The organism is Rhizobium sullae (assembly GCF_900169785.1).
In the GTDB taxonomy this organism is placed as follows: domain Bacteria; phylum Pseudomonadota; class Alphaproteobacteria; order Rhizobiales; family Rhizobiaceae; genus Rhizobium; species Rhizobium sullae.
In genome coordinates this window covers 56,361-114,031 of the sequence record NZ_FWER01000015.1, presented here as the reverse complement: position 1 = coordinate 114,031, position 57,671 = coordinate 56,361, and the positions used below count along the sequence as shown (strand labels likewise).

General features: G+C 60.8%; 48 protein-coding genes, 1 tRNA gene and 1 pseudogene (2 of these 50 cut by a window edge). 37 read left to right on the top strand and 13 right to left on the bottom strand.

Features of this window, described 5'->3' with window-relative positions:
- The 11 genes from BN1800_RS42390 to BN1800_RS15185 all read left to right on the top strand — a co-directional run.
- On the top strand, positions 1 to 62 hold the end of the coding sequence (locus BN1800_RS42390) for a hypothetical protein (protein ID WP_086998945.1). 304 nt of this gene lie to the left of the window's left edge; 62 of the gene's 366 nt are visible here — the last part of the coding sequence; the start codon falls outside the window, past its left edge; it ends in the stop codon at positions 60 to 62.
- A 344-nt stretch (positions 63 to 406) separates the two neighbouring features.
- Positions 407 to 2,194 carry a PBP1A family penicillin-binding protein gene (locus BN1800_RS15235; protein ID WP_425299017.1) on the top strand — a complete coding sequence of 596 codons (1,788 nt, stop codon included), beginning with the start codon at positions 407 to 409 and terminating at the stop codon, positions 2,192 to 2,194.
- Between the two features lie 584 nt (positions 2,195 to 2,778).
- On the top strand, positions 2,779 to 3,048 hold the full coding sequence (locus BN1800_RS15225) for a hypothetical protein (protein WP_086999305.1): 270 nt from the start codon (positions 2,779 to 2,781) through the stop codon (positions 3,046 to 3,048).
- 364 nt (positions 3,049 to 3,412) lie between these two features.
- The gene (locus BN1800_RS15220; RefSeq protein ID WP_086999302.1) at positions 3,413 to 4,759 is read left to right on the top strand and encodes an ABC transporter substrate-binding protein; all 1,347 of its coding nucleotides are present in this window, start codon (positions 3,413 to 3,415) and stop codon (positions 4,757 to 4,759) included.
- 55 nt (positions 4,760 to 4,814) lie between these two features.
- Positions 4,815 to 6,116 (top strand): carbohydrate ABC transporter permease, encoded by a 1,302-nt coding sequence (locus tag BN1800_RS15215; RefSeq protein WP_086998939.1) that lies wholly within the window; start codon positions 4,815 to 4,817, stop codon positions 6,114 to 6,116.
- 2 nt (positions 6,117 to 6,118) lie between these two features.
- A complete protein-coding gene (locus BN1800_RS15210; protein ID WP_086998936.1) occupies positions 6,119 to 6,961 on the top strand; it encodes a carbohydrate ABC transporter permease in 843 nt (280 codons plus the stop codon).
- A complete protein-coding gene (locus BN1800_RS15205; protein ID WP_086998934.1) occupies positions 6,961 to 8,016 on the top strand; it encodes an ABC transporter ATP-binding protein in 1,056 nt (351 codons plus the stop codon). Before BN1800_RS15210 ends, BN1800_RS15205 begins: the two co-directional genes overlap by 1 nt.
- The gene (locus BN1800_RS15200; RefSeq protein ID WP_086998931.1) at positions 8,016 to 8,795 is read left to right on the top strand and encodes a glycerophosphodiester phosphodiesterase; all 780 of its coding nucleotides are present in this window, start codon (positions 8,016 to 8,018) and stop codon (positions 8,793 to 8,795) included. The genes BN1800_RS15205 and BN1800_RS15200 overlap by 1 nt, the downstream gene beginning before the upstream one ends.
- A complete protein-coding gene (locus tag BN1800_RS15195; protein WP_086998929.1) occupies positions 8,779 to 9,783 on the top strand; it encodes a LacI family DNA-binding transcriptional regulator in 1,005 nt (334 codons plus the stop codon). The genes BN1800_RS15200 and BN1800_RS15195 overlap by 17 nt, the downstream gene beginning before the upstream one ends.
- On the top strand, positions 9,783 to 10,616 hold the full coding sequence (locus BN1800_RS15190; protein WP_027509587.1) for an inositol monophosphatase family protein: 834 nt from the start codon (positions 9,783 to 9,785) through the stop codon (positions 10,614 to 10,616). Before BN1800_RS15195 ends, BN1800_RS15190 begins: the two co-directional genes overlap by 1 nt.
- 63 nt (positions 10,617 to 10,679) lie before the next feature.
- On the top strand, positions 10,680 to 12,167 hold the full coding sequence (locus BN1800_RS15185; protein ID WP_086998927.1) for a sulfatase: 1,488 nt from the start codon (positions 10,680 to 10,682) through the stop codon (positions 12,165 to 12,167).
- Positions 12,168 to 12,268: 101 nt separating this feature from the next.
- On the opposite strand, the pseudogene BN1800_RS42385 reads toward BN1800_RS15185, so the two are convergent.
- Positions 12,269 to 12,405: pseudogene (locus BN1800_RS42385) on the bottom strand (LysR family transcriptional regulator); the annotation flags it as partial.
- A 416-nt stretch (positions 12,406 to 12,821) separates the two neighbouring features.
- Between BN1800_RS42385 and BN1800_RS15180 the strand changes: the two are divergent.
- Positions 12,822 to 14,570 carry an adenylate/guanylate cyclase domain-containing protein gene (locus tag BN1800_RS15180; protein WP_086998924.1) on the top strand — a complete coding sequence of 583 codons (1,749 nt, stop codon included), beginning with the start codon at positions 12,822 to 12,824 and terminating at the stop codon, positions 14,568 to 14,570.
- A gap of 61 nt (positions 14,571 to 14,631) precedes the next feature.
- On the opposite strand, the gene BN1800_RS15175 is transcribed toward BN1800_RS15180, so the two are convergent.
- Positions 14,632 to 15,534, bottom strand: coding sequence for a DMT family transporter (locus tag BN1800_RS15175; protein ID WP_086998921.1), 903 nt, complete (start codon positions 15,532 to 15,534; stop codon positions 14,632 to 14,634).
- 150 nt (positions 15,535 to 15,684) lie between these two features.
- On the opposite strand from BN1800_RS15175, the gene BN1800_RS15170 reads away from it, so the two are divergent.
- Positions 15,685 to 16,542 (top strand): helix-turn-helix domain-containing protein, encoded by an 858-nt coding sequence (locus BN1800_RS15170; RefSeq protein WP_086998918.1) that lies wholly within the window; start codon positions 15,685 to 15,687, stop codon positions 16,540 to 16,542.
- Between the two features lie 167 nt (positions 16,543 to 16,709).
- Here the strand turns inward: BN1800_RS15170 and BN1800_RS15165 are convergent, their stop codons facing one another.
- From BN1800_RS15165 to BN1800_RS15140, 5 genes are all read right to left on the bottom strand, one after another.
- Complete coding sequence (locus BN1800_RS15165) at positions 16,710 to 17,585, bottom strand: class I SAM-dependent methyltransferase (protein ID WP_086998915.1); 876 nt, start codon at positions 17,583 to 17,585, stop codon at positions 16,710 to 16,712.
- 168 nt (positions 17,586 to 17,753) lie between these two features.
- On the bottom strand, positions 17,754 to 18,266 hold the full coding sequence (locus BN1800_RS15160) for a hypothetical protein (protein WP_210191278.1): 513 nt from the start codon (positions 18,264 to 18,266) through the stop codon (positions 17,754 to 17,756).
- A 30-nt stretch (positions 18,267 to 18,296) separates the two neighbouring features.
- Positions 18,297 to 19,343, bottom strand: a complete 1,047-nt coding sequence (locus BN1800_RS15155) for an acetylserotonin O-methyltransferase (RefSeq protein WP_244564513.1) — start codon at positions 19,341 to 19,343, stop codon at positions 18,297 to 18,299.
- Between the two features lie 404 nt (positions 19,344 to 19,747).
- The gene (locus BN1800_RS15145) at positions 19,748 to 22,252 is read right to left on the bottom strand and encodes a two-component system VirA-like sensor kinase (protein WP_086998910.1); all 2,505 of its coding nucleotides are present in this window, start codon (positions 22,250 to 22,252) and stop codon (positions 19,748 to 19,750) included.
- On the bottom strand, positions 22,249 to 23,268 hold the full coding sequence (locus BN1800_RS15140; protein WP_086998907.1) for a cytochrome-c peroxidase: 1,020 nt from the start codon (positions 23,266 to 23,268) through the stop codon (positions 22,249 to 22,251). The genes BN1800_RS15145 and BN1800_RS15140 overlap by 4 nt, the downstream gene beginning before the upstream one ends.
- A gap of 126 nt (positions 23,269 to 23,394) precedes the next feature.
- On the opposite strand from BN1800_RS15140, the gene BN1800_RS15135 reads away from it, so the two are divergent.
- The 4 genes from BN1800_RS15135 (at position 23,395) to BN1800_RS15120 (ending at position 26,699) form a co-directional block, all read left to right on the top strand.
- Complete coding sequence (locus tag BN1800_RS15135) at positions 23,395 to 24,174, top strand: response regulator (RefSeq protein ID WP_086998904.1); 780 nt, start codon at positions 23,395 to 23,397, stop codon at positions 24,172 to 24,174.
- A gap of 383 nt (positions 24,175 to 24,557) precedes the next feature.
- On the top strand, positions 24,558 to 25,178 hold the full coding sequence (locus BN1800_RS15130) for a DUF433 domain-containing protein (protein WP_244564512.1): 621 nt from the start codon (positions 24,558 to 24,560) through the stop codon (positions 25,176 to 25,178).
- Positions 25,179 to 25,613, top strand: coding sequence for a PIN domain-containing protein (locus BN1800_RS15125; protein ID WP_143533978.1), 435 nt, complete (start codon positions 25,179 to 25,181; stop codon positions 25,611 to 25,613).
- Positions 25,614 to 25,967: 354 nt separating this feature from the next.
- Positions 25,968 to 26,699 (top strand): YoaK family protein, encoded by a 732-nt coding sequence (locus BN1800_RS15120; RefSeq protein ID WP_086998902.1) that lies wholly within the window; start codon positions 25,968 to 25,970, stop codon positions 26,697 to 26,699.
- A 343-nt stretch (positions 26,700 to 27,042) separates the two neighbouring features.
- Here BN1800_RS15120 and BN1800_RS15115 read toward each other — a convergent pair whose 3' ends face one another.
- A complete protein-coding gene (locus BN1800_RS15115) occupies positions 27,043 to 27,648 on the bottom strand; it encodes a class I SAM-dependent methyltransferase (protein ID WP_086998899.1) in 606 nt (201 codons plus the stop codon).
- Positions 27,649 to 27,919: 271 nt separating this feature from the next.
- On the opposite strand from BN1800_RS15115, the gene BN1800_RS15105 reads away from it, so the two are divergent.
- A tRNA-Val gene (locus BN1800_RS15105) sits at positions 27,920 to 27,995 on the top strand.
- A 197-nt stretch (positions 27,996 to 28,192) separates the two neighbouring features.
- On the opposite strand, the gene BN1800_RS42380 is transcribed toward BN1800_RS15105, so the two are convergent.
- The 4 genes from BN1800_RS42380 to BN1800_RS15090 all read right to left on the bottom strand — a co-directional run bounded on the left by BN1800_RS42380 (position 28,193) and on the right by BN1800_RS15090 (position 32,425).
- A complete protein-coding gene (locus BN1800_RS42380) occupies positions 28,193 to 28,465 on the bottom strand; it encodes a type VI secretion IcmF C-terminal domain-containing protein (RefSeq protein WP_244564511.1) in 273 nt (90 codons plus the stop codon).
- Positions 28,462 to 30,045, bottom strand: a complete 1,584-nt coding sequence (locus tag BN1800_RS15100) for an ImcF-related family protein (protein ID WP_425299016.1) — start codon at positions 30,043 to 30,045, stop codon at positions 28,462 to 28,464. Before BN1800_RS15100 ends, BN1800_RS42380 begins: the two co-directional genes overlap by 4 nt.
- A 710-nt stretch (positions 30,046 to 30,755) precedes the next feature.
- Complete coding sequence (locus BN1800_RS15095; protein ID WP_244564509.1) at positions 30,756 to 31,661, bottom strand: M15 family metallopeptidase; 906 nt, start codon at positions 31,659 to 31,661, stop codon at positions 30,756 to 30,758.
- Positions 31,658 to 32,425, bottom strand: coding sequence for a PP2C family protein-serine/threonine phosphatase (locus BN1800_RS15090; protein WP_086999288.1), 768 nt, complete (start codon positions 32,423 to 32,425; stop codon positions 31,658 to 31,660). The genes BN1800_RS15095 and BN1800_RS15090 overlap by 4 nt, the downstream gene beginning before the upstream one ends.
- 119 nt (positions 32,426 to 32,544) lie before the next feature.
- Here BN1800_RS15090 and BN1800_RS15085 point away from each other — a divergent pair, with 119 nt between their 5' ends.
- Positions 32,545 to 33,300: an OmpA family protein gene (locus tag BN1800_RS15085; protein ID WP_086998893.1), complete on the top strand. Its 756-nt coding sequence runs from the start codon at positions 32,545 to 32,547 to the stop codon at positions 33,298 to 33,300.
- A 36-nt stretch (positions 33,301 to 33,336) separates the two neighbouring features.
- Here the strand turns inward: BN1800_RS15085 and tssH are convergent, their stop codons facing one another.
- Positions 33,337 to 36,054, bottom strand: coding sequence for a type VI secretion system ATPase TssH (tssH, locus tag BN1800_RS15080; RefSeq protein WP_086998890.1), 2,718 nt, complete (start codon positions 36,052 to 36,054; stop codon positions 33,337 to 33,339).
- 162 nt (positions 36,055 to 36,216) lie between these two features.
- Here tssH and BN1800_RS15075 point away from each other — a divergent pair, with 162 nt between their 5' ends.
- From BN1800_RS15075 to BN1800_RS14990, 18 genes are all read left to right on the top strand, one after another.
- Positions 36,217 to 38,310, top strand: a complete 2,094-nt coding sequence (locus BN1800_RS15075) for a serine/threonine protein kinase (protein ID WP_086998887.1) — start codon at positions 36,217 to 36,219, stop codon at positions 38,308 to 38,310.
- Between the two features lie 95 nt (positions 38,311 to 38,405).
- The gene (locus tag BN1800_RS15070) at positions 38,406 to 39,569 is read left to right on the top strand and encodes a type VI secretion system protein TssA (protein ID WP_086998884.1); all 1,164 of its coding nucleotides are present in this window, start codon (positions 38,406 to 38,408) and stop codon (positions 39,567 to 39,569) included.
- Entirely contained in the window at positions 39,566 to 40,102 is a 537-nt protein-coding gene (gene tssB / locus BN1800_RS15065) for a type VI secretion system contractile sheath small subunit (protein WP_086998881.1), read from the top strand. The genes BN1800_RS15070 and tssB overlap by 4 nt, the downstream gene beginning before the upstream one ends.
- A 3-nt stretch (positions 40,103 to 40,105) precedes the next feature.
- Complete coding sequence (gene tssC, locus BN1800_RS15060) at positions 40,106 to 41,614, top strand: type VI secretion system contractile sheath large subunit (protein ID WP_086998877.1); 1,509 nt, start codon at positions 40,106 to 40,108, stop codon at positions 41,612 to 41,614.
- Between the two features lie 28 nt (positions 41,615 to 41,642).
- The gene (locus BN1800_RS15055) at positions 41,643 to 42,092 is read left to right on the top strand and encodes an Hcp family type VI secretion system effector (RefSeq protein ID WP_086998874.1); all 450 of its coding nucleotides are present in this window, start codon (positions 41,643 to 41,645) and stop codon (positions 42,090 to 42,092) included.
- Positions 42,079 to 42,837: a type VI secretion system baseplate subunit TssE gene (gene tssE / locus BN1800_RS15050; protein ID WP_086998870.1), complete on the top strand. Its 759-nt coding sequence runs from the start codon at positions 42,079 to 42,081 to the stop codon at positions 42,835 to 42,837. The genes BN1800_RS15055 and tssE overlap by 14 nt, the downstream gene beginning before the upstream one ends.
- Before the next feature lie 2 nt (positions 42,838 to 42,839).
- Positions 42,840 to 44,714, top strand: coding sequence for a type VI secretion system baseplate subunit TssF (gene tssF / locus BN1800_RS15045; protein ID WP_086998867.1), 1,875 nt, complete (start codon positions 42,840 to 42,842; stop codon positions 44,712 to 44,714).
- Positions 44,678 to 45,742, top strand: coding sequence for a type VI secretion system baseplate subunit TssG (gene tssG / locus BN1800_RS15040; RefSeq protein WP_086998864.1), 1,065 nt, complete (start codon positions 44,678 to 44,680; stop codon positions 45,740 to 45,742). The genes tssF and tssG overlap by 37 nt, the downstream gene beginning before the upstream one ends.
- The gene (gene tagH / locus BN1800_RS15035; RefSeq protein ID WP_086998861.1) at positions 45,739 to 47,007 is read left to right on the top strand and encodes a type VI secretion system-associated FHA domain protein TagH; all 1,269 of its coding nucleotides are present in this window, start codon (positions 45,739 to 45,741) and stop codon (positions 47,005 to 47,007) included. The genes tssG and tagH overlap by 4 nt, the downstream gene beginning before the upstream one ends.
- On the top strand, positions 47,007 to 47,468 hold the full coding sequence (gene tssJ, locus BN1800_RS15030) for a type VI secretion system lipoprotein TssJ (RefSeq protein ID WP_086998858.1): 462 nt from the start codon (positions 47,007 to 47,009) through the stop codon (positions 47,466 to 47,468). The genes tagH and tssJ overlap by 1 nt, the downstream gene beginning before the upstream one ends.
- A 16-nt stretch (positions 47,469 to 47,484) precedes the next feature.
- Positions 47,485 to 48,819 (top strand): type VI secretion system baseplate subunit TssK, encoded by a 1,335-nt coding sequence (gene tssK / locus BN1800_RS15025; RefSeq protein WP_086998855.1) that lies wholly within the window; start codon positions 47,485 to 47,487, stop codon positions 48,817 to 48,819.
- A 4-nt stretch (positions 48,820 to 48,823) separates the two neighbouring features.
- The gene (gene icmH / locus BN1800_RS15020) at positions 48,824 to 50,146 is read left to right on the top strand and encodes a type IVB secretion system protein IcmH/DotU (RefSeq protein ID WP_086998853.1); all 1,323 of its coding nucleotides are present in this window, start codon (positions 48,824 to 48,826) and stop codon (positions 50,144 to 50,146) included.
- Position 50,147: 1 nt separating this feature from the next.
- Positions 50,148 to 53,678 carry a type VI secretion system membrane subunit TssM gene (gene tssM / locus BN1800_RS15015; RefSeq protein ID WP_086998850.1) on the top strand — a complete coding sequence of 1,177 codons (3,531 nt, stop codon included), beginning with the start codon at positions 50,148 to 50,150 and terminating at the stop codon, positions 53,676 to 53,678.
- Positions 53,660 to 54,205, top strand: coding sequence for a type VI secretion system-associated protein TagF (gene tagF / locus BN1800_RS15010; protein WP_086998847.1), 546 nt, complete (start codon positions 53,660 to 53,662; stop codon positions 54,203 to 54,205). Before tssM ends, tagF begins: the two co-directional genes overlap by 19 nt.
- Positions 54,205 to 55,305: a DUF2169 family type VI secretion system accessory protein gene (locus tag BN1800_RS15005; RefSeq protein ID WP_086998844.1), complete on the top strand. Its 1,101-nt coding sequence runs from the start codon at positions 54,205 to 54,207 to the stop codon at positions 55,303 to 55,305. The genes tagF and BN1800_RS15005 overlap by 1 nt, the downstream gene beginning before the upstream one ends.
- Positions 55,302 to 56,324: a beta-ketoacyl synthase N-terminal-like domain-containing protein gene (locus BN1800_RS15000; protein ID WP_086998841.1), complete on the top strand. Its 1,023-nt coding sequence runs from the start codon at positions 55,302 to 55,304 to the stop codon at positions 56,322 to 56,324. Before BN1800_RS15005 ends, BN1800_RS15000 begins: the two co-directional genes overlap by 4 nt.
- Complete coding sequence (locus tag BN1800_RS42375) at positions 56,324 to 57,364, top strand: DUF4150 domain-containing protein (RefSeq protein WP_244564508.1); 1,041 nt, start codon at positions 56,324 to 56,326, stop codon at positions 57,362 to 57,364. The genes BN1800_RS15000 and BN1800_RS42375 overlap by 1 nt, the downstream gene beginning before the upstream one ends.
- A 224-nt stretch (positions 57,365 to 57,588) precedes the next feature.
- A protein-coding gene (locus tag BN1800_RS14990) for a hypothetical protein (RefSeq protein ID WP_086998838.1) crosses the window boundary here: on the top strand, positions 57,589 to 57,671 show its 5' portion. The gene runs 598 nt beyond the window's last position; 83 of the gene's 681 nt are visible here — the first part of the coding sequence; its start codon is at positions 57,589 to 57,591; the stop codon falls past the right edge of the window.

Here is a 57,671-nt window from a genome sequence, read left to right as displayed (position 1 = left end):
CGAAAGGACCGAGGCCCCTCCCTCGCCTTTTGGACAAAGCGCGCGAGCCATTCAGGACCTGATGGCCGCCCTCCGTCATGACTTCCGTGCTGCTTTGCGAAGCAGCCAGGCCTCGATCAGAAACGGCATTGGAGCCATCATTGAAAGACACCAGACGCTTCGACCTCGGACATCAAATAAGAGGATTCCGCGGGTGTCCGCATTTGCAGCGCTTTCTTCCAAAGCGCAGTCCCGCATGGCGGCGATCCGAGCGGGAAAGACCGGCAGAAGGCAGGTCATTCCCCTGAAACTGCGATCATGGAGGGTGCTGCTCGCACTCGTTCCGTTATTCGGCTTCCTGATCGTGGCCGGCGTTTTGACTTGGGCCTTGAAGGATGTGCCGTGGCAAGAGATCGCTGACGGTTCCATGAAGCCGGTCATCGTATTGGAAACGGCGGACGGCGGGCCTCTTGTCCGGCAGGGGCCGTATCAAGGACCTTATGCAGGTTACGAGCAATTCCCTCCACATCTTGTGAATGCCGTCCTTTCAATCGAGGACCGCCGGTTCATGGATCATCACGGCATCGACCCGAAAGGAATTGCGCGCGCTCTAATCCGGAACTTTGAGGCAGGCTCGATCGTCCAGGGTGGAAGCACGATCACACAGCAGTTGATCAAGCTGCAGTATCTCGAAAGCGACCGAACGCTGAAACGAAAGATCCAGGAACTGGTGATCGCCTTCTGGCTGGAATGGAAGCTCGGCAAGCAGGAGATCCTGACGCGGTACCTGAATTCGGTCTACCTCGGTTCCGGCGCTACGGGAATGCCGGCAGCAGCACGGATCTATTTCAACAAGGATATCGGTGCGCTCGATGTTCCAGAATCGGCGATGCTGGCAGGTCTGTTGAAGGCTCCGAGCCAGTTGAACCCAATCGACAATTTCGAGGCCGCACGTCAACGCACGGCAACGGTGCTCGACGCCATGGTCGCCAATGGCAAGCTTACGCAGCAGGAAGCCGATGCCGCCAAGAATGAATTCGCCGAACTGCACCCGACAACGCCGACGCCACGCTCAGGCAGTTGGTTCGCCGATTGGGTTTCGGCACAGGCGAGCGAGATCGCAGGCACTTCTCCGGGCTCGACGACAGTACGCACGACCTTGGTCCCGCGCCTGCAGGAAATTGCCGAACGGGTGGTGAAGCGGGTTCTCGATGAAGAAGGAAAGGCGCGCGGCGCATCGCAGGCAGCACTGGTCGCCATGACGCCCGATGGCGCGGTTGTCGCAATGGTCGGCGGGCGCGACTACAAGACCAGTCAGTTCAACCGAGCCGTCACGGCGATGCGTCAGCCCGGCTCCACATTCAAGCTTTTCGTTTATTACGCTGCGTTGAAGAAGGGTCTGGCCCTGTCGGATCAAGTGCTCGACGCACCTATCGAAATCAATGGGTGGTTGCCGCAAAACTCCGGGGGCGCTTACCGAGGTTGGGTGACGCTGGCGGAGGCTTTTGCTCGCTCGTTGAATGCCGCCACTGCTGCCCTTGCGCAGGAGGTGGGTTTGGACAGTGTCGCTGCGGCAGCCAAGGAGCTCGGCATCAACGCAACCCTCACGACGGCGCCCGCCTTGTCGCTTGGCGCCTCGGAGGTAAGCTTGCTCGATTTGACCGGTGCCTACGCATCGGTCCGCCTAGGGCGGGCGCCCGTTGAGCCGTGGGGCGTTATCGAATTTCAGGCATCGGGCCAGCCCAGAGGCTTCCGAGTGGGGCCGCAAGTGACGGCGTCTATCGACCTCTCGCAGTATCAGCCGGACCTTCTGGCGTTACTGCAGTTGGTGGTCGAGCGTGGGACTGGCCGCGACGCCGATCCCGGCATGTTTGCGGCCGGCAAGACAGGCACCAGTCAAGACAACCGCGACGCTTGGTTCGTCGGGTTTACAGAACCCTTGGTCGCCGGGGTCTGGGTCGGCAACGACGATGACGCGCCGATGAAGGGTGTCACGGGCGGGGCACTTCCGGCTCGCATCTGGCGGGAATTCATGCAGGCGGCCATGGCTGAGCCTGCACCGCAGATCGATCCAAATACGGGAATGATGACCAGCGAGGAGAACGCCGCTCCGTCCTGCAATATCACCGCATGCTCTCGCAGCTATCGTTCTTTCCGCGCTTCCGACTGTACGTACCAACCATATTATGGCGATCGGCGCCTGTGCGAGAAATAGCCGTACCACCTGTTGCCCGCTTCGATAAGGATTGGAAACCGAAGAGGGCCGATAGCGCGATGCACGAACGCGAGAAAGAAGCACGAGCTGGGGGTCACAGAAGGTATGCCAATGAACTCCTTAGTGAAAATGCTTCTCGCCTTCGAGGCCTTCCTGTTTACCGCCGCATCGCTGGTTCACGCGGGCCTCTCTTTGGCGGTTACGAGCACTGGCGGGCAGCGACAGCCGAGGGCGTGATCGCGGCGGTTTTGGTGTTTGGCCTATTCGCACGCCTCATCCGGCCGGCTTCAGCGCGCGTGACCGCCCTTGCCGTCCAGGTCTTCGCGCTTTTGGGGACCTTGATCGGGGCCTCCACCATCGCCATTGGGATTGGCCCGCAAACAACAGTCGACCATGCGTTTCATCTTTTCTTGCTGGCGGTGCCGGCGTCGGGACTTGTTGCCATCTTCAGATCAATCAGGTGATGATGAACAATGGTTGGCGCTTCATCGCGAAGGACACCAAATCGCTACTGCCACAAGGCGGCCGGATGGCTGGAACATCCGCAGCGCGATTGGGTTCTCTTATCGAAGGAGGAGAATGAGATGCGGACCTATTACCGATACAAGGAAGGCGAGGCTGCCGCCGGTTCGATCGTCATCAAGTTCTACCGCTCCGGCGATCAAATCCGAGGGTTCATCAGAAAGGTTACGGAGCCCGGTCAGCACGACACGGTATTTTCAAGCGAAGAACTGCAGGTCAACGATGCATTTCTCATAGCTGACAACAAGCATCGGGAGGCCCCGGACACACCCATCTTCGTCGAACTCACAGAAGGTGTCCGCTGGAATCCGGCTTGGGGGCAGTTGAACTAGCAAAACGGCATTTCTGCCGATCCGCAGCGACGGTTCTTCGCGTAGATAACAGACAAGAACGCGTGGCGCCGATGATTGGCCAGCCGTTTCCTTCTGGTCTTTGTGCGCCCCCTGCTCGTCTTGCGCTACGAGACCGTGTTTTCGACCTTTGAAGCCGCAGTCGTTGTGCCGAAAAACGGCGCTTGCAATGTTTTTCGACCGGTTCATAATAATTTTTGTACACGTGCTCAATTTTGTCATTCGGTCGTTACGCAGGCCCCTTAGAGCGGAATCCGTTCGCGCTTTTCATGGGACCTCCGGGCGGCCGTCAGCAATGGTGATGGCCCGCCAAGAGGCTCACATCTATCTCTGGGGAGATGAAGAGATGACTATTCTGCCGACATTGAAGTGCATGAGCGTCGCTGCCGCCATCCTGGCCTCGACCAGCGCCCTCTCCTTTGCCAAGGACCTGACCGTTACAGTCTGGGCCGGCGGCACAGGCCCGAATGACGTCTATCGCCTCGACGCGATCGACATTGCAGCCGAGCAGCTTCAGCGGGAAGCCGCAATCAAGGGCGAAGACCTTAAGATCAAGGTCGAGAAAAAGGCCTATAGCGGCTGGGAGGACTTCAAGCAGGCGATGACGCTTGCCGCCGAGGCCAAGACCGCTCCGAACATCGTCGTCACCGGCCACGAGGACATCGGCCCCTGGGCACAATCCGGCCTGGTCGTGCCGATCGAGGACTATGTTGACCTCGACTCGTGGCCGCTTAACAACATCTACGAAAACCTGATGGACATTGCCTCCTTCAACGGCATGGTCTACGGCATTCCGCAGGATGCCGAGTCCCGGCCGATGTTCTTCTGGAAGCCGCACATGAAGGCGATCGGCTATAGCGATGCTGATCTCGAGGCGCTACCCGAGAAGGTCCAGGACGGCAGCTACACGATGCAGAGCCTGCTGCAAGACGCCAAGAAGATGCAGGACAAGGGCCTCGTGCAGGCCGGCTATGGCTTCTATCCCCGCTACACAAACGGTCCGGACTTCTGGCAGTTCTACACGAGCTTCGGCGGCACGATGGAAGAAGACGGCAAGCTAGTCTTCGACAAGGCTGCGATGCAGCGCGCGTACCAGTTCTTCGCCGACGCCGTGGCGCAGGGCGTTACCAAGAAGAACCATATCGGGATGCCGGCCGACCAGTGGTGGAAGGAAGTGGCGTCCGGCAAGGCCGGAATCTGGCACGGCGGTACCTGGCATTACGCCCGCTACGTCAACCAGGAAGGCCTGAAGGATTTCTTCGGCAACGTCGTTTTCACGCTGATCCCGGCCGGCGAAGGCGGCAAGGCCAACACGCTGACGCACCCGCTCGTCTATCTTATGACCTCTGGCCACGACAAAGACGACACCGAGATTGCTGCCCAGCTGATCAAGATTGCGTCTGAGCCGCGCATCAACGTGCTGCATGCGGTCAAGTCCGCCCATCTCGGCATTTCGAAGTCGGAAACCGAGATCGAGCTTTACTCATCGGACCGCTGGACGCGCGAAGCCACCGAACGTCTTCTGCCCTACGCCAACGCGATGCCAAACAATGCCGACTTCGGCACCTACTGGAACATCATGTGGAAGGGCCTTGAGGCCTCATGGACGGGTGCCAAGAGCGTCGATGCCGCCGTCAACGACGTCGAAGGCGAGCTGAAGAGCACGCTCGGCGACAAGATCGTCATCCGCTAAGCGCAGGCAAGCCTCCGGGCGGTCTTACCCGCCCGGACCTTTTGCGGAGACTTTCATGAGAACGTCGAGAACGCTCGGGCTCATAATGATCGCGCCTGCCGCGATCATGATCGTGCTGTTCTTCCTGATGCCGGTGGTGTTGACCGCCGTCTTTTCCTTCACGAGCATGTCGACCGCCACGGGCATTTCGGGCGGCGCCTACCAGATCGTCCCGAACGCGCTCATTGCGCTCAAGGAGGAAATGCCGGAGGTCGTGCAGCAGCTTACCGAACCCCGCTACGTGATCGACGAGGCGGGCATCAAGGGCGTCGAGCGCATCGAGCTTGAGCCCGGTATCGCCACGGAACTACGCGAAAACCATCTCGGTGAGGTCTTCCCTTCCCGCCGTGAAGCCGAGCGCGTGATCAAGGGGCTCAACGACCGGCCGTCGACCCGGGAGGTCAAGCAAATCTCCGAACAGTTCAACCGCTCCGTTGCCAATCTGCGCTTTTCGAGCAAGGAGGAGCTCTTCGCCTCGCTCGACAAGCTCGGCTTCAAGATAGCGCCGGAACAGAAGGAAAGCCTCGCCGACGCGACCTATACCGGCTGGAGCTGGACGACAGAGAACTTCTCGCGCATCGCCTCTTCGCCTGACATGGCGCAGGTCCTTTTCAACACATTGCTCTACGTCGCCCTTGTCCTCATGCTTTTCAACACGAGCTACGCCATGCTGCTGGCGATCTGGACACACTACATGCCCGACGCGCCGGCAACGATTTTCCGGTCCATCTGGCTCCTGCCCCGCATCACGCCCGTCGTCATCTATGTGCTGATGTGGAAATGGCTCGCCTGGGATACCGGCTTCATCTCCACCTTTATGGGCAAGTTCGGCTACGCTCCGAAGAACTACCTTCTAGACAACGCCTACAACGCCTGGCTCTTCGTTGTGCTGATCAATGGCTTCATCGGCGCCTCGATGGGCATGCTGGTCTTTTCCTCGGCGCTGAGGGCGATCCCGAAAAGCCAGTTCTTCGCAAGCGAGGTGGATGGCGCCAGCCGCTGGCAGCAGATCCGCTACATCATCCTGCCGCAGATGCGCTGGCCGATCCTCTTCGTCACCTGTTATCAAACGCTATCATTGCTTGCCTCATTCAACGAAATCCTGCTTTCGACCCGCGGCGGGCCGGGCAAGGCGACCGAAGTCTGGTCGCTTGCCGCCTATCACACGGCCCTCAACAACTATGCGGGCAATCTGGAGTATGGCCTCGGCGCCGCCATGGCGTTGGTCCTCGTGATCATCGGCATCATCCTGTCGCTCGCCTACCTGCGCGTCTTCAAATACGCCACGCTGGTTGCGCGGCCGCTCATCGAGGACTGATCATGGCGGAGAAATCGCAACCCTCGGCAAACTACCGCATCTGGCCGGTCATCCTGGCGCTCACTATCGTCAGCCTGCCGCTGGTGCTCATGTATGCCTATCTCTTCATCGATACGATCACCGACAAGCAACCGGCGGCTCTGACGCCGGATACGCTCACCCTGCGGCACTGGACATTCCTCTGGCAGACCCCGCCTGGAAAGCCGAATATCTGGCTGGTGACGCTGAACACGCTGATCTTCACGGTGAGCACGACCACCGTCGTACTCCTCGTCTCCTCCATGGCCGGCTATGTGCTGTCGCGGTTGAACGTGCCCGCCCGCGGCTTCTTCCTTGCGGGGGTCATGGTGCTGCACGCCTTCCCGTCGGTTACGCTCATCATCGCGATCTTCATCGTGCTGCAGATGGTCGGCCTCTATAATTCATTGATCGGTGTCATCCTTGTGAAGGCTGCGATCGACCTGCCGCTCGGCATATGGCTGATGAAAGGCTTCTACGACAGCGTGCCCTGGGAGATAGAGATGGCAGGCGTCGTCGACGGCGCCTCGCGCTTCCGCGTCTGGCGCAGCCTCGTGCTGCCGCAGGTGCGCCCCGCGATTATGGCGCTGGGGCTTTTCTCCTTCCTTTCGAGCTGGGGGGAATTCATCCTGCCGCAGGTCTTGGCGCCGGGCAGTCAGGTGCAGGTACTGTCGGTCTATCTTTCGGCGCTGATTGCCGACGACAACAATTTCGACTTCGGCACCTTCAAGGCGGTGGGCGTTTTCTACGTGATCCCGGTGCTTTTGCTTTACGGCTTCTTCCACAAATATCTCATGAATATCTACGGTGGCGGGAGCAAAGGCTGATGCGTATCCTCCTCGACAACTTCTCGAAGAGCTTCGGCGCTACCAAGGTTATCGAAAACATGAACCTGGAAGTGGCGCATGGCGAGATGCTTGCCCTGCTTGGCCCTTCGGGCTGCGGCAAGTCGACGACGCTTTTCGCCGTCTGCGGCATCCATCGCCCGACCGGCGGCCGCATCCTCTTCGGCGACCGCGATGTGACTGATCTCCCAAGCCAGGTGCGCAATGTTGGCGTCGTCTTCCAGTCCTACGCGCTCTATCCGCACATGACGGTTGCCGAAAACATCGGATTTCCGCTGAAGGTCAAGGGAATGGCCTCCGCCGATATTGGCAGGGAAGCCGACCGCATCGCCGCCCTCGTGCAGATCGGCAACCTGATGGGCCGCCGCCCCTCGGAGCTTTCGGGCGGACAGCAGCAGCGCGTGGCCCTCGCCCGCGCGTTGATCCGCAAGCCGGATGTCCTGCTTCTCGACGAACCGCTCGCCAATCTCGACGCAAAGCTGCGGCTGGAGATGCGTTCGGAAATCCGCCGCATCCAGCGCGAGACGGGCATCACCGCGATCCTGGTCACTCACGACCAGGTGGAAGCCATGAGCATGTGCGATCGCATCGCCATCATGAAAGAAGGTGAGATCGTACAGATCGCCACACCAGCGGAGATGTATAACGACCCGCGCACCGCTTTCGTCGCCAGCTTCCTTGGAAATCCGCCGATCACCTTCCTGCACGGCGTGGCGGCAGAAGGTTTCTTCTCCATCCCAGGCAGCGAAATCAGGATTCCGCTTCCCGTTTCGGCCGCCGCCGCCGACGGGACAAAGCTGATGCTCGGCGTGCGGCCGGAGCACTACAATCCGGCGGGTGACGTGCCCGTCACAGGCATCGTGAACTTCGCCGAAACGCAGGGCCGTGAAAACCTCTATGACGTGCAGCTTGCCCAAGGACCGCTGCTGCGCTCCGTCCAGCCGGTCCGCCACGACATCAGGATCGGCGACGAGGTCACCTGGGCGATCGACAGCCGCAACGTGCTCGTTTTCGACGAAAGCGGACGGAGGCTCTGATGCAGCGCGACTTTACGTCCTTCTTCGAACGCTTCGGCTGGCCCAAAGACAAAGGCAGCCTGCCCTTCTGCATTGGCCATCGCGGCGCAAGCGGGCATGCCCGCGAAAACACGCTTGCTGCCTTCCGGCTCGCGGCGGAACTCGGCGCGGAAATGTGGGAGCTTGACACGCAGTTGACCAAGGACGGCGTCGTCGTCGTCTCCCATGACGACCATCTCCAACGCGTCTTCGGCGTGGACAAGCGTATTTCGCAGATGACCGCGACCGAGCTTGCGGCGCTGGACGGCGTCGACGTACCGGCCATCGAGGAGGTCGCCGCCCTTGGCAGTGAGACCGGAACCGGGCTCTACATCGAATTGAAGGCTTCGGGAAGCGGTCTCCGCTGCTGGCAGCACCTGATGGAAATGGGCCAGCGCTTCGCCTGCCTCGGCTCCTTCGACACCGCACAGGTCCGCGAGCTTCGCGAAGCGGGCTGCGACTATCCGCTCTCGGTGCTCGTTCGCGTCGGCGATAATCCACATGCCGTCGGCGACGAGGCGAGTGCCGACATCCTGCACCTCTGCTGGGAGCGCGCCGGCGAGCGGCCACAGGATCTGGTCACACCGGCGCTGATGGACCGCGCCTTCTCAGCAGGCCGCGAGATCGTTCTGTGGCACGAGGAAAGACGGCCGATCCTCGATGAGATAATGAAGCTACCGGTGCTCGGCATCTGCACGGATCTGCCGGACATGATGCGCACCATGTCTGGTGGGGAAGGAAAATTTGACAGACAGAGATAAAGGACCAAGCAGAGTAACGTCCTTCGACGTGGCGCGCGTGGCGGGCGTCTCGCGCGCTGCCGTATCGCGCGCCTTCACGCCGGATGCGAGCGTCTCCCCGAAGACCCGCGAAAAGGTCTATCAGGCCGCCAAGGAGCTGGGCTACCGCGTCAACTATCTTGCGCGCGGCCTGACGAACAAGCGCTCCGATCTTGTCGGCGTCGTCGCGGCCGGGCTCGACAATCCGTTCCGCACCCTTCAGATCGAGCATCTCGCGCGCACGCTCATTTCCCGCAATTTCCGTCCAATCCTGCTGCCGACCTCGAAGGAGGCGGATACGTCGACCGTCATCGGCCACCTTCTGCATTATGCCGTCTCCGGCGTTATCGTGACATCGGACGCGCCACCGACGGAGATCTGCGAGCAGTGTGCCGCCGAGGGCGTACCGATCGTGTTGATTAACAAGGGCGACGACATTCCCTTCGTCGACCGTATCATTTCCGATGACCGCACCGCTGGACATCTGGCCGCCGACCACCTGATCGATCAAGGCGCCAAGCGCCTCGCCGCGATTGCCGCGTCCTCCGTCTCCTACACGGCACGCCGCCGCAGCGAGGCCTTTCTTGCGCGCTGCCGTGAGCGCGGCCTCGAGGCACAGCTATTCACAGTCGCCATGAATGACTATCGAAGCGGCTTCGAGGCGGCATCCGAGATTGCCTCCTTCGGTATCGACGGCGTCTTCTGCGCCAACGACTACATGGCCTGCGGCGTGATCGACCGGCTGATGTCGGGCCGTGGCCGCGAAGATGTGCCCGCCACGCGCGTGATCGGCCATGATGATATCCCCCAGGCGAGCTGGGCCGCCTATGAGCTCACCACCATCCGCCAGCCCTGCGACCTGCAGGCCGAACAGGCCATCGGCCTGCTGATCAGCCGGATGGCCAAGCCTGGCATGATGGCGCGCGTAGAATTCACGCCCGTTTCGCTGATCAAGAGAAGGACTGCCTGATGAGTTCCGCATTCGATTCCTCCGTCCTTGAGGCCCGTGCCGCGGCTGCGATAGAGATCGCCCGTCGCGTCGGCCGCGAGGCAGCCCGCTTCCGCACGGAAATGGGTTCGGGATTGAAGGTCGAGAATAAGGGCCTGCAGGATTTCGTCACCGTCGCCGACCGCAATGCCGAGCGGGCCATTCGCGACGGGCTGCTTGCGCGGTTCCCGCAGGACACCTTCATGGGGGAGGAAACCGGCGGCCGAGCCGGCAGCGCCGGAACCTGGGTGGTGGACCCGATCGACGGCACGACGAACTACATCCGCGGCTTCCGCCACTGGGGCGTATCGATCGCCTTCTGCGCCGAAGGCCGCCTGGAGATCGGCGTGGTTTACGACGCCGCCAAGGATTCCGTTGTCTCGGCGATCCGCGGCAGGGGCGCCTTTCGCGAGGGGGCGCTCATTCTTGCCGCAGCGACGAACGATCCGGCCAATGCCATTTGCATCCTCGGCCATTCGCGCAAGACAAGCTTCGACGAACACCTTGCCGTTTCCCGGCGCCTGCATGAGCGCGGCATGGATTACCGCCGCATGGGCGCGGCGGCGATCGACCTTCTGCGTGTCGCAGAGGGTGCTGCCGACCTCTATTACGAGCGGCATCTGAACGCATGGGACATGCTCGCGGGCGCGTTGATCGCTTCTGAAGCGGGCGCGAAGGTCGTCATGCCTGCATTGTCGGCGCTTCTGTCCGAAGGCGGCCCTGTCGTCGCCTATTCGCCAGGGCTTGCCCGGGAATTCGAATTCATCCTGGAGATCGAGGGCCTGGCGCCAATGGCGGACCGGTCAGACTTCTAGGCGCCGCGACAGGCGCGCCGACAGCACCTGTCGGTAGAGCGACCGCATAAGGGGAGATTGCCAATGAAGACCGTCTTTGTTCTCTTCGATTCCCTCAATCGCCATATGCTTGGCTGCTACGGCGGATCTCGAATACCAACGCCGAATTTTGATCGCCTCGCCAGACGCTCGATGGTCTATGACAAGCATTATGTGGGCTCGCTGCCCTGCATGCCCGCACGGCGGGATCTTCTGACAGGACGTCTGACTTTCCTGCATCGCAGTTGGGGGCCACTCGAACCGTTTGACAATGCCTTTCCCGAGCTTCTCAAGGAGAAGGGCGTGCATAGCCACCTGGTCACCGATCACTACCATTATTGGGAAGACGGCGGCGCGACTTATCACAATCGGTATTCGACGTTCGAGTTCGTGCGAGGTCAGGAGTCGGATCCGTGGAAGGCAATGGTGCAGCCTCATTGGGAGCGCCTTCGGGAGAAATATCACGAAGCACAGACCGGCGGCGGCCCGATCAGCAAGTATGGGCCATACATGATCAATCGAGAGTTCATCAAGCAGGAAAAGGACTTTCCCTCCGTACAGTGCTTTGCGCATGGTTTGGAGTTTCTCGATCTCAATCGAAAGGCCGACGACTGGCTACTCCAGATCGAAACATTCGATCCGCACGAACCTTTTTTCGCACCGGAGCGCTTCAAGGAACCCTTCAGAACCGGATGGAACGGGCCGATCCGTGACTGGCCTCGCTATGGACGACTTGAGGAGCTGCCGGAGGAAGCTGATGAACTGAGAGCAAACTACTACGCAATCGTGTCGCTATGCGACTTTCTGCTCGGCCAGTTGCTCGACGACTTCGATACGCACGATATGTGGAAAGACACGACCCTGATCGTCACAACCGATCACGGGTTTCTTCTCGGAGAGCACGATTTCTGGGCCAAGAACCGTATGAACATGTACGAGGAGATCGTACACATCCCCTTGTTCATCCATGATTCGCGCAGACCTGGTGCTGGAAGGATCGACCGGCTAACCCAGTCGATCGACGTCGGGCCGACATTTCTCGATATCTTCGGTGTAGATGCCCCTCCTGAAACAGAAGGGGAGTCGCTGCTGAAGCCAAATTCCAAGGATGCCGTTATCTTTGGCTATTTTGGTGGCGCGGTCAACGTAACCGATGGCCGTTATACCTACCATAGGTTTCCAGCCGATCCTCTGAAACAGGATCTCTATCAGTATACGGTTATGCCTACGCACATAACGAGACCATTCACGCCGGAAGAACTATCGCAGGCGACGTTAGCCAAGCCGTTTTCGTGGACCAAGGATGTTCCTCTGCTGCGGGTACCGGTGACCGAACGATCGCCGATGTTCAACAACTACGGGCCCGGAGCGCTGCTTGAAAAGCAAACGCGTCTCTATGATCTGGCGATCGATCCCGGACAAGAGGCGCCCCTTGAGGATCCAGCGCTGGAACTGCGGATGCTTGAGCTGATGCAGGCCCGAATGCGATCAAACGATGCGCCTGCGGAAGCTTTCAAGCGCCTCGAATTATAAGAGACCTCATCGCGCCAGCGCTGCCGTCCGCGCAACGAGCCTACCGCGGACTGGCGCCGCACGCGTTCCGCCGACTTCATCGCTTTCCGGAAGCTCAGCATTCACGCCCACAAGCGTTCGGCCGCAAAATCCACGAAGGCACGTGCCCGGGCGGAAACCATGTGCCTTTCCGAGTGCACGAGTGGATCGGTACCGGCTCACGCTCGTAATCCGCAAGCACGATCTTGAGTCGACCGGCGCCCGAGCTCGTCCATATCCGCTTCGACGCCGAGCCGCGGGTGATTTTCTGCAGATGACCAGCGAGGCCGAGCTCTTGTTCGATCACCTTTTGGCAGCCCTCTTGCAGGACCCGAACGCTACTGGCATTTCCGTCCGCGCCGCACGCACTGCCGGACCGCTACGACTTTGCCGAATGGTCATCGTTCGCGCTCGCCACCGGGATCGCGTAGCTGTTGCCAAGAAGGCGGGAGTGGGCAATCGGATTGCCATCGCATCTTCATCAGAATCTATATCGAAAGCAAATGCTAATTTAGATAGTCGATTTCCCTGCGGTGCGGTAAAATTAAATGTCGGGCGCCCTAACCGGGAGGTGATCACGCTCTGGGTTAGCGCTTCTCGCGGAAAAAACGTCATTCTTGTTTATTGGCAAATGGCATGGAACAGAGACTAGCCGCCATCATGGCGGCCGACATGGCAGGCTACAGCCGGCTGATGGAGACCGATGAAGCCGGCACGCTTGCTCGCTTGAAAACGCATCGAATCGAGCTGATTGACCCCGCGATTGCCAAGAACAAGGGTCACATCATCAAGACGACGGGCGATGGCATGCTTGTCGAATTCCAGAGTGTCTCCGATGCAGTGAAGTGCGCCGTGGAGATCCAGCAGCGCATGAAGCGGCGCAATTCGGACGTGCCGCAAGATCGGCGGATCGAATTCAGGATCGGGATCAATCTCGGCGACATTATTTTTGACGATCAGGATGTTTTCGGCGACGGTGTGAATATTGCTTCTCGGATCGAGCAATTGGCCGACGTCGGCGGCGTCTGCATCACGGCGGCAGTAGCGACACAAATTGTTGACCGGCTCGAAGTCGCCATCGAGGATTTGGGGGAGAAGACGCTCAAGAACATAAGCCGTCCGGTTCATCTCTTTCGTGTCGGGCTCGACGTATCTGCCCTGCCCGCCCAGTCGGATGACTTGGATGCGAAACGATATGTCGCGAAACCTTCAATCGTTGTGCTGCCATTTATCAACATGAGCGGCGATCCCGATCAGGAGTTTTTCGCCGACGGTCTTACTGAAGACATCATCACTGAACTTTCCCGCCGTCACGAGCTTTTCGTCATCTCGCGCAACTCAAGCTTTGTCTATAAAAACCACGCTGTGAACGCACGAGAAGTCGCGGAAAAGCTTGGCGCCCGGTACTTGGTAGAGGGAAGTGTTCGCAAGATAGGCGACAGGGTGCGTGTGACGGTCCAGCTCATCGATGCAGTCAACGATGCCCATATCTGGGCCGACAAGTACGATCGCAAGCTTGACGACATATTCGCCATACAGGACGAGGTGACCGGAGCGATCGTGGCCACGTTGCCCGGTCGCGTCGAAGCAGCCCAACGCGACCAGCTCGAACGAACAAAACCGGCGAACATGGCCGCATATGAGTGCGCGCTTGCCGCCAAGGTGCTGCATCACAGGAGCACTGCGTTGGACAACCAGCAGGCGCAGCTGCTCATAGACAGGGCGGTCACGCTTGACCCAGGTTATGCCCACGCCCATGCGTGGCGAGCGTGCATTCTGGGCCAAGCTTGGGTCAACGGCTGGTGCGAAGACAAGGATGCTGTTTGGGATGAGATCGTTGCCGCGCTAGATCGGGCGCTGGCGCTGGATGACAACGACGCAGACGTCCACCGAATCTTAGCTGCGGTGAATGTGAACAACAATGCCCTGACCACAGCGCGGTATCACCAGGAGCGCGCGCTTTGCCTCAATCCGAATTACGACTTAGTCGTGGTTCAGCAAGGCGAGCTGTTGACGTGGCTAGGGCGGCCCGAAGAGGGGATAGAATGGATCCGCAAGGCAATGCGGCTCAATCCGCATCACCCCGAGCGGTTTTGGAGCCACCTCGCAAAATCACATTTTGCTGCGCATCAATACGGCGAGTCGATCGAAGCATTCATGCATCTATCAGCTATGGATCACGTCCAGCACGCTTTCGTCGCTGCATGCTACGGCTGGCTCGGTGATGGACTCGCTGCGGCAGGTCATCTGAAGAAAGTTAGAGCGCTTGCCCCACAATTTGACATAGACGCATTTCTTGCGACGATGCACTATGCTCAGGAATCCGATGTTCAACATCTTCGCGAAGGCCTCGTCAAAGCGGAAGAGAACACAGACGGTCGCTAAGAAGACGAAACCGCAATCGGCGATTGCCATCCTCACCTCAAAAGCCCCGGCCCATCGACGCTCACGACTGTCTTGCTTGGGCGGTTCGCTGCAGCCGGATTGGCCTGCCGAACATGATGACGTTGCCGCCGAGCGCGAAGATGAGGCCGAGCACGGCCTCGGCGGTCCAGAGATAGCCCTCGAAGACCGTCGAGACCGTCAGGGCGACGAGCGGAAACAGCACTGTCGCATAGGAGGCTCGCGCCGGACCCCATTGGCCAACCAGCGCCAGATAGGCGAGGAAGCCGATGACACTGCCCGGAATGGCGAGATAGAGCAGCGCGGCCGTATACGCCGGCGATGGATCGAAGGTGAGAGGCAGCCCGCGGGCAAGCACGAGGACGCCCAGCGCCGCCACGCCGCAGACCATCGCATAGGCCGTCGTCGATGGGAGATCGAGCCCCAGCGTCTGATGGCGAGCGGAGAGGAAATTTCCGAGCGAGAAGCAATAGGTGCCGGCAAGTGCCAGCAGCAGGCCAAGTCCGCCCTGAGGCGCAGTGCCAAGGGCGCGCAACTCGTCTGCAAAAAGAAGCATCAGGCCGAAAAGCCCAACCGCGCCTGCCAATATCACGCGTCCACTCGGGCGATTTCCGTGCAAGAGCCAACCATTCGCCGCATTAAATAGCGTTGCCATCGCAAAAACGACTGAGACGATGCCACTCGGCAGCATGCCGGCGGCATAGTAGAAGCAGAGAAAATTGCAGCAGAACAGGCAAAGGCCCTGAGCGCCGACCGTCAGCCAATGCTGAAATGGCGGAGGCGCCAGGCGCCGGCGAAGCGCCAGCAATCCAAGCAGCAGAATGGCTGCGAGCGCGAAACGGTAGAGGATCGAGACCTCGGCGGGCACGATGCCGACCTGCAGCTTGATCGCGTACCAGGTCGTGCCCCAGATAAGAACGGTGAGAATGAAGAGAAGCGGCGCCATTCGTAGTCTTTCTATGTCGGAGGCATTAAATGGCGTCTTCTATGACACTGCACCACCTGCCGCTATCACAGCCTTGCGCGACTATCGAAATCTTGCGGTCTTCGGTAGCGGCCAGTTGCAGCAGATGCCTCCGCGGCCTTATGAGAAAGCATGCAAACGCGATCGATCTCATCCGCTTTGGAAGGTGTAGGCGCCAAGCTGCTGCGGCAGGTTGATCTCGGCGGCGGGCTAGCGATTGCGCAATGGCGAAACTTCGCCAACAGCCGGCTTTCCTATCGCGATCCCGGACACCACACGGTTAGCCTTTATCTCGATGGTAGCGTGCGCCGCATGGATAACGGGCAGACGGGGATAGGCTCGTCGGGAGCGCTCTGTCTGCTGCCGGCAGACGGCGACAGCGCCTGGCATGTCCTCCGCGACGTCTATTTCTGCCATATCTACATCTCTCAGAGCCGGTTCCAGCGACTGGCCGGCGAAGTCTTCGATCGCGACAGCCGGACGTTGACCCTTCCCGACTTGAGCTTCTTTTCCGATCGTTTCGTGGCGGACATTATCAACCGGGCGATCCTGCCGAATGACTGGTCGGAAAGCGCAAATCGCCTTTTGCTTGCCCAGGCGGCTGATCTCATCTTGCTCGAAGTGCTGCGCAAGAACGGACCGGTGCGATCCAGCAGCCTTCTGCTTCAGGGTGGGCTTTCGCCCCATGTCTTGAAACGCATTGTGCAATTGATCGATGCCGATCTTGCCGGCGACCTCAGCCTCGACCGGCTTGCCGCGGAGGCAGGGCTCAGCTCCTATCATTTCGCCCGGATGTTCAAAGCGACGACGGGCCAGACGCCACACCGCTTCGTGCAGGAGCGGCGGCTTGCGGTGGCCTACGAGTTTGCGCGAGCCGGCAAGGCCAGCATCACCGAAATCGCGGCCGCCTGCGGATTCTCCACACCGGCGCACTTCGCCGCAAGCTTCAAGGCGCAGTTCGGCACGCGCCCGTCGGCCATCCGCCTCTGACTGGGGAGGGCAACAATGTCCCGTTAAGATGCGAACGAAGCAGCAGGCCGCTCTGTTTCATGTCGGTCGCTCACCGGTCGGGCGGCTGGCCTCCTTGAACGACCGACTTTCCGATTTCCTTAAAGCGCCCGCTCTTCGCCGTGCTGATGAGGATCATGGCGGTGGGTTCACATGGCTGTGGTCGCCCAGGCGCCAACGAAAGTCGCGGGCATGAAGCATGCCTGCCGTTCGACTGCTTCTCCGCGCAACCGTTCGGCCAGAGTGTCGATCTCAACCTCGGCGGCGGCCGTAACACCGACGCGTTCCGCCGCAGGCAGCAAGCTGCGTACAGTTTCTGCGATGTAGTTGTAGATTAGCGAATCCGGCCCGCCGCCGATGATGCCGGCGAAATTCATTTGCGGTGCGGGCAGCCCGGCAGCGGCAAAGGTCATCGGCAGCTTGCCACCCATATCGGATTCGAAACCAGCCCGCTCGATGGTGCCGACGATCCAATCGCGGCATTGGCTGAAAAGCGGCCCCTCGGGAACACTGCGGGCGAGCGGCATCGCCAGTTCCTGGAAGGCGACAACGCCACCTGGCCGAAGAAACCCCCTGAGCCTGCGCAAAGTTGCACGAGGATCGGGCAGATACATCAGTATCAATCGTCCGATCACCGCGTCGAAGAGTTCGTCGCAGTAGAACGTGTCGAGCTCAGCCGTCGCAAAGCGTGTCCAGTAGCATTGCCCAGCTTCGGTCGCTCGCCGTTCTGCGATGTCAATGGCATCTGCCGAACGGTCGATGCCGAGCACCAATCCCTTTGGTCCGACCAGCTTTCCTGCCAGCATGGAAACATCGCCGACGCCGCAGCCGATATCCAGTACGCGCATGCCGGGTCCTATCCCGGCGCAGCGCAGGACATCTTCCGTGAGCTCGTGAAGGAGCGCCCCCTGCAGCTCCAGCCGCCTGAATTCGCGTTTCGTGTAGCCCAGTGCATAAGGGCGGGTATCCGCAATGCTCAGATCGCGGTTGATCGTCTGTGTCTGTTGGACAAGCGGATTGTACATTACCTAACTCCATGATCGATTGTCCGGCCGAGGCAGCCGTGCGACCGCCGCTGCCTGGACTGATACGATCGGAGATCGACGCTACAACGTGATTTCAGAAATCGGGAATTTCCGTTACGGCTGAAACACAGGCCGTTTGTGACAGGGTGGCGCCTGCATAGAGGGTGCCTATGACTTCGGCGCCCGCGGCTCGAACACGATATAGGGCGTCTTGGGCGGGTGGCCTGGCGGAGCATAGTCCGGGACAGGGTTGTCGTCTGCCGGCAGCGAGAGCACAAATCGATGGATGGCGCGCAGGTCGGCCTCTGTCATGGCACGCAAGTTAAACCATGGCATGGGGGGCCGTGTCTTGGTCGTTTGCGCGAGCTCGACCCAGTCGTCCTCGCTCATCGTGCGCAAAAGGCGGCGAAGATTCGACGGATAGGTGGTTCCCCACGGCCCGTTGAAGCCGAGGCGATCGCCAACCAGCCACCGATGCTCAGGCACGTCGCCGGCCTTTGCCAGATAGCCTGGCGTATGGCAGTCGTTGCAGCCGCCGATTTTGACCAAGTATCGGCCGCGCTCGATCGAGTCGTCGGCCGTGGCTGCGCCTACCCCTACCCCGGTCCAGTGGAATGTCGTGATCGTCAGAATTCCGCCCAGGCTGAGGGCGGCAATTCCGATTGGAGCCCATCGTGTCATCAGCTTTTCCCTGTGCTCAGCCGCTATCGGCTACTTGATTCCCACGATCATCGAATGGGGGCCGGCGAGATGTTCGAAGCGCACGTCGGTAAAACCTGCCTCACGCATCCAGCCAATGCCGTTGGCGCGGGTGTAATCGAACCCGCCCCGCGTATTGACCAGCATATTGAGGCTCATCAGCAGCCCTGCGGCGTTCTGCCTTCGCTCGTCGTCGATGATCTGGTCGTGGACGATGAGCGCGCCGCGCTTCGGCAAGGCTGCGTAAGCCTTCGCCAGCAGCGTGCGCTTCACCTCAAGATTCCAGTCGTGAAGGATATGCCCCATCACCAGCACGTCGGCCGGAGGAAGCGGCTCCTTCAGGAAATCGCCGGGATGGAACCGGAGCCGGTCGGCAAGTCCGCGCCGCTCCGCATAGGCCTCGAATACCGGCCGCATCGGCGGCAGGTCGTAGCCGCCGCCTGTCAGGTGCGGATGGGCGCTGGCGATCTCGACGGGAACCCTGCCCTCGGCGGTGCCGATGTCGATAAAGGTGCGATAGTCTGTCCAGGGGAACCGCCGGGCAAGCGCCTCAGCGGCCTGAAGACTGCCGCCGGTCATCGCCTGCGCGAACATGACCAGATTGTCCGGATTGGAATAGAGCATGTCGAAGAGGTCTTCGTCGTCTTCGGTGCCGTTCTGCGGCTTGCCGGTCCTGAGCGCTTCGGTAAGCGAGGCCCAGTTGGCGTAGATCCGCGTGGCGGCCACGGCGAGCATTCCGCCCACATAGGTCGGCTTGCCGCGGTCGAGATAGCGGTCGGTCGCCGGGGTATTTCGATAGATGTCGCCCTCGCGCTCTAGCATGCCGAGCGCGACAAGCGCGTCGAGGAAATCCCGCGCTCCGCGCCGATGCAATCCAAGGCGCTTTTGCAAGGCTTCCCCATCAAGAGGTCCGGAGGCCAGCTCCGTGAAAAGCCCGAGTTCGACGGCGCTTAGCAACGTCTTCGATGCCCAGAAACCGAGACCGAGCTGCAGGATGCCTTCCGGCGAACAAGCTTCGCTCTCCGCAACTGTCATGTGATTAGCAGCTGTAGTGCTCATCGGTGCCTCCATGTCATGCGTGGCCGCGCGACACGCCTGGCTGGACCGGTTGTCGCGTTCCGCAGATAGGCGAGGTGTTTTATCGAGCGACGCGGCGCCGATGGCGCCTTCTGAGTGAGGCGTCGAGTTTCTCGTGGAGAGGCTGCAGCCGCGACTGAATGTCAGGATCGGTCACACGCCTACCGGCCCTTCTTGCGGAAATCTCGATTCCCTTGATCTGCGCTTCAAGCGCTCTGCGCACTTCGTGCGGAAAGATGCCGTTTCGATACATTTTCACGCTCCTCGTTTGGAGTACGGAGCCCGATGATCGAACGATTGAGCTACGGGATGATTTCAAGGAAACCGAGTTTGATTACAGCTGTAATGGCGGGGGGCCCTTGCGCCGCAATTGCAGCGCCCCGGTCCTAATGAAGATGGTGGGCGAGACAGTGCGCGATCGCGGCCGACAGCAGCGGCTTCCTGATGACCTCGCTTATGCCTGCCGCCTTGAGCTGACGCGAACTTAGCGGACGGCCGTATCCCGTCATCAGGACGATCGGCAGATCCTGCCGGATCTTGTGCAGTTGGCCGGAAAACTCGATGCCCGTCATCTCCGGCATGATCTCGTCTGTCAGCACCAGGTCGAAGCGTGCCGGATCGGTGCGGAATGCACTGAGAGCGGCAGGAGGCCGGTCGAAGCCGACCGGCTCGTAGCCGAGCGCGGCAAGCATCTCCTCGGCAAGCCGCACGAGCGGCGGATCGTCGTCCACGATAAGGATCGTCTCACCGTTGCCGTGGTGGACAGAAGTCTCGACGGTCTCGGCCTCATCTTCCTCCGGGGCGGCGCCTTCGATCCGCGGGAAATAGATCTCGAAGGTCGTGCCCTCGCCAATCTGGCTCTTCACGTCCACTGCGCCCCCGAGCGCGGCGATGATGCCGTGTACCGTCGAAAGGCCAAGCCCCGTGCCCTGCCCCGCCGGCTTGGTCGTGAAGAACGGCTCGAAGATGCGCTCCATGGTCGCTCGATCCATGCCGATGCCGGTATCCCTGACAGTCAGGCGAATGTAGTCGCCGGGAGGCATGTTGCCGTGCGACAGCGTCAAGGGCACTTCGGACTCCAGCGTACCGAGGTCGATCTCCAGCACACCGCGGTTGTTCATCGCCTGCGCTGCGTTCGTGCCGAGATTCATGACGACCTGCTGAAGCTCGGTCGGGTCGCCCATCATCGAGGCAGCCGCAGCCGCAAGACGTGTCTCCACCAAGAGTGTTGCGGGGAAGGAGGCGCGCAGCAGGTCGACCGTCTCCACGACGACGGGCTCCACCCGAAGGGGCTGACGGTGCCGCTCGCGGCGGCGGCCGAAGGCGAGAATTTGCTCCGTGACATTCTGCGCCCTCGCGCCGGCCTTCATGATCTGTTGCACATAGCTGCGCGCGCGCGACTCCTTTAACAGGACCGCCAGCGCCATCTCACCATAGCCGAGAATGGCCCCGAGGATATTGTTGAACTCGTGTGCGATGCCGCCGGCAAGCGTTCCGATCGCTTCCAGCCGCTGCGACTGGTTGAGGCGCGCCTGAAGCGCTTCGCGTTCGTGTTCGATGCGCTCGCGCGCGATTGCGTTTGCGAAAATCTCGGCTGCGGTGCGCAGGAGAGCAATGTCGTCGTCGGCCCAATGTTTCTCGTCCGTTACGGAATCGAGCGCCAGAAAGCCCAGCCGCTCGCCGGCATGCGACATCGGTATGCCGAGCCAGGCTCGCAGTTGATATGCCTGCAGGCGCGTCTTCTCCGGCCCCTCCGGAAGCTCGCTGACACGCGGAACGTAGATCGCGCCCTGACGCTCGTAGTCCTTCAGCGTCCAGGTCGACGCGAGCTCCAGAATATCCTCCGGCGGGCATGGCGGCGTGTTCACGCCCGGGCGGCGATAGGCGTAGCCGCCGTTGCCGTCGCAGGTGTGGCTGACGGCGATCTGCGCGCCATCTGGGCCGGCGTGCTCCACTAGGCGCTGGAGGCCCTTGCTAATGTCGGCACGGATCCGGTCACGCGGAAGATTGATGAACTCGGTCGAGATCGAGGCGATCAGGCGCTCGAAATCGAGCCGCTCCTTCAGGGTCTGCGCGTTGTGGCGCAGACGGACGAACAAATAGGCGATATAACCCACGAGGACCAGCGCAGCGACATAAAGCAGCGCCTGAAACATTGCGGCGCGCGCGGCTGCCTGCCCATGTGCCTCTAGATAAACGTCCTGAAGCGCCCGCGCCCGCTCGCTCGTGGGGGAAGCCTGGAGGCGGGCGACAAGACCGTCGACTGCGGGCAGCGTCGTGACGATAAGCCGGCCGTGAGAGACGAGCGAGCCGACCTCGCTTGCAGATGCGATGTCGAGGGATGGCCTGGCAAGCGTATTGAGCGAGGCGGCAACGGCTCTTGCCGCCTCCGGCTGGGGATCGTTGATGAACCGCGACATCGCGATCGTCAGGGCCCCGATCTCGACGGCTCGGAGGCCGTCTCCTTCGGCAGCGAGCCGGCCGCTGGTGTAGTTGAAATAGTTCAGCGAGTTCTGGAGCAGCGCGTTGCTCGATTTGAAGGACTCGACGAGCGTTTCCTCGTCGCGCACCGCAGCGGCCACCTCGGCGACACGCTGATCGATCTCAACCCTCGCTTCACCGCTTACGACCTCGCTGGCGGCCGCCAAGCTCACCGTCGCCTCATCGAGCCTCGCAATCGCACGGACGAGCGGATCGTAGCTGCGCAGAAGTCCCGCCCGGGCCCGCAGCACGTCACGCTGGAGGGCCGCGTTGTAAAGGATGACGGTTCTCACCGCATCGAGAGTGCGTTCGTGGCGCTGAGTGTCGGGCGCCGCACCTTGTACCAGCAGGTAGGTGAGCATGATGAGCAGGCCGGCAACGATCGCGGCCAGGGGACGCAGCGACGTCATTGCTCGAGATGCTCGGCTGCGCTGGCCAGCGGCCGGCCGCGATATTCGCCGGTCAACGTGCCCAGGAATTTGACGATGAGGTCGGAATCGCGCTGATCAAGCTCCCGACCGAGCTGGTTACGAGCCATGATCTTCACCGCTTCGCCGAGGGATCCGGTGCGGCCGTCATGAAAATACGGAGACGTCACGGCAACATTGCGCAGGCTGGGGACACGGAACACATGTCGGTCGGCCTCGGCGCGGGTGATCGCGAAGCGGCCCTGATCCGCCTCCGAGAGTGCTTTCTGGCCGGCAAACGGATCCTGGAAGATGCCGAATTTCTGGAAAAGGTTGCCGCCCACATTTGCGCCCTGGTGGCACGCGACGCACCCATATGCCTTGAAGAGCTGATAGCCGTGCTCCTCGTCCGCCGTGATGGCGTCGCGCTCGCCCTTGAGATAGCGGTCGAAGCGCGCATCGGCCGTGATCAGCGACCGCTGGAAGACAGCCAGCGCGTCGAGCACCGTCGCCCTGCTGGCAGCCTCGCCGTAGATCCTGGCAAAGCGCTCTGCATAATTCCGGTCGGAGCGCAGCTTCGGCAGCAATTCATCCCAGCTCGTGTTCATCAGCTTGTCGTCGAGCAGGACCGCCTCGTTCTGCTCTTCCAAGGTGTCGAAATTGCCGCGCCAATTCAGCCGGAAGCTGAAGGCCGAATTGAAAACGGTCGGGGCATTGAAATCGAGCGATTCTCCGTCTGCTGCCACGGAGCGGGCCTGGCCGTCGTCACCGCTGAGCTCGAGCCTGTGACAGGAGCTGCAGGCAAAGACACCGTCGTGCGACAGCCTGGCGTCGTTGAACAGACCCTCGCCAAGCGCAATCTTCGCCTGGTCGGAAGGCCCGGCCGCTGCGAGCGGAGCAATCGGCTCTTCGGGCAAGGGCGCAGGCTGTTTCATCAGGGCCAGCGCCGGTGCCGCCATTGCCAGGCAAAGCGGAACAAAAAGCCCCGCCCAATCCTTACCAATATGCCCATGCGTCATCGAGCAAGCCTGTGGTAGGGGCGTTCGGCCGTGACGATTATCGGCACCCGGCCAATAAATCGCCGAAGATCGATGTTTAATAAAGCAGCGACTCGGCCAGAGGTTCCACGTTTGCGGACGGCGGACATGTCAGCTGCACAAAACACGCATCAGGATCAGCCGCCGAACGGCGGAGCCGAGCCGGGAACGGCATCGAGGCATATCCTTGTCGTTGACGACGATCCCGACATCCGCGATATGCTGACCAATTACCTCGAGGCCGAGAACTTCAACGTCACCGCCGTTGCCGGCAGCCAAGCCATGGCGCGGATCTTCAGCGAACGGCCGGTGGACCTGTTGATCCTCGACATGAGGCTTGCCGGCGAAGATGGGCTCGACATCATGCGCCAGCTTGGCAGCCCGCCGGAGGCCCCCATCATCATCATCACTGGCCACCGGCGCGACGAGGCGGACCGCATCGTCGGCCTGGAGCTCGGAGCCGACGACTACATCACGAAGCCCTTCAGCCTCAGGGAACTGCTCGCGCGCGTTCGCGCCGTGCTCCGGCGATCGCAGGTGGCACGGCGGCATTCGGGCAGCAAGAAGCAGGTACGCTACCGCTTCGCCGGCTGGGAGCTCGACATGCGCACGCGGCGCCTGATATCGCCGGCCGGCGAACCAACGCCGCTGACCGCCGGCGAGTTCAACCTGCTTGCCGCCTTCTTGCGGTCGCCGCAGCAAATCCTCAGCCGCGAGCAGCTTCTCATTGCGAGCCGGATGCACGACGAGGAGGTGTTTGACCGCAGCATCGACGTGCAGATCCTGCGCCTGCGCCGCAAGCTTGAGGTCAACCCCAGCGAGCCGAAGCTCATCACCACCGAGCGCGGCGCCGGCTACATGCTCGCCACTGCCGTCGAGCTGCTGTGATGTTGCTGTCGTATTCCGCTTTCATTCCCATAGGTGCCCGCCGAGTGAAAGGCCGAAGCAAGCCCGAAGCATCAGCCGAGTTTGATGGTAAGGCATGAGGTGGTCGTAGTGCGAATTGGACAGACAGCGTAGGATTCTCCCGTACGGTTTGCTCATCAAAAGTCTGCGATTAGGTACTGCCACCAACCATCGAATGGCGAATCTCTAGCCTTAAGATCCAGGGCGCCTTGCGGGGCACGTTGCCATTTTCCAGGTAAGGGCGGTGATCAATCGTGCATTCGTTTCCGAGGATTGGGTGCGAGTGCACAACGGACACAATTCTTGACCGGTAGAGCCGGCGGCACTATATTATCCCCAGCTGGAGATGAATTGGGGATCTGAGCGTGAAGCAGGAGATGTATACGGTCGCGGAAGCCGGGTTCCTGGTCGACCGTCCTACAGTCGAGGTCCAACGGGCAGTCGATAAGAAAGTGATCACGCCCGTTTCAAAAGGCCGGGGGGTGAGTAATCAGCGACTTTTTGGGAAAGCCGAACTTCGCTTTCTTAAGGTGGACCCAAGTCTCGGCAACGCCCTTTCGCCACAGGGCAGGAAGCTCCTTTACAAGGAGTTCTCGCGACTGTCTGATGCCGCGAAGGTCGCCACGATTGGAGTAATTGCGGTCGATATTCGAAAGACCGACAGCGAACTTAGGGCGCGAATGAAAATGCTACAGGACGCGAAGAGAGCGATAGAGAGCCGAGGTGGCGAGTCCTTTATAAAAGGCACTAACGTCATGACCTACCAGATCGCGGCGCTCTCCCCCCGACTTTCTGTAGATCAAATATTGGAAGATTTTCCATCCTTGAAGCGAAGCCAGGTGCAGGCAGCTATCAACTACGCGCGTGCGTACCCAAAGCCCGGAAGGCCCTTCCCATCGACGACGATCAAAAGAGGGCTTGCCGCACTGGTGGCCGCAGGCGTCTTCGATGAAGGTGAAAACGAAGATCAAGACGGGAACGCCTAGGTGCTGAAGTATCTGCTCGATGCAGACGTCATCAGGGGCATGACCGGCAATGACAACGTCAAGAAGTGGATTAAGACTGTAGACGACAGTCAATTGGCGATCTGCGTCTTCACCATGTGGGAAAGGCGGAAGGGCGCCGAAAGTGAGAGGAAAAAAGATCCGGCCGCCGCAGATCGTCGATTGCAGGCGATCGATGAATTCGAAGATAGCTTCAGAGATCGAATTCTTGCTTTGGACGCAGAGGCTGCCAAAGAGTGGGCCTTGATCGTCGGTAAAAGCGACAAGCATCGCATAGATGCAGGCATTGCTGCGATCGCGAAATGTCACGGTCTTATCGTCGCGACCAGAAACATCAAGCACTTTGAAACCTTCGGCGTGGATCTGTTGGATCCGTCCCGAGATCCGCCTTTCAAGTTGGAGGTCTATAAGAGATGACTGCCGTTCTCATTGCGGGCCGACCAGTCCGTCAAAGATGGGAGCACATACTTGCGGCGATGTCGGAGACACCGTAGATGCTGCAGCAGGCGAGTACTCGGAGGCAGGACTGGACCACAATGTCGAACGCTTCCTGCTGCAGCAGCGCAGCGCCGGTCCGGTTCCTCTTCAACTCGTCCGCAACAAGCTTCGGTAACCGCTCCATAGGATCGCGGCGACCCTATGAGTTCAGGAGTCTGGGGGTTGGCGGCAGTTGATACCTCATTGCGCAAAAGTCCCGTCGCGCGAATGTTTCACGCCCCATTGACCTTTCCTCGTTACTATTCCCGGTCTCTGCAATATTGAAGACAAACCATGCTGATCCGCCAAGGGCACGAACGTAACGACCAGATTGACAGAAAGCTCGCCTCTTGCCTGGCGGCGATAGCCGGCGCGCTCAACGCGGCTGCATTTTACGCAGTCGGCTTCTTTTCCGCGAATATGACCGGAAACGTCTCCACCTTTTCCGACCATATTGCCGTCGGCGCGTGGCTTTCGGCCCTGTTTTACCTTGCGATCATCGTCACCTTCATCCTGGGCGCGACCGTCTCGACGCTGCTCATCAATGCCGGGCGCCGACGCAATATGCATGCGATCTACGCTTACAGTATCTTGACGGAAGGGATACTGCTTGCAGTACTCGGCTGTGCCGATCTTTGGCTACTCGGAGAATGGCGCGCACCGGTTCTGGTGATTGGCCTCGCCTTTCTCATGGGCCTTCAAAATGCAGTCGTCACGCGCATTTCTAACGCGCGGGTGAGGACTACGCATATTTCGGGCATGGCAACCGATATCGGCATCGAGCTTGGCACGGCGTTCGACATCCTGCGCGGAAGTGAGCGGCCGAGTGAGGCGCAACAGAACCGTGCCAAGCTCCTTTTGCATGTCCAGACGATCCTTGCCTTCCTGTTCGGCGGGATCCTCGGCGTCCTGGTCTATCGCGCCGCCGGCGGCTTCCTGCTTATCGCAACTGCTGCACTATTGCTGGCGATTGCCATGACCGGCATTTCCCGCGTGCGGCAGCAGCGCGCGCAGGCCACTTCGTGACTGCTCCGTAACTATCTCGCTCAGCGCCTTCGGCGTGTCCGATCTGACCCGTGAGGACAGCGACATGTTCGCTGGGCGCGCGCCACACCGTCGATTTATTCCTGAAAGTCCTCTGCTGCATTCGAAAAAATCCGGCGAAAATGCATCGCTAAGCGCGAGATTTAAAAGGGAAGTTGAACTTTTCAGAACGACAAAAGCGACTTTGGAATAGCTCTGCGCCACATCGGAAGCAAAGCTTTAAGCTTTTGCCGTAAGTGAATGTTATATAGGTAATATATCAATTAAAGTTCGGTAGGTGACCGCGGTGCGAAGCCATTTCGGCTGCGCACCGCATCGCGCCACGTCAGAGGCGCTGCAGGCAGAAGGAAAAATGCGCATCCGGATCCAGCGTCAGATATTCGAAACGCCATCCGTATTCCGCGCAGAACTTGTTGACGGCTTCCACGACGCCATAGACGATCGGCTTTACGGCGTTTCCGGTGCAGAAATCGTGGCCCGCAATGCGCCCGCCACGATTGACCTTGCTGTTTGCCAGGACCAACTCCTTCCAGGTGAGATCGAAGGAATGGTCCGTGTCGATATAGAGCCAGTCGAAAAAACCGTCGTCGAACGTGCTCAAAGCGTCGAGCGACGTACCCTGCCTTATCACCACCGTTCCGTCGGCTATTTCATCAGCGAATTTCTCGCTCACCGTCGTGATACCCGCTGAGTAGCGATCCATCCCCCACGGATCGATCAGGAACAGCTTTGAGGGGTGATTCCGCTTGAGAATTTCAGACGTGAACTCTCCTTCGGCGACCCCAATCTCGGCCGCAACTGCATGATTCGGAAGGCGATAGAGAAGCTCGTTTCGATCAGGCAGCAGCTTGGCGCCTTCGGTATGGACAAAATCGAGCTTTGTACGAGGTGTGCTGTTCCTTAGGCGTAGCCGCTCTTCGCGCGTTTTCACTCTATGCTCCAGTACGGGTGGTTTCTTCTGACACGGCACAACACCGGTGTTGCCGCGACCCAGCCCATCTCTATACGCAAGTCCCGCATCGCGAAAGCTTGCGAGACCAAGGAGTCGTCCTTTGCGGTTCACAATAATCTGACGCGTACGCGCATCGCACATGGCCTGATGATGGCGGGTTTGAAAAAATTGGAGAAAAAACCCGGCGATGGTCTTGCAGTTCTGCGCCGATATCGGTAGAGAGCCTTCACGCTGGATGTTGCGGCATCGAGGGCGATTAGCTCAGTTGGTAGAGCGCCTCGTTTACACCGAGGATGTCGGGAGTTCGAGTCTCTCATCGCCCACCATTCCCTTATTTACTCATTGATTATTCATCGCTTTTTCCCTCGTTTGTCTGAGCGAGCGATACCTCGTTGGTATCTTTCGCAAATCGCACTTCACCCTTGAACCCACCGCCGCCTTCTCGATGAAAAGCTTAAATAAGGCGGCGACGGCTCCGGACCAGACGGCACGGGTATCGTGTGCCAAAATACGAATATTGCATTCAGAGCGTGAACGGACAGGTCAAGCCGCGCATCAGTGAGCGTACCGACACCGGGTTGGCAGCTCCTGCGAAGGACATCTGAAGATAGGCGCGCGCCCCCTTGGCACGGATATCGACCAGGAACCGCCGGCCGGCCTCGCGGGGCCGCAGGCGCGACCCGTCCAGAAACCGCAACAGGCCCCATGGACCGCTTGCGCTCTTCTTCTCGACCGCAGGACCCGTATCGAAGGATATCTCAAAGCCTTGCCCGGGCGAGGCCCCTGGCCAGTTCAAGGTGACCGACTCTCCGGAAGTGACGACCGGAGCATGAGCGCCGCCGATCGAGACGGTCGCGGCTCCTCGTTGGGCGAGCGCCTCCAGCACAATCGGGACGTTGGGCGATGCTCCCTTTTGAAAAAGGGCCTCGCCAACGGCAACCGCCCTTTGGAGAAAGGCCGCGCTTTCGGGTGAATAGCCCGANCTCCCTTTTGAAAAAGGGCCTCGCCAACGGCAACCGCCCTTTGGAGAAAGGCCGCGCTTTCGGGTGAATAGCCCGAAAGCCGCGCTTCCGGCTTCCAGCGCCACGGTGTCGTCGACGTGTCCATCAAGTGTGCCAGTTGCGCCCGGAAATACCTTTCTATGCTGCCGTCCGGCGCGAAGATCCGCGCGACTTCGGCCATGTCCGCATCCGGCCCATCAAAGAACGGATAATGGCCGCTTACGGCGGCTTGGCAGGCGGCCGCAACCTGAGAGCCCCAAGGTGATTGTGGTGACTGTGGAGGCTGCGGTGCCTCTTTTGGGACATGATCCGCAGCAACCTCCGGGGCTTTTGGGGCAGCCGTCTGAGAGATCACGTCCTCGACGATCTGCACCACCAGAAGCGGGGCTTGCTGCAAGGCAACGATCGAGTTGGCGCGCTCCTGTGCGGCCATGAGGGATTTCTTGCCGATCTCCGCATCCTCATCGAGAACGGAGAGAGCCACGTTCAGCGAGACAAAGAGCTGCGAGATCTCCGACATCCGGCCCTGCTCCACGAACTGAATAGCCGGACCCAATGCCGCTGCGACCCTAAGCTGGTTGGCATGGCTTCGGCTGCGATCGTTCCCGCCGGACTGGCGCCATGCCTCGCGGATAAGTGCCGAGAGCGGCGAGTTGCGTGTGCTCAGCGAACCGCTGATCACGACAGCAGTGGGTTGGTCTGTGAACGGCCTCACGCGAAGCTCACCCAGATACTGCGTCCATGCCTCAAGCGTACGCTTTTGAAGGAGATCCATCACCGCTTCCGTGGTCGTCGTGCCGCCCGAGGAGAGCAGCGTTACGGCTTCGGACGTTGCCCGGCGGATCGCGTCGGCGGCGTCCGACTTCGCATAGTTCCATCCAGCCTCCGTATAGAGACCGGGAACTCCACGCTCGATCGGCAGGCCTGACCGGTGGATCAAGATCGTGTCGAGACCGGGGGCCGCCTGAACGAGAGACCAGGGAGGAAGAGCTGCCGTCGTTTCGGCACGTGTCAGTTCGAGCAAGGCCCGCTCACTCGCCAAGCCTTCAGCAGCGAATTGCCGCGCCTGGGCGATCGTTTCGGGATCTGGAGATGGAAGTCCCGGCTGCGCCTTGGGCATGGCAGCAACATGCTCGGCCAGTAAAGCAAGTTCGGGGAAGGTCTCGACGCGATCGGCGACCCAGCCCCCCAGAAACCTGGGCTGCCAGTCCGATGTCCCCTTCAGTATCGACCAAGCGCGGAGGGAATCGTAGAGCGCATTGGCCTCCCCTTCCGTGGCAAGCGCAACAGCCAGTGCCTCGGCGAGTGGCTCGGCAACCAAGGCTTCGGCCGCCTCGCCATAGCGAAGGCGCGCCGCCGCAGCGGGATCGACCATCTCGATATGGTGAATGAGGCCAAGCGGTGAGTGGGCGGCCTCCTGCTCAACGAGCCGGACCGCCGCCACGAAGGCATCGAGCTGAGTCGCCCGCGCGGCTGGCGTGGCGGCCTTGCCAGCTTCCACAACGCTCCGGACGTCGGGCAATTGTGCCAGCAGCCGCTCGCGAAACTGCCATTCGGCCCACCCGGCCCAGGCGACCAGCATCGCGAAGAACAGAGCAACCGCAAGAAAGACAAGGCCGTGATCAGCTCGCGTTCTGTGCTGCTCCTGCTTCGACTGTGCAGCCTGAACGGCCTCACTGCAGTGCCCGAGAAAACGCGCTAGATCGCGCCGCGCCAGACCCCCTTTCGCGGCCTGGACGGCCCTTTCGGCGAGACCATCGGCGCCAATCATGTGGCTGATCGGAAGGGCGGCCGCGAGCGCACGCTCCCATCGTTTGATTGGCAGCGCCGGATTGCTGCGCGCACGGACATCGAGCAAAGCGACGAGCGCGTCGCGCGCATCCAGAATCCAGTCCGGCGGAACGTTCCTGCGGCGTCCTTCTTTCTCGAACTCGGCCACGAGCATGCGGGCGGTCGCGGCCAACTCCTGCGGATCGGGCCGCTTCTCGCTTTCGGCCCGCTTCGCGAGGCCAAGCAGCGGCTCGGCCAATGCCGGAAGCACGTCCGCTCCCGCACCATCGCGACCCGGAGGTTGGACATAGTCTCTCACAGTTTGCCCTCCGCGGCCCATTTGCGAAGCAGCGCTTCACCCACTTCAAAATGCATGGAATCTTCGCGGCTATAGCCGGCACCCCAATACCAGCCGGCATCGTTGAAGAACTCTGCGAGCACCACGAGTCCGAACTGCGTGTTGTTATCTCCCATCCTGTCGAGGTTCTTCTTGAGTGTCAGATCGACGGCCGCGCCCCAGGCATGCGACGACACAGACCTGTTCGAGCCTCGCACATAACGCGCGCACAGCGCACCAGCCGTGCCGATCGCGGCATAGATATCCGGCTCCTCCTTTCGGAGGCGCTCCATGATCTGCCCCAGCGAATCGAGGGCGGGCCTGATCATCGTCAGGCGGAAATGTCCTATGTCTCGGCTTACCAGAGTTTTCAGCAATTTCGGGTTGGTGACCGGCTGGCAGCTTGTGGAGTACACACTTCGCGGCTCGCCAAGGATTTGGCGGAGCACTGCCGGGGTCGGGCGCATGATGCCCTCGTTGAAGCGCTTCCTCGCCAGCTGCATGGGCTCTGTCATATTTTCGGTCTCCTCGGGCGGCGCCATACCGCCGAACTGGTCGAAAAATAACTGCTGGCTCAGAGGTTCCCCGGGCGGCGGGGCGACGGCGGTGCTTGGCGGGACGGGCTCGGCGCGCGGCGCCTCCGCTAGTTCTTTCACTTTTCCCTCTAGTTCTGTCACCTTTCGTTTGACCGAGTTCAGTTCAGCTCGCAGCGACTGGATCTCTCTGTCCTGCTGAGCGAACTGTTGAGTTAGCCGATCGATCCTTCCTGCATTCGGATCACGGTCCGTGTCTCGAAGCAGGTCGCCAACAAACGCGAATACGGCCGCCGCAAGAATGACGCTCATTCCAATGACGACAGCCGCAATCGGATTTAGTGGCCTCAAGGCGCTGCATCTCCGTCAATCCGAATCACTATCACAGAGACATTGTCTGGAGCACCGTGTTCGAGAGCGGCGGCTACCAGTCGCCGGCAGGCGGCATCTGGGCTCGGCGCGTTCAAGTGAGCGATGATCTCGGGCTCGGCAAGACAATCGGTCAATCCATCGGAACAAAGGAGCAGAAAATCCCCCGGCTCCAGCGCGACCTCGACGGAGTCCACGTCCAGACGGTCGGCGGCACCGATTGCCCGAGTAACAACGTGGGATTGCGGGTGCTGCCGGACAGCGGCGGGGCTAAGGCGCCCGTCATCGAGAAGTTCCTGCACCACCGAATGGTCGCGCGTGAGTTGCAGCAGCTCACCTCCTCGCGAACGATAGGCCCGGCTATCTCCCACCCAAGCGATTGTCGTCGCTCCGCCGTCGATGAGTGCCGCGACCACTGTAGCACCCATCTGTGCCACATTGGCCGAAGCCGCCCAACGCCGGACGGCTGAATTGGCTGACTGCAGCGCAGCAACGAGGTGAGCGCCGGAAACTGGAGTGTGCGGGATTAGCGCGAGCTGTTCGATGACCAGGTCAGCTGCGACGTCGCCGTGGCCGTAGCCGCCCATGCCGTCAGCTACTGCCCAAAGGACGCCCGAGGGATCGGTGAGAATCGCGTCTTCGTTGTTTGTTCGCACATGCCCGGTATGACTTAGTCCCGCTCCTTGTGGCCTGCCCGGCTGGTTAGGCACGCGCGTCGAAGCATTGTCCCGAGAATCCGGGGTCATGATCGGATGAACCCCATTAAATCGATCCGTCGCGAGAGCGGCTAGCGGATCAGTTGCCGCCAAAGTCATCCTATAGTAATTTCATAGGAGGCGAAACCTTTTTGCCAAAGGAGCGTAAGATGAAGCGCCTGCTGACCACCAAGCTGACGGTGTTTCTCGCTCTATTCTTCGTGACCCAAACTGATTTGGGTGCGCAGGAACTGAACGATTCGGCGCTTAAAGAGCGCTTTCAGCGACAGATCGAGTTGTTCAAGGCAGCACGGCTCGGAGCCACGCGTGGCCTGGTTCTTACCAACTCCAACTCCACGCCCAAAGCCGCGGCCATACCGGTGACAATTGCCACGCCCGAAACCGGCGCAGCCAAAACCGCTCCGGCTCCCGCTGCCCCTGCAGCCATTGCGTCCCAAGGGACCGAAGCTGCTCCAGCTGTCCCCGATGTAGGTCAGCCATCAACCCCGCAACCGACGGCGATATCACCGACAACTGCCGTATCCGCAGCGGCGACAAGCGATCCGCAGACATACTGGAAGCTGCCGCCCGACGACCAGATCAACGTCCGCGTAAATTTCGACTTCGATTCAGCGGCCATCGCTCCGAAGCAAAAGGCGATGCTGCAGAAGCTTTGCGGAGTAATAAAGGATATGGACATCAAACTCGTCCGTATCATCGGTCACACGGATGCTGTCGGAGGCGCAAGCTACAATCAGCACCTGTCAGTGCTGCGCGCGAAGGAGGTAACCCGCTTCTTCACGGATGATTGCAACATCGCTCGGGAACGGCTCGAAGCAGTTGGTGCAGGCGAGCAGTTTCTTCTCAACCAGGAAAATCCGAAGGCTGACGAGAACAGGCGCGTAGAATTCCAGGCTGTGAGCTAACGGCGGCCGCAGCTGCTAGCGGCGTGAGCACGTTTCTTATTCAAACGCGTAGGTGAAGCCTTCGGCAGATGCTCCGACCGTGGCCTTGGTGAGGCGTTTGCCTTCGAGCGCCCAGTTCAGAACGCCTTGGCTCAGCGTCGGCAGAAGCGTGTTTGTCAGGATCGCGTCGATCATGCGCCCGCCCGATTCAACTGAGGTGCACCGAGCCTTGATCAATTCCAGAACCCCGTTCCCGATGACCAGTTCGGCGTCATGGCTGGCGCGCAGTCGGCGCGCGATCTTGGCGAAATGATGTTGTGTGATCGCATCGATCATTAAATCCGAGAGCGGGTAATAGGGCACGACAATCACCCGTCCGAGGAACGCTGGCGGAAACACTTTCAGCAGTGGCGGCCGCAGTGCGCTTTCGAGTTCCTCAAGCGGCGGCCGCGTCCTGCCGCCGTCTGTTCGCTTCATGATGACGTCCGAACCGACATTCGACGTCAGCAGGATAAGGGTGTTCCTGAAGTCGATCCGTCGGCCCTCGCTGTCGTCCATCATTCCCTTGTCGAAAACCTGGAAGAAGATCTCGTGCACATCCGGGTGCGCCTTCTCGACTTCATCGAGCAAGATGACGGAATAGGGTCGCCGCCGCACGGCTTCGGTCAGTACCCCTCCCTTGCCGTAGCCGACATAGCCGGGAGGGGCACCCTTGAGAGTGGAGACTGTGTGTGCCTCCTGAAATTCCGACATGTTGATGGAGATCAGATTCTGTTCGCCTCCATAGAGCGCTTCGGCGAGCGCCAGCGCCGTTTCTGTCTTGCCGACGCCTGAAGGGCCGCACAGCAGGAAAACGCCCACAGGCTTTTCAGGTGAGCCAAGTCCCGCACGGCTGGTTTGCACGCGCCGCGCGATCGATTCCATTGCAAACTCCTGGCCGACGACGCGCTCTCCCAGAACCTTGGCGAGCTGTAGCGCTTTTTCAGTCTGGCTGGTCAGCATCCGGCCAACGGGAATACCCGTCCAGTCCTGCACGACGGAGGCCACAGCGTTCCTGTCGACGGAAAGCAGGATGAGCGGCGTCTCGCCCTGAACGCCTGCAAGTTCCGCCATTAGCACCTTGAGCCGTGCAAGATCGGCGCCCTGGTTCGGGAGTACGCTATCGCCGCGCTCCTGCTCGGGGAGATCCACGTCGGCAGCCGCCGGCAATTCCGCGTCCGCCTCTCCCTCGGCCAGCACCGCATCAAGCTTAACTCCCTTTCCCCGTAGCCTTGCCCGTAGATCGAGGATTTTGGAGACCATTGACTGTTCTTTTTCCCAGCGAGCCTTTCCGGCAAGCAACGCGGATTCCGTCTCAGCGAGCGAGGCTTCGACCTTCGACTGGCGCTCTGCGACCTCGATGCCGATCGCAGCTTCGCGCCCGATGATGCCCTGCTCAACCTCGAGAGACTGCTTGCGCCGCAGAAGATCTTCGACCTCAGCCGGTGTCGCGTGCTGCGATACCGCCACGCGCGCGCAGGCCGTATCGAGTAGGCTGACTGCCTTGTCCGGCAGTTGGCGCGCGGGGATATAGCGATGCGAAAGGCTGACGGCTGTCTCGATGGCTTCGTCCAGAATCTGCACCTGGTGGTGCTTCTCCAACACGCCTGCCACACCACGCAACATCAGGATGGCGGCTTCTTCATCAGGCTCTTCAACCTTGACCACCTGGAAGCGGCGGGTCAAAGCCGGGTCTTTCTCGATATGCTGCTTGTATTCTGCCCATGTCGTTGCAGCGATCGTGCGAAGCTCGCCACGCGCCAATGCCGGTTTAAGAAGATTTGCCGCGTCTCCCGTTCCCGCTGCCCCGCCTGCCCCGATCAGAGTATGAGCTTCATCGATGAAGAGGATGATCGGAGTTTCCGATGCCTGGACTTCCTCGATGACTGTCTTCAGCCGCTTCTCGAACTCACCCTTGACGCTCGCCCCCGCCTGCATCAAACCGATGTCCAGCAGGTGTAGCGCCACGCCTTTCAGCGGCGGCGGCACATCTCCTTCTGCAAGGCGGAGTGCAAAACCCTCGACCACCGCCGTCTTGCCCACTCCGGCTTCGCCGGTCAGGATCGGGTTATTCTGGCGCCGGCGCATGAGGATGTCGACGATCTGACGAATCTCGGGATCCCGGCCCAGGACCGGGTCAATTTGGCCGTCGCGTGCGCGCCGGGTGAGGTCGGTTGCGTATTTCGCCAATGCGGAATCACCGCCCGCCGGGCGTTTTTTCCGGGACGGTTCTGGAGCTTCGGCCCTGCCGGCATTTTCAAGTGATCCGGCCAACACGTCGTCCAGCCGGGGGATGACGGAATCCGCCTCGATCCGATCGAATTCGGCGCTGATCTTCAACAGAAGCCCGTCAAGTACGGCTACCTTTCTGCAGGCCAGCAGAACATGCACGCCGCGAACCTCTTCAGATCCGAACTGCAGGCTTGCCAGGCTCCAGGCCTCCTGGATGGCATGAAAGATGTGATCGGAAAACTCCTCGATGGAGGTCGCGCCATAGGGAAGCTTGTCTATCGCCCTCGCCATATCGGCAGCAAGCCGGCCGAGATCCACGCCAGCATCGTTGAGGATAAGCTGAAAATCTGCGCGGTCGACCAGGGCCAGCTGTTCGATCCAGTGAACGAGTTCGATATAGGGATTGCCGCGAAGCTTGGCCGCGTCGGCCGCCGCCTTGAAAGCGCGCAAGCAAACGGGATTGAGTTTGCCGACCAGTTCCTTGCGCTTGAAGCTCTGCTGCATGTCGGTCGGCTCCTACCATGTGATCTTGAATAGGGCGTCGCTGGTCTTCGATCGCTAGTCACAGCGTGCCACATTAGAGTATTCTTGACAAATATTCGACCCGCGTGTTCTTGATGAACATTATGTCGCGTGGTTCCCACTGGGTGCGCTGGGAGGCTCCAGATGATTGATCCTCTGCCTGGCGACATCTTCCGCAAAGGACAGGTGCTCAACAATACCTACGAGATCGAGGGTGTCCTCGGCCGCGGTGGAACAGGTGAAGTCTATCGAGCAAGCAACCGGATCACCCGCCGCGTGGTGGCGCTCAAGGCGCTGAAGCGGGAGCTCTCGGCAAATGCCGGCTATCTGGAGCTTATGAAGCGAGAGGAGGAAATGCGCAGCATCTCCCACCACGCGGTCGTGCGCTACACCGACTGCAGCCAGACCGGCGACGGCCACGTCTATCTGGTGATGGACTACGTTGCTGGCACGCCGCTCAGTGAGTGGCTCGAGCAAGGCGGGGCTTCCCCGCGGGATCTGCTAGTGGTGGCACACAGAGTGGCCGAAGGTCTTGTCGCAACGCACGAGCGCAAGATCGTCCACCGCGACCTTTCCCCCGACAACATCATCCTTCGCGACGGCAGGCCGGAGGAAGCCGTCATTATCGATTTTGGTATCGCCAAGGACAGCAACACAGGGGCGCGCACAATCGTCGGTAACGAGTTTGCGGGCAAGTACGAATATGCTGCGCCGGAGCAGATGCATGGGCAAGCGGAGCCGCGCTCCGACCTTTATGCCTTGGGCGCATCGTTGCTCGCAACCTTTCGCGGAAGGGTTCCAGACGTCGGAAGGAGTCCAGGCGAGGTCGTCCGTCATAAGGAGCGCCGGCTTGACACCTCGGGCGTTCCAGAACCGCTCAAGACACTGATCGACGACCTCACTCAGCCTGACCCGGCCCGCCGGCCACCGAGTGCCGCCGCGGTCGTCAATGAAATCGGAAGGTTGCTGCAACCTGGTCACGCCAAAGCACGGCCGGGCGGGCGCGACACGGGGCCCAAGTTGCGGCCATTGCTTCTAATTCTGCCTCTCGCGGCGCTGGCCGCTATCGGCGGACTTTGGTTTCTCGGGGTTTTTCAGAGCTTGTCTCCGACTGCCCTGCCGATCGCGACGCCCTACAAACTCACTGCCGGGGTGGACGCGCAAGGGCGACCCACGCTTGCCGGTTTCGCTCCCGACGCCAACCAGCATCAGGCAATCCTAGCGAACTTCACCCGCACGGTCGGGCTTCCGCCACCCAATGACGCCCTCACACTCGCCCAGGGCGCTCCATCCGAACGGTGGGCGCAGGACATCGATGTCTTTTTTGCGGCCGCCGTTCCGCTTGACGAGTGGAAGCTTGAAATAGCTGATCGAACGGTCCGCCTCACGGGCCTCGCGCCCGATAAAGCGGGACGCGAAGCTGCGGTCACACGATTCAACGCGGCGGCAAAAGCGGCCGGCTACCAGCCTGTCGCCCGTATTGCGGCTGGTCCGCGAGATCTGTCGCCGGATCAACTGAAACCCCTTATCGTGCCGCTGGAGACCTGCGGTCCACTCCGCGTTCAACAACCGGAGGGCGGCACCTTTCCCCTCGGATCGACGATCTCCGTCCAAGGAGACGTCGCTTCAAGCGGCGACCTCGCAGCCCTCCAGCAGGCACTCGCACCCCATGTCGGAGATCGCGAGCTGCGCTTCGATGCCACGGTACTCAGCGACCAGCTGTGCGTTGTTCAAGAGCTGTTGCCGGATACGCCGCAAGGTCAGATGACGATCGTTCTTGGCTATGGCGACAGATCCGAGCCGAACATGTCGGGCATCTATTCGGTTGGTGACAATCCGGTTATCGACGTGCTTGCGCCGGCCTCGCTCGACAAGGGGTACTTGTGGGTCGCCATCGCCGACGTCACAGGCAATCTCTTCAATGTACTTCCGAACATCAAGAGACCCGATCACGCAATCGCCCAGATCGGGACCGTGTCGGATGGCATGCGCACCGTTCGGGTCGCCTATCCAACGGCAGAGGGTGCGGCCGACCCCGCAAAGCTCACCTTCGCCGTCGACAACACCTTCGGCAGAACTCTGATAATTGCTGTGCAGACCGACCAGCCGCTTTTCTCTCAACTTCGGCCAACAACCGAGTCCACCAAGTCTTTTGCCGAAGATTTGCGTGCAGTGATAGCGGCCGGTCATGTCTCGATCCTCTCGATGACGACCCGGTTGATCGACACCCGCAAATAATTGCAAGTCGAAGAAATCTGCCATTAGTCTAGAACAAGAAGTTGTGGTAAAAGCAAGAAGGTAGGGGAATACTAGTCGGTTAACGGGGGGATCTGTTGTTCAACTCGGCTCTCTGGTTAAATCCACTGAACGGCGACAACCCGTCGGGCGAAAGCTTGCGGAATGATGGGCGATTCCACGAGTTGGAACGCCTTGTGCAACCGCAGATCGAGATCAGCCGCGACGAACGCAACAACCCAGTCTCACGGACCGAGGTCCCTGTCGATTGGTCGATGGTCCTTCGAAAATCAGAAGAGTTGCGCCCGCACGGACGGGATCTGAGGCTCCTCGTGATCGTGACGCGCGCCCTTGCAAATGAACAGGGTCTTGCTGGCCTGGCGGAAGGCTTGAACCTGATCTCCGGAACCTTCGACATGCATTGGGAAAGGATGCATCCGGAACTTCGTGAGGGCTTGCCTCCACGAGATGCCGCCCTACGCCGGATCAATGCTCTTCTCCAACTCCAAAACGAGAAGGATGGGCTGCTCGGCGATCTTCGCAAGATGACTTTCTTTGCGCCCCGCAGCGTCGGCCCTGTCACAGGGCGCGATCTCGAGCGCGGGGCTCTCGATACCCGAGCCGTTCTCAACGAGGCTGCACCCGGACTGAGCGACGCTGAGAAGGCGTCGCTCGTAAGCGAGCATGACCAGTTATTAAATCGCGTGAGGATCGGCTGCGCGGCGTTTGGGGAACAAGCCGCGGACGAGGCGGCCGCGCTTATCGTCAGCGCAAACGCTGCCGCCACAGCGATGGAGGCCCTCGAGACATCGCTCAATCGGCGAATCGGCGGGGATGTGCGCGTGACCTTGCCGGATCTGAGTCGCTTCCTGCAGCGAGTGATCTCGACGCTTGAGCGTGCGAAGCCCAGCCCCAGGCAGGAAACTGCAAACGAGGAAACGCTCGATCGTGAGACCGCGCCTGCAAAAACGATCTCTGACGCAGCTCCGGCTTACATCGGAGCACCGGCAGTCTTTCCGTCGCGGCTCACCTCGCGCGAGGAGGTCACAAAGTGCATCGACCTCATCATTGCCTTCTACGACCGCACCGAACCGTCTAGTCCTATTCCCCATCTGGCGCACAGGATCAAACGCATGGTGCCGATGGATTTTCTGGAACTCATGGAGGACCTGGCGCCCTCCGGTTTGAAGGAATTCCGGCTTCTGGCCGGCGTGCCGGAAAGAAAAAAACCTGTCCCTGGGACGAAAGGTGACCACCAATGAGCGAAACTAAGGCCAAGGTAATTGAACGAAACCGGGCGCCTCGCGTCCAAATCGCTTACGAAGTCGAAACTTACGGCAGCCCGACCACCATCGAATTGCCGTTCGTGATGGGCGTCATGGCTGATCTCGCCGGCGCCTCCCAGACGCCGGAGGCCCGCAAGTCCGTCCGGGACCGCGCCTTTGTCGAAACCGACGCAAACAGGTTCGGTCGTTTCATGGAAGCACTCAGCCCGCGCGTCAAGGCTCGCGTGAAAAACACCCTTCCCCAGCCTGCCGGCGAAGAGCGCGACGAAGAGCTTGCGCTAGACCTGACCTTTACGAGCATGGCCGATTTCGCGCCGGATCGTATTGCCGAACAAGTTCCGCAGCTTGCAGAACTCTTGAGAATGCGCGGCCAACTTGAGGAATTGCTCGGTTTCATGGATGGCCGCATCGACGCCGAAAAACGCATCGCGCAACTTTTGAACAACGAGCCCCTGTTGGGAAAGATCGCCAATCAGGCGCTCGAAGATAGCAGCAAGTCGGAGGTCTGAGCCATGGCCGAACAGGAAAGAACCGCTGCGGTTGGTGTTACGGAAGCCAAAGAAGTTGACCTTCAGGAGTTCAGCGACCTTCTGGAAAAGGACTTCAAGGTCAAAAAAGACGACAGCGACAAGCTTCAAACCTTGGTCAGAAATCTGGCGCTTGCCGCGCGCGGCCGTACAGAATCGACCGTCATCTCTTCCAACGCGATCAAATCGATCAAGTCCTTGATTGCCGGCATCGACAAGCTGCTGACCGAGCAGACCAACGAAGTTCTCCATGCGCCTGAAGTGCTTCAGATGGAGGGGACATGGCGCGGACTGTGGTACCTCGTAAACAATACCGAGACGGATCAAAAGTTGAAGATCCGCGTCATGAACATTTCGAAGGAGGAGTTGGCTGATACCCTTGAGGATTACGAGGGTCAGATGTGGGACCAAAGCCCCATATTCAAGAAAGTCTACACCGACGAATACTCGATGCTCGGCGGTAACCCCTTTGGCTGCCTGATCGGCGCCTACGAATTCTCAAATCACCCGAAGGATGCCGGTCTCCTCCGCAACATGTCCGGCATCTGCGCCTCGGCGCACACCCCCTTCATCGCAGCCGCCGCCCCCCGTCTGTTCCGCATGGAAAGCTGGCAGGAACTGCCGAACCCGCAGGACCTGCAACAGATCGTGTCGTCGCCGGCCTATGCCTCATGGCAGTCACTGCGCGAGAGCGAGGACGCCCGTTACATAGGGTTGACAATGCCACGCGTGCTGGCGAGGCTGCCTTATGGCGCAGACACCGTTCCTGTGAAGGGCTTCGCCTTCGAGGAAGAGGTCCAGGGCGACCATCACCGATATGTCTGGATGAACGCGGCCTTCCCGATGGGGGTCAACATCAACCGCAGCCACAAGCTGTTCGGCTGGGGCACGCAAATCCGCGGGGTCGAGAACGGTGGTGCAGTGATCAATCTCCCTGTCCACAACTTCCCGACCGACGACGGGACGGTGGCGATGAAATGCCCGACCGAGGTCGCCATTGACGATCGGCGCGAGGCCGAGCTCGCCAAGCTCGGGCTGATGCCGATCCTCCATCGAAAGAACACTGATATTGCCGCCTTCATCGGCGCCCATTCCTTGCAAGACGACGAGGCGCGAGCCGGCCGTCTGGTCGATCCGGATGCCCAGGCCAACGAGAGACTGAGCGCAAATCTGCCCTACCTTTTCCCGGTTTCCCGTTTCGCCCATTACCTGAAAGCGATCGCGCGGGATAAGATCGGCTCATTCAAGGAACGTGCCGACATGCAGATTTGGCTGACGGAGTGGATCAACCGCTACGTTCTCGCCAACCCTGCCTTTGCCGACGAAAAAGCCCGCGCAAAACGTCCCCTTGCAGCTGCCGAGGTCCAGGTTGACAGCGTGGAGGGTCGCCCCGGCTGGTACAATGCTCGGTTTTACCTGCGACCCCACTACCAACTGGAAGGTATCAATGCTTCGCTCCGGCTCGTTTCGGAGCTGCCGTCTATGAAGTCCTGAACAACATTTAGCCCATGGGAGGTTATTCATGAAAATCGACGGTTTTCTCAAGGTACCTGACATCACGGGGCCAAGCGTTCGCGACGGCCACGAAGACGAAATCGAGGTCCACGGAGTAGAGTTTGAAATGCAGGCTCCTTTCGATCCGAATTCGCTATCGCGGAGAGGCCGCGTCAGCATGGGCATGCTCAATTTCATCAAGCACTACGACAAGGCCTCGCCCTATCTGAAGAAGGCTCTGTTCGAAAACAAGCTTCTGGACGAGGTCAAGTTTTCAGCGCGCAGAACGATAGAGGGCGAAACGAGCGACTACCTGGTCATCACGTTGAAGGACGCTTCGGTGACCAACTACACCATGAAGCCGAGTGAGGAAGAGCCAGATGTGATCGAAGAGCGCGTCGGCTTCGCTTACAAGAACATCACTTTCAATTACGACGACAAGGACGAGGTCGAGATGGATGTCTATGTCGGCAAGTGACAGCTGGCAAAAAGGATTTGGAAGGAAGGCGAGACCCGGCGGGCACCTGCGGGCGACTCGAGAAGCGATCCAGCCGTCCTTGTGGGATCGCCTGGTGAACGACCTGCCGGGGCTCAACTCGGAAATCAACCAACTTCGGCAGGCGATCCAGAAAGAAATAGACCTCGAACGTCTGAACGGGCTGGTTGCCGCAGGTCTTCACCAAATGGAGGCCGCTGCGGATATCAGCGCCGAGCAGAAGAAGAACATACACCGTCTGTTCTCTCTTGAGCGACGCCAGGCAGAACTGGAAAGTCGTGGCGTCGTCGTCTCGACCGATGTGCTGCGCGAGGCAGTGCGGCGCGACATTGAGGCGCTTTTTAATGCACAACGATTCGAATCCACGCCACTCTTGACGGATTTCGAGGCAGATCAGGCTGGGGACAACCCTCCGTCGCTTGAGGATTTCCCCGAGGTTCGCCGCAGCGTGATCAATTATGGCGTTCCCCCCTTCTCCGGCCGTTCCTCCCGTGACTTCGATCGCGACGAACTGTCGAAGGAAATCCGAAGCGTGCTCGCCGCGTTTGAACCTCGGCTGAAGGAAAGCGCGACGAAAGTTACCGTCAGCCTCGGCGACAGGGCAACCGGCCTCAGGATCGACATCGACGCACTGCTGCTTACCTCGCCGGCGCCGGAGCGGCTGCTCCTGCGCACGATACTCAACCTCGACGACGGTTCGGCGCGGACTGAACTGAAGGACACCTGACCATGGACCGGGTCTTCCTGGAGTATTACGAGGAAGAACTCACCCACATCCGTGCGCTCGCCGCCGAGTTTGCAGATATGCATCCCTCGATCGCACGCAACCTTTCTCTTGATACAGTCCCCTGTCCCGACCCCTTCGTCGAACGCCTGCTGGATGGAGTGGCTTATCTCGCCGCGCGCACCCGACAGAAGGTGGATGCAGAAAGCTCCCGTTTCGCACGAAGCGTGCTTGAAAATTTCTATCCGGATCTCGTTTCGCCGACGCCCGCAACCGCCATGGCTTTGCTGAAGCCGGGCCAGCAGGTTCAAACGATGCTTGCAGGACACCTTGTGAAGCGCGGGACCCGGCTGGTTTCGAGCGTCCGTCCGGGCATTTCCACCCGGTGTATCTATACCACGGCGCAGGATGTGATGCTCTGGCCGCTCGCGATCACCTCGGTCACCTACATCCAGGATCGAAGTGCACTCGCAGCAGCGGGGATTACTCCGGTTGACGGGGTAAGCGGTTCGGCGGCATTGAGCATCACCTTCAATCGAACTGGCAAAGGCAAGCTCAGCGACTTGTCGCTCGACCGCCTGGATCTGTATTTTGGCGACAAGAGCAAGGCGTCGCTGCTCTTTGATACGCTCTTTGGCGCTTGCGCTGCGACCGGCGCCCGCCCGGAAGGACGCGATAACGCCCTGAGCGCACTTCCGGAGCCGGAGATGATCGGGATCTCCGACGACGAAGCGCTTATGCCGCGCACGCGCGAAACATTCGAAGGCTACAGGCTTTTACGGGAATACTTCATCGCGCCGGAAAGATTTCACTATGTGCGCGTCAAAGGGCTGCAGCCGGTCGTTCGGCGTTGCGCGGCTGGGCTGGAACTGCTCTTTCTGTTGCGGCGTCCCATCCCCGAGCTTGCGAATATCGCAGCGAAAGATTTCGAACTCTTCGCAACGCCAATCATCAATCTGTTCGAGCGCGGCTGCAACGTCATCGAACTCGATGCGCGGCGCACCCGGCAAGTGCTTCACGCCGATCGCACCCGTCCACGGGATTTCGAGATCTATCGCGCAATTCGCGTCGAAGATGCCGATGCCGAGCGCCCCGACGCCGAGGTGCCGGCTCTGTTCAGCCTGGGCCAGAATCGTGGAAACGGCTGGGTCTATTTTACCGAACGGCGCCCGCGGCGCCCGAGCGAAGACGAGCTTCGCCAGGGGCAAACGCGGACCTCCTATCCAGGTGACGATGTCTTCATCACGCTTTCGCGCCCGGCTCAGTCGAAAGCTGACCGGCCACCGAAGCGGATCGAGGTGACGGCGCTCTGCACCAATCGCGATCTACCGATATTGGACGACACGCCGTCCCTCACGCTCGAAAGCGGCGATCCCGTCGAGACTATCCAGCTCCTTGGCGCCGTGCGGCCGCCGTGGCCCTCGATTCCAGCGACGCTTCCGGCTGGAGCAGCGGAAGGCTCCAGAGCCGATGAACTCGCCTGGCGGCTCATCGCGCAACTCTCGCTAAATTTCCTCAGCCTGGCCGAGGAGGGCCGCGGGGTGGATCCGCTTCACGCTCTACTTGAGCTTTATGCGAACCGCGGGGATCCAAGCCTAAGCCGGCATGTGCGCGCCGTCGCCCGCGTCGAGGCTCGACCCTTGATCGAGCGCTTGGCAATTGCCGGGCCAATGTGTTTCGCGCGAGGCACCGAGGTTACGCTTCATATCGACCAATCCGTGCTTGCCGGGCACAGCACGCTGTTGCTCTCGGCGCTGCTGGCAAGGCTATTTGCTCGCTATGCGGCAATCAACGCATTCGTGCGAACCCGCACGCGGATCATACAAAAGCAGGAGGATGTGCTATGGCCCATAGCGCCGGGCAATCGCTTCCTGATCTGAAGGACGCGGCCCCATCCCTTGAGGCGTTCGATTTTTTCGAGCTCCTGCGGCGCCTCGAAGACGACGGACGACTTTTTGGGATGGCCGGCCGCCCGGACCGGGAGCCGGCGCGGCTCGGACAGCATGTGCGGCTCGGTTTTGCCGTGCAGGATGTCGCGAAGGTCGAGCCAGCCACCGAAACCACGCCGGCTCGCGTCACGGTCTCGAACCTTGGGTTGCTTGGGCCAGAGGGTCCAATGCCCCTCTACCTAACGCGTTGGGTGCTGGATCGCCTGTCGCAGCGTTGGTTTGCCCGGGCGGACATGCGCGAGGTCAGCGATACGACCTTCATCGATTTCGTGAATGTTCTTCAGCATCGCATGATCGCGCTCTTTTACCGCGCGTGGGCCGACGCTCATCCGGCGGTGCAGGTCAGGCGCCACGACGGCGGCCGTATTCGAGCAATGTCGGCGGCCATGGCTGGCCTTGGCTTGTGTGGAAGGGGGCACCATGGTGAGCGCGCAGCTATCAATGCCACGAAGCTCTCTCACGCGCCGGCGCTCGCCCATCAGGTAGACGGGCCGGAAAGGCTCACCCTGTTTCTTGCCGACCTCCTGAAGGTGCCGGTTCGACTTCGCGAATTTGTCGGCACCTGGATGCCTATACCGAACGGGCTCCAGTCCCGGCTTGGCGGCGCGCATGCGCAACTCGGACGAAGCGCCACGATCGGACCGAGGACGTTCCAGCGACAGCAAAGGATAGAGCTTTCGATCGGCCCGCTGACGCTTGCCGACTACGTGGCTTTCCTGCCCGGCTGCGAACGACGCGAAACCCTTCAAACCGCAATCCGCGATCTCGTGGGACACGGGCTCGATGTCGACGTAAGGCTCGTGCTCAGGCGGGACGAAGTTCCCGCGGCCAAAATGGGAGCAGCGCGGATCGGACACATCGCTTGGCTCGCTCGACCGAAAGATCGCAGTGATGCAGATGATCTGTGCATACGCACCATCATCGGCTGGCGGCCGGAAATGCCGGAGGCTGCGGCATGAGCCTGATCCTCACTCTCGAGCAGTCGCCCCGACCCCAAGCCGTCCGTCAGATGCGGCTCGTCGAGGGAAAGCTGGTCATCGGTCGCAGCGCAGACGCCGACTGGCGGATCGAAGATCCCGACATGTACATCTCACGCGCTCATTGCACGATCGGCTGCGTTCGCGGCCAGTATGTGGTGACGGACACCTCCAGCGGCGGGCTTTTCATCGATGGATCGCGCACGCCGCTTGGATTTGGGAATTCCGCCCCGCTGCATGACGGAGCGCGCTTGCAACTCGGCAATTATGTCGTGCGCGTTGACTTCCAAGCGACGCCGACGGAGCGGGTATCTGAACACCCGGCTTCCCCACCGCCGGTCGGCTTCGAGCGGGACGACTTCTTCTCCGAGCACAAAGAGCCGGCAGCGCCCACCCCACGGCCAGCAGGATTGCCCGACCCATTCGAACAACCGGCCGCAGGGGCATTCGCCGCAGCCGGCAGAGGCGAAACAGCAAAAGGGACGCCCATGTTCGACGATCCCTTCAGCCTTGATGCGTTGCCGGCATCGGGTCAGGACAAAGGGGCTTGGGATTTTTCTTTGCCCAGTACCACGCCGACCGAGCAGCCTGTCACAGAGCCTGCAGCCGAGCCGGGTCCTGCCCCGAAACCACAAGCAAGGCCAATGCAGGAAAGGACGGCACAAACCGAAACTGCCCTGCGCGATGCCTTCCTGCGCGGGCTGGGGCTCGGCGCCGATGAATTCACGACATCCGATCCGGTCGCCCAGATGGAGAATTTCGGCCGGGAATACCGGATGATGCTGGAAGGGCTGATGCATCTCCTACGCAAGCGCACCGAAGAAAAAGGCGAAGCGAGGATCGCCCAGACTGTCGTTGGAGCATCCGAGGTCAACCCTCTTAAATTCCTGCCCACGGTGGACGATGTGATCGCGACCTTCCTGGCTCAGCGGCAGGCCGGTTTTCTTCCTCCTGAGGCCGCCATCGGCAGTTCCATCCGCGATCTCGCACACCACCATGTAAGAACATGGCGCGGTGTCCAGGCAGCGCTCGCCAGGATGATTGACCGCTTCGACCCGGCGACCCTGGAAAGCGAACTGAAATCGCATTCGGCGTTGGATGCCCTGCTTGCGGGTGGCCGGCGGGCAAAGCTCTGGGAGCTTTATGAGAAACGCTATCGCGAGATCGCCAAGAGTGCGTCGACGCGCTTCCTGGGCGACATCGGCAGCGACTTTCGGGACGGCTATGAAGAGAGGGAGAACGACTGATGCTTAACCGACGCGACTTTCTGATGGTGATCGGCGCGACAGGCGCGCTTTCCGCCTGCATGGGCGGCCCGCCAAAATCGTCGACCGTAACGGTCGCGGCGACGGGACAAACGGGGATGAATGCTGCCGCTGGTGGAGGGGAACGTCCGGTGACCCTCCTTGTTCTTCGGCTGAAGGACGTCGGCAAATTCAACTCTGCCGATATTTTCGCCCTTCAATCCGATCCGGCCGGCGCGCTCGGAGCAGACCTCGTCGGTTCCGAGCAAATGACGGTCGCCCCGGGTGCAAGCGCCTCAAAGACGGTCGCGTTCCCGCCAGAAGCCACATTCCTCGGACTTGTTGCACTGTTCCGGGAACCAGGCGGTCGCACCTGGCGTAGGAGCGTCCCGATCAGGCCGGAATCGACGGTGACGGCGAATGTCGTACTCAGCCGCGGCGGTATGGCGCTCGCGCTCGCCTGAATGGAGGGCGTTCAGCATGACGGATATCAACAAGGTGCTTTGGTCCGAGGGGCTCTTCCTCCGGACGCAGCATTTCCAGCAGCAGGACCGTTATACCGAAGCCTTGGTGCGGGGCGCGCTGCAGGCTGGACGGCTGCAGACCTTCGGTTTCAGGTCCCTCACGCTCGATGCCGCACAGCTGGAAGCCGGGCGGGTGGCGGTAACGTCGGCGCGCGGCATTTTTCCGGACGGCACCCCGTTTGCCATACCCGAAACGATGGACGCCCCCACACCATTGACAATCACGGGGGACATGGGCACGGGAGCGGTGCAACTCGCCCTGCCCTTGGAGCCACCCGGCGGCGCCAGCTTCGACCCGGCTCACCGCGAACCAACCGGAGCGCGGTTTAGAGGACGGATCGAATGGATACGCGATGCCGTCCACGGAGGCGCTGATCCCGAAGAGATCGAGATCGCCCGGCCGCAAGCCCTCCTCCTTTCGCCGGCGCAGGCGACCGGTGGCTACACGGCAATGCCGGTGACGAACGTTACCGGCCTGCTTTCCGATGGCAGTGTGGCGTTGTCCGAAAACTTCCTGCCGCCGGCGCTCGCAACCGGTGCAGTGCCCTTCTACGGCCAGCTCCTGCAGGAGGTAATCACGGGGCTCGACCGCATAGCCGAAGCGCATGGCAAGATGGTGCTTGGCGGCCCCGGCCGCAGCGTGGAAAATCTGCTGGTGCTCGATCTTGCCAACAGCGCGCGCCCGCGACTGGCCCACATGCTTCCTCAGGAGGTTTTTCATCCGGCTGAGCTCTTTCTGGAGCTCAGTGGACTGGCTGGACGAATGGCAACCTACGGATCGGGCTCACGGCGGCTGAGCGAACTTCCCACCTATGAGCATATGGCGCCGGGGCCGGCCTTTGCCGCACTCGCCGACACATTGCGCTCGCTGATCTTGAGCCTGCGCTATGTTGAGCCGAAGTCGCGGGCGCTGCCGGTTCTGAAGCACGCGACCAATGTCTGGAAGGTCCGCGTCGACAATCCCGAACTGCTAACGGCAAGCCGCATCGTTGTGCGCGTTGGGTGCGACATGTCCGACGAGGCATTGCGCAAGATCTTCGTCAATCAGGTGACCGTCGGTGCTGCAGACGAATTCGAGGCGCTGTGGAAGTCTCGACTGCCCGGCATCCGCCTCAAGCCCCTTCATTCGCAGCCCCGCGAGATCCCGTACGACGGGGACCGTCTCTGCCTTGAGCTCGATCAACGCAGCGAGCATTGGGAATCGCTTCTGCGCTCACCCGGTTTCGTGATCGGAGTTTCCGGCGTTTTGCCCAGCGAACCAGAGGTCGACTGCTATTCGGTAAACAGGTAGCACCATGACAAGTGAGGATCCATTCGGCCTTTCGGAAGATCAGGGCCGCACGCGCATCCGCCCGCCGGCGGGGGCAATGCCCCCTGTCATTCCCACCGGCGCATTGGCGAGACGCGCGCGATCCCACCCCAACACGCTGATCAACGCTTTCGCCACCTTGCTTGAATTTGCGCCGGAACTCGAGAATGCATTGCCACCTGGCAATCCTGAAGCGCTGCGGACCAGACTGATGGAGGAGCTGGTTTCGGCGCGCGATGCGGCCGTGGCCGCCGGCGCAAGCCTGGCACAGGCAGATGCGGCCGCGTGGGCTGTCGCCTCCCTGCTCGACGATCTGGCGCTCAACACGCCTTGGGGCGGCTCCAGCGCCTGGCCGCGCCAGCCGTTGGTCGTCATGCTCCGCGGCGATGTGGACGCCGGAGCACAGTTCTTCGCCAGGCTGGAGGAGCTGGAGCGCTATCCTGGTCGCGATCGTGAACTGCTGGAGTTGCAATACTTCTGTCTGGCGCTTGGTTTCCGCGGCAAGTATCGGGTGCCAGGACGTGCGGGCGATCGCTCCATCAGCGCCGTTCGCGCTGCAGCGGCTCGCTTCCTGCGGGACGCAGATGCCGAAGGCGCGCCGCTCTCGCCGAGGTGGGAGGGTGTCGCGGCAGCCGACGAGCCTTCCCGCTTTGCAGTTCCGATCTGGGTGCTTGCAGTCGTGGCTGTGGCCCTCGCGACGGCGATTTACGTGCTTCTGTCGATGCGGCTAGGCGCCAGGGCAGAAGAACTTGCCACGCTCGTTCGGGCGCTACCGCCGCCGGAGCGTGCCGAGATCTATCGGCCGGAAAAACGTGCGCCGGCACCGGATGCGCCCCCGGTCGAACCTGTCGTCCTTGAGCTGCTGCCGGAATTCCGTGCCGCCGCACCTGCTGCGCTTCTGCCGGCCTTGAAGGGCAATGAAAATGCCTCTCGGGTCACACTCCTGCTTCAGTCGAGCACTCCGGAGCTTTTCCAGTCTGCCCGGCCCGAATTGACGAAAAGCTTCGAGCCGCTGGTCGCCTCCGTCGCAGCTGTTATCAAGGAGAATGCCGAACTGATCAGAAGTGTCACCATCATCGGACATACCGATAATGTTCCGCTCCAGACCTCTAATCCTCTATCCAACAACCAACGCCTCTCCGAGGCGCGCGCCGCAACGATTGCCGCTTTACTGCGTGCAAGCGGCTTGCCGCCTGAACGCTTGAGATCGGAAGGACGTGCGGCAACGCAGCCCCTTGCCAGAAACGACACTCGCGAAGGCCGGGCTGCCAACCGCCGCATCGAGCTCCTGATCGAGAAGGGGCTTTGAGATGGCGATCTTCCGTTTCCTCTGGGCTATCCTAACCTCGCGCTGGCTCTGGACCTTCATCGGGCTCGTGTTGCTGTCCCTGATCGTCTGGATCTTCGGCCCGATCGTCAGTGTCGGAGAGAGCGCGCCATTAGCGTCCGAGACGGTGCGATTGGTCATCATAGGCTTTCTCTTCGTTCTGTTCATCATCTGGTGGATCGCCGCACAACGCCGGGCAATCCGCGCCAACCGCCTTTTCGTTTCCGAAATCGCCCCGCCACCGGAAGCGCCCCCGAGCCCGGCTGAGGAAGGCGTCGCCTCCGTGGGCGCAAAGTTCCGGGAAGTGATGTCGGAGCTGAAACGCCACAAAATCGGCGGCCGAAAGTTTCTCCGGGAGATGCCTTGGTACGTGATCATCGGCCCGCCTGCGACCGGCAAGACAACGGCACTGCGGCAATCTGGGCTAAGCTTCCCCATCGACCTCTCCGACGATTTGCATGGCGTGGGCGGGACGCGCAACTGCGACTGGTTCTTTTCCGAAGAGGCGGTGCTGATCGACACCGCCGGCCGCTACGTTCAACAGGAAAGCCAACCCGACGTCGACGCAGCGGAATGGTTGGGCTTCCTCGATCTTCTGAAGAAGCACCGGGGCCGCCGGGCCTTGAACGGCGTCATCGTGGCACTCGCCATCGACACGCTTTTAGAAGGCGACGCGGCCATTCGCGCGCACGGCCGCCAGATCCGTAAACGGCTAACCGAACTTCAGGAACGGCTCGAGATCCGCCTGCCCGTCTACCTTATGCTGACCAAGGCCGATCTCATAAAGGGGTTCGAGACTTTCTTCGGAGGGCTGTCGACGGCCGATCGCGAGCAGGTCTGGGGAGCAACCTTCCCGCCCGGCGCGAGCATCGACGGCAGCGAAGTTACGCGGGAACTTGCAGCATTGGCTGGCGAGCTCGAACGACGCCTCGTTCCCCGTCTGGAAGGCGAAGAAAACCTTACCGCGCGCGCGGAGATATTTCGTTTCCCGGCACAGGTTGCGAGCCTCTCCGAGCCTATTCGCGTGCTGGTCGAAACCGTTTTCGGTGAAAGCCGCTATGCCGAAAGCGCCTGGTTGCGCGGTATCTATCTAACTTCCGCCACTCAGGAAGGCACGGCAATCGACCGGCTGACGGCAGCCCTCGCTTCCTCTTTCGGCCTTCCGGCACAGCCCGCCGGGCCGATGCTGCGGGTTGAGAAGCGCAGCTTCTTCCTGAAGGACCTGCTCACGAAAGTGATCTTCAAGGAGGCGGGTCTCGGCACGTTCGATCCTGCCGCAGAGGAACGGCGTATCTGGATATGGCGCGGCGCTGCAGTGGCCGCCGCGGCATTGGTTGTCGTCGCCGGCCTGGCCTTTACGGTTTCCTATCGGAAAAACAGCGCCGCTCTTTCGGCACAGGCCGAACAGCTGGAGGCCCTGCAGCTTCCGCTCACTCCGGTCGCTGCACGTCAGGCGCCGCTGGAACCGCTCGACCTGGATGTGGCGCTCGAGGCCGCAACCGAAGTATCGAATGCCCGGACCGAGCCGCCAGGCGGGATTGCTGCGTTGATCGGCCCTTCCGCGGCGACCGAGATCAGACAGGCGCAGGAGGACGCCTATCACCGCTCGCTTCGCAACATATTGGAGCCACGCATGGTTGCGCTGCTCGAGGCGACGATGTGGCGTCAGATCCGTGACCCGGAGTTCCTTCTCGGCGCCTTGAAGACGTATCGCATGATGACCGGATTGTCGCCGATGGACCCCGAATTCGCCAAGCAATGGTGGACGGAGCGGCTGCCCGAATTCGCGCCTGCGCCGCCCTTCCGGACCGAGATGGCTGCCGACCATCAACTCGCCGCAATCGATAACATGGCGGCGGATCAAGCGCTTATCCAGCCAGATGAGGCGCTGGTGGGCGAAGCATTGCGGAGCATCTGCTCAATTCCGCTTCCAGTGCGTGCCTATAATGCATTGCTCTCAGATCCGGAGGTCACAGCACTTAAAGATTGGATCCCGGCGGACCATGTCGGCCCAAACGGCCTTAAGGTTCTCGCGCGACGCTCGGACAAGACCCTTAGAGTGGGCATCAGCGGCGCCTTCACCTATGACGGCTTTCACAACGGAATTCTTGCACGGCTGGAGGACGTCGCCACTCAGGCTGCGCTCGATCGCTCCGTCTTTGCCGGAGGGTGCTCGGAAAATGCCAGCCCGTCGGTCGCCGCGCTTTCCCAGGACATCCTCAAGCTTTACTACGACGATTATATCGCGAAGTGGGACAGCTTTCTGCGCGACGTAAGGCTCGCGCCGCTGGCAGACCTGCAGACGGCGAGCGAAAACCTCAAGGATCTCTCCAGCGCAGATTCCTCGATGAAGCGACTGCTGAACGCCGTCGTCCAGGAAACCGAACTTACCCGTTCCGAAGATGACGCTGGGGGCAAAGTCCCTCCGGCAGCAGCTTCCAAGCTTTTGTCCAAACTCGGCAAGATCGGCAAGCTTGCCAAAAAGGGCGTGAAGCTGATGCCCGCCCCCGGCTCCAAGGCTGAAGTGGACCTCTCGGGCGTGCTGGTGGCCGAGCATTTCAAACCCATCAAAGCCGCGATCGCCGAGGTCGACGGCCAACCTCCAGCACTCAACGACGCCGTTGCGGCGCTCACTGCGCTCTCGAACATGCTGCAGACCGTATCGGCAAGTCCCGATGCCGAGGATGCAATAAAGCGACAAGGCGGCTTGGCGGAACTCACAGGGGCGGTGGCAAAACAGGCCATGACCCTCCCTGACCCGCTCGACGACTGGCTGGCCGGCATCGCCGGCGACACGAGCGGCCTTACAACGGAAGCGGTCACCTCTGAACTTAACGCCATCTGGCGCGCCGATGTGCTGCCTTTCTGTCAGGCGGCGCTGGCGAACCGCTATCCGTTCATCCCTGACAGCGCAATCGATGTCAACGTGGTCGACTTTGCGCGGGTCTTTGGTCCGGGCGGGCTGATTGACAGCTTCATCAACAATCAGCTGATCAACTACGTCGACATGACGCGTCACCCCTGGAAATGGCGTGCGGACATCCGGCTCGATTCGTCGGCCTTAGCGGCCTTGGAACAGGCCCGGCTGATCCGCGACAGCCTCTTTCCAGGTGGTGCCGGACCGATCCTGACCTTTACGCTCGAGCCCAAGGACCTTTCGCCGACCGTCGGCCGCGTGACGCTGAACGTCGACGGCCAGAGCCTCACCTATTTCAACAACCCAACTCGCCCGCAGCCAATGACGTGGCCGGGCAAGGATGGGACGGGCGTAATTACCCTCGCCTTCCAGCCCCTCGACGGCTCGCCGGAAGTGATGGTCAGCGAGACCGGGAGCTGGGCTTTCCTGCGGATGCTGCGTGCCGGCCGGCTGAGCGGGACCGAACTTCCGGAACTCTACAAGCTGCGGCTTGCCGCACAGGGCCACTACGCCGATTTCGAGCTTCGGGCCGCGAGCGTGGCCAATCCCTACGACCTGAAAATGTTTGCGAGGTTTTCGTGCCCGACGCGACTGTGATCCTGCCAGGCTTCTTCGGAAAACTGCCCGCGAAGGGGGATTTTGTCACGCGCGGTCTGCCGGCCTCCTTCGTTGGCGCGTGGGACCGCTGGATCAGCCGACATCTGGTTCACCGATTTTCGCAGCGTTCGGTGTCGGCTCGTCCGGGGTTGCGATTTATCCTCGGGCCAGAAGCCTTCGGACCCATGACCGGCGTGGTGATGGCAAGCGCCGACCGCGCTGGCCGGCGGTTTCCCTTGACCATCGCGGCTGTGCCGCCGACCGTCACCGCTGAAATCGCCACCCTCGCCACAGACTGGCTCGATGCGCTGGAAGCTGCGGGAAAGTCTGCGCGCGACGGCGAGATGGACAGTGACGGACTGGCTGCCCGCCTTGCGTCCCTGCCCTATCCCGCGATGACCGTGTCCGGCGACCCGGTCCGGCGCATGGCATTGTGGACGGGCCAGTGCAAGGCAATCGAGGTTGATCCTGGCGCACCTGAAGCAGCGCTCCGCCACTTCTTCCCCGAAGGTTTGGAGGCTGGCTGATGCAAATCTGGAACCAAACCGGCTTTCCGACCGAATTCACGATGGGCATGGACAAAGAGGGCCGCGAGTACATCGTCGTCGTCGTCAAGGGAACCTTCAACTTTCCAGAAACGCCGGGCGGCCCTGAGCAAAAATCTTCTGTGCAGGTGCCGCTGGTGATGGCAGACACGCATACGGGTGAACCGGGTTTTTCGGCCACCCTCTGGGAGTCGGACTTTGCTTTTCGAAAGCCCCGATGCGACATCATCGCCAATGGATGTGCCTATGCTCCCGGGGGGCGTCCGGCCGACCGTGTCAGCGTCGGAATCAAGGTTGGCAACTGGTCAAAGGTCTTCGATGTGGTCGGGCATCGCGAATGGCGCGCCCGCGGACCGATCTTCGTTGCCACTGCCCCGCAACTCTTCCTGCGTCAGCACATCTCCTACGACACGGCGTGGGGAGGCACCGACCGCCTCGACCCGGACGACAAGCTGCCCGCAAGCTACCCGCTCAACCCGGTCGGCATCGGCTGGGCGCGCACGCGCAACCAGCACCTGATCCCGGGCTTGCGCCTGCCCAACACGCAGGCGGTCGGCGAGGAAGTGCGCTCACCGTTCGGCGACTACCGCCCGATGAGTTTCGGGCCGATGGGGCGCGGCTGGCCAGGCCGGATCGAATATGGCGGCACCTATGACGACAACTGGACGAAAAACATCTTCCCGTTCCTGCCGTCCGATTTCGACGAACGCTATTTTCAGATGGCGCCGCCTGACCAGCAGATAGACCCGCCGAGGGGCGGCGAGGAAGTTGTGCTCATCAATCTCACAGCGGCCGGCCGGGAGCGTTTCCAGTTGCCTGGAACCGGACTCCCGATGACCCTCTTCAAGGGTCCCGAGAAGACTTTTGAAGCCGAAATTCTGCCGGACACTGTTTTGTTCGACCCCGACAACCGTCGTTTTTCATTGGTTTGGCGGGTTTCGCAACGCATCCACCGGACAATCCTCGACTTTAGCGAATGCTGGGTTGGGCCGCCGACCGAATCCATGCGGCGAGCACGTGCTGCGGGTCGACGCTACATCCGCGCCGGCGGGTCAGAAAAAGTGGAGGAAGAAGAGGTTTGAGCGTTCCAATCGACATCGTTTCTGTCGGCATGGTGACAGCCGTCGGCCTCGACACACCTTCCGCTTGCGCAGCGATGCGCGCCCGCCTGGACGGATTTCAGGAGACGCGCTTCCTGGGATCCGGCGGAGGTTGGCTGATCGGAGCTCCCGTGCCGCTGCCACGCAACTGGATCGGCGAAAAGCGTATAGCTCATCTAGCGGCAGGCTCGATCTGCGAAGCCTTCGAGGCCGTTCCGCAAGCACGCGGTCAGGCCGCCCTTATTCTCTGCCTTGCCGAGGAGGACCGGCCCGGCCGCCCTGCGCCCGATGGCGTGCGCCTCCTTGGCCGCATAGCTGAGATCGTGGAAAGCCAGCCGCACGGCCGGTCTAGGATAATTGCCCATGGGCGTCCGTCGGGACACGTCGCCCTCGAGCAGGCGCGGCGGATACTCTCGGCCGGCGAGGCTCCCTATGTGATGATCGTCGGCGTCGACAGCTATTTAACGGCGGGGGCCATTGCTCGCTACCTCGCTGACAATCGCCTGCTGACCCCGGACAATCCCAATGGCTTTATACCGGGAGAAGCGGCAGCAGCCGTGCTATGTACCCGCTCGCAGAGCAGCGGGCTTCGTCTCTTTGGGCTGGGCCTCGCTCGTGAGCGAGCGTACATCTACAACTCCGATGATCTTCCGCTCCGCGGCGACGGAATGATGTCGGCTTATCGCGAAGCCCTCGACGAAACTGGCATCGAGATGAACCGGCTCGGCTACCGCATCTCCGATCTTATCGGAGAGCAGTATTGGTTCAAACAGAGTGCGCTGGCCAGCCTGCGCCTCGTCCGCGGTGCTCATGAGTTTCAGGACATCTGGAGCCCTGCCGAATCGCTTGGCAATGTCGGCGCTGCCGTGGTTCCGCTGATGGTTGGAATGGCCTTCACTGCCGCCCGCAAGGCATACGCCGCCGGCAACCCGGTTCTGATCGAAGCCTCTAATGATTTCGGCGCCTGCGGCGCAGCGATTATGGCGGCGAGGACCGCTTAATGTCCAACGTCTTCGCAAATGGACTTGAAATCTCTGGTAAGGCCGTGAACGCGCAAACTATCGCGGCCTTCCCGGATGTCTGCTTCACCCCGCCTCAAACCCCGGCCACCCCACCCGGTGTACCCATCCCCTACCCTAGCTTCGGAGTGGCCGCTGACACTGAGAACGGTACCGGCACTGTCAAGATCGGAAGTAAGGAAGTCAACATCAAGAACAAGTCCGACGAAAAGCGGACCTCCGGCACCGAAGCGGGTTGCGCGCCGAAGAAGGGTATCATCACATCGAAGAATACCGGCAAGAAATATTTTCACAAGTGGTCGCCCGACGTGAAGTTCGAAGGCGAGCCGGTGATCAGATTTACTGATCTGGCGACGCACAATCATGCGAGCCCCCAAGGACAGACTCCCCCATGGCCCGAATTGGCCAAACTCAACCCGGGATGGACTAATACGTGCGACAAGGTCTACGCCGAATACATGACGACGTACGATCCGAACTCTTGCAAGACGCCAGAGTATCAAGCACATCACATCGTCGACAACGCCTGCTTCGCCCGGCCGGGCGGGCGAGTCGAGACCATGGAGTCCTTTAAAGACGGGCCGAAGCTGGGCAAGCGCGCGTGGAAGGTACTCAAGAACCTCTTTCAGAAGGGGAGCCAACATCCGGGCCGCAAGTATCACGAGGGCGATGCGCCGAGCATTTGCCTACGTGGCGACCGGTTCAAGAACCCACGCAGCCAGCATGCTAAGGCGCACAACATCTCCGACGAGATCGCTGCGAACCACCCCACCGCTCCTACGACCGGCAAGTGGACCTACAAGGAAGCCCGCCAAGCCGGCCTAGAATCCATACAGAAGGCGGCAAGTTTGACCGACCGCGAAACCGAGTGCGTCGGTTACATGCTGGATGCGTACTACAAGCAAAAACTCGGATGTACAGATACGACCGAGGTCAGGGCTCCAGGCACGCAACCATCGACCGGCCAGACGTTCGATACCGGCAGAGGCGTCATGGCTTCGATGAGCCCTCGTCCTTTGTGAGGTCGGCCAAACATCGACAACCTTCAGATGGAGTGCAGGAAATGTTGCTTAACACCCCGGACGAACTCGGCATCAAGCTAGTTATAGCTTCAGAAGAAGCTCGGTCTTTCGCGCTTTGCCATCCAGGTCTGGACGGCCCCCCCAATTTGTCGACGAGCGTAGTCATCCAAGTCGATCCACCCGGGTTCCGAGTGGTTCGCGTGTTTGATACCGAGATCGTTAGCATGGCCACACTCGCAGGGACACTCTATTGCGTCGACCGCCTGCAGCATGTCTACGAGTATACCGAGGGTACCTGGAACGACAT

Coding starts and splice junctions, on each gene's coding strand:
- BN1800_RS15235 (WP_425299017.1), top strand. CDS start 407: ATGAAGCCGGTCATCGTATTGGAAACGGCGGACGGCGGGCCTCTTGTC.
- BN1800_RS15225 (WP_086999305.1), top strand. CDS start 2,779: ATGCGGACCTATTACCGATACAAGGAAGGCGAGGCTGCCGCCGGTTCG.
- BN1800_RS15220 (WP_086999302.1), top strand. CDS start 3,413: ATGACTATTCTGCCGACATTGAAGTGCATGAGCGTCGCTGCCGCCATC.
- BN1800_RS15215 (WP_086998939.1), top strand. CDS start 4,815: ATGAGAACGTCGAGAACGCTCGGGCTCATAATGATCGCGCCTGCCGCG.
- BN1800_RS15210 (WP_086998936.1), top strand. CDS start 6,119: ATGGCGGAGAAATCGCAACCCTCGGCAAACTACCGCATCTGGCCGGTC.
- BN1800_RS15205 (WP_086998934.1), top strand. CDS start 6,961: ATGCGTATCCTCCTCGACAACTTCTCGAAGAGCTTCGGCGCTACCAAG.
- BN1800_RS15200 (WP_086998931.1), top strand. CDS start 8,016: ATGCAGCGCGACTTTACGTCCTTCTTCGAACGCTTCGGCTGGCCCAAA.
- BN1800_RS15190 (WP_027509587.1), top strand. CDS start 9,783: ATGAGTTCCGCATTCGATTCCTCCGTCCTTGAGGCCCGTGCCGCGGCT.
- BN1800_RS15185 (WP_086998927.1), top strand. CDS start 10,680: ATGAAGACCGTCTTTGTTCTCTTCGATTCCCTCAATCGCCATATGCTT.
- BN1800_RS15180 (WP_086998924.1), top strand. CDS start 12,822: ATGGAACAGAGACTAGCCGCCATCATGGCGGCCGACATGGCAGGCTAC.
- BN1800_RS15175 (WP_086998921.1), bottom strand. CDS start 15,534: ATGGCGCCGCTTCTCTTCATTCTCACCGTTCTTATCTGGGGCACGACC.
- BN1800_RS15170 (WP_086998918.1), top strand. CDS start 15,685: ATGCAAACGCGATCGATCTCATCCGCTTTGGAAGGTGTAGGCGCCAAG.
- BN1800_RS15165 (WP_086998915.1), bottom strand. CDS start 17,585: ATGTACAATCCGCTTGTCCAACAGACACAGACGATCAACCGCGATCTG.
- BN1800_RS15160 (WP_210191278.1), bottom strand. CDS start 18,266: ATGACACGATGGGCTCCAATCGGAATTGCCGCCCTCAGCCTGGGCGGA.
- BN1800_RS15155 (WP_244564513.1), bottom strand. CDS start 19,343: ATGAGCACTACAGCTGCTAATCACATGACAGTTGCGGAGAGCGAAGCT.
- BN1800_RS15145 (WP_086998910.1), bottom strand. CDS start 22,252: ATGACGTCGCTGCGTCCCCTGGCCGCGATCGTTGCCGGCCTGCTCATC.
- BN1800_RS15140 (WP_086998907.1), bottom strand. CDS start 23,268: ATGACGCATGGGCATATTGGTAAGGATTGGGCGGGGCTTTTTGTTCCG.
- BN1800_RS15135 (WP_086998904.1), top strand. CDS start 23,395: ATGTCAGCTGCACAAAACACGCATCAGGATCAGCCGCCGAACGGCGGA.
- BN1800_RS15120 (WP_086998902.1), top strand. CDS start 25,968: ATGCTGATCCGCCAAGGGCACGAACGTAACGACCAGATTGACAGAAAG.
- BN1800_RS15090 (WP_086999288.1), bottom strand. CDS start 32,425: ATGACCCCGGATTCTCGGGACAATGCTTCGACGCGCGTGCCTAACCAG.
- BN1800_RS15085 (WP_086998893.1), top strand. CDS start 32,545: ATGAAGCGCCTGCTGACCACCAAGCTGACGGTGTTTCTCGCTCTATTC.
- tssH (WP_086998890.1), bottom strand. CDS start 36,054: ATGCAGCAGAGCTTCAAGCGCAAGGAACTGGTCGGCAAACTCAATCCC.
- BN1800_RS15075 (WP_086998887.1), top strand. CDS start 36,217: ATGATTGATCCTCTGCCTGGCGACATCTTCCGCAAAGGACAGGTGCTC.
- tssB (WP_086998881.1), top strand. CDS start 39,566: ATGAGCGAAACTAAGGCCAAGGTAATTGAACGAAACCGGGCGCCTCGC.
- tssC (WP_086998877.1), top strand. CDS start 40,106: ATGGCCGAACAGGAAAGAACCGCTGCGGTTGGTGTTACGGAAGCCAAA.
- BN1800_RS15055 (WP_086998874.1), top strand. CDS start 41,643: ATGAAAATCGACGGTTTTCTCAAGGTACCTGACATCACGGGGCCAAGC.
- tssE (WP_086998870.1), top strand. CDS start 42,079: ATGTCGGCAAGTGACAGCTGGCAAAAAGGATTTGGAAGGAAGGCGAGA.
- tssF (WP_086998867.1), top strand. CDS start 42,840: ATGGACCGGGTCTTCCTGGAGTATTACGAGGAAGAACTCACCCACATC.
- tssG (WP_086998864.1), top strand. CDS start 44,678: ATGGCCCATAGCGCCGGGCAATCGCTTCCTGATCTGAAGGACGCGGCC.
- tagH (WP_086998861.1), top strand. CDS start 45,739: ATGAGCCTGATCCTCACTCTCGAGCAGTCGCCCCGACCCCAAGCCGTC.
- tssJ (WP_086998858.1), top strand. CDS start 47,007: ATGCTTAACCGACGCGACTTTCTGATGGTGATCGGCGCGACAGGCGCG.
- tssK (WP_086998855.1), top strand. CDS start 47,485: ATGACGGATATCAACAAGGTGCTTTGGTCCGAGGGGCTCTTCCTCCGG.
- icmH (WP_086998853.1), top strand. CDS start 48,824: ATGACAAGTGAGGATCCATTCGGCCTTTCGGAAGATCAGGGCCGCACG.
- tssM (WP_086998850.1), top strand. CDS start 50,148: ATGGCGATCTTCCGTTTCCTCTGGGCTATCCTAACCTCGCGCTGGCTC.
- BN1800_RS15005 (WP_086998844.1), top strand. CDS start 54,205: ATGCAAATCTGGAACCAAACCGGCTTTCCGACCGAATTCACGATGGGC.
- BN1800_RS42375 (WP_244564508.1), top strand. CDS start 56,324: ATGTCCAACGTCTTCGCAAATGGACTTGAAATCTCTGGTAAGGCCGTG.